Annotated in this window: 33 protein-coding genes and 3 pseudogenes (2 of these 36 cut by a window edge); 22 read left to right on the top strand and 14 right to left on the bottom strand. The window is 66.1% G+C overall.

Going from position 1 to position 57,671, the window contains the following annotated elements; genetic code table 11:
* The 9 genes and pseudogenes from OWR29_RS26610 to OWR29_RS26575 form a co-directional block, all read left to right on the top strand.
* Nucleotides 1-535 carry the end of a sulfite oxidase gene (locus OWR29_RS26610; protein WP_267565977.1) on the top strand. 938 nt of this gene lie to the left of the window's left edge, so 535 of the gene's 1,473 nt are visible here — the last part of the coding sequence; the start codon falls outside the window, past its left edge; the stop codon is at nucleotides 533-535.
* A gap of 42 nt (nucleotides 536-577) precedes the next feature.
* Complete coding sequence (locus tag OWR29_RS26605) at nucleotides 578-2,074, top strand: serine/threonine-protein kinase (RefSeq protein WP_267565976.1); 1,497 nt, start codon at nucleotides 578-580, stop codon at nucleotides 2,072-2,074.
* Between the two features lie 671 nt (nucleotides 2,075-2,745).
* Nucleotides 2,746-2,898: a GVDTG sorting domain-containing protein gene (locus tag OWR29_RS48400; RefSeq protein ID WP_498371636.1), complete on the top strand. Its 153-nt coding sequence runs from the start codon at nucleotides 2,746-2,748 to the stop codon at nucleotides 2,896-2,898.
* On the top strand, nucleotides 2,895-3,524 hold the full coding sequence (locus tag OWR29_RS26595) for a class F sortase (protein WP_267565974.1): 630 nt from the start codon (nucleotides 2,895-2,897) through the stop codon (nucleotides 3,522-3,524). Before OWR29_RS48400 ends, OWR29_RS26595 begins: the two co-directional genes overlap by 4 nt.
* 382 nt (nucleotides 3,525-3,906) lie before the next feature.
* Entirely contained in the window at nucleotides 3,907-5,010 is a 1,104-nt protein-coding gene (locus OWR29_RS26590) for a tyrosine-type recombinase/integrase (RefSeq protein ID WP_267565973.1), read from the top strand.
* A 245-nt stretch (nucleotides 5,011-5,255) separates the two neighbouring features.
* On the top strand, nucleotides 5,256-5,459 hold the full coding sequence (locus OWR29_RS26585; protein WP_267565972.1) for a helix-turn-helix transcriptional regulator: 204 nt from the start codon (nucleotides 5,256-5,258) through the stop codon (nucleotides 5,457-5,459).
* 252 nt (nucleotides 5,460-5,711) lie between these two features.
* Nucleotides 5,712-6,239 carry an AAA family ATPase gene (locus OWR29_RS26580; RefSeq protein WP_267565971.1) on the top strand — a complete coding sequence of 176 codons (528 nt, stop codon included), beginning with the start codon at nucleotides 5,712-5,714 and terminating at the stop codon, nucleotides 6,237-6,239.
* 797 nt (nucleotides 6,240-7,036) lie between these two features.
* Nucleotides 7,037-7,231, top strand: a pseudogene (locus tag OWR29_RS48170) (helix-turn-helix domain-containing protein); the annotation flags it as partial.
* 90 nt (nucleotides 7,232-7,321) lie between these two features.
* The gene (locus OWR29_RS26575) at nucleotides 7,322-8,266 is read left to right on the top strand and encodes a hypothetical protein (RefSeq protein ID WP_267565970.1); all 945 of its coding nucleotides are present in this window, start codon (nucleotides 7,322-7,324) and stop codon (nucleotides 8,264-8,266) included.
* A 626-nt stretch (nucleotides 8,267-8,892) separates the two neighbouring features.
* On the opposite strand, the pseudogene OWR29_RS26570 reads toward OWR29_RS26575, so the two are convergent.
* Both OWR29_RS26570 and OWR29_RS26565 read right to left on the bottom strand, forming a co-directional pair.
* A pseudogene (locus OWR29_RS26570) lies at nucleotides 8,893-9,629 on the bottom strand (IS3 family transposase); the annotation flags it as partial.
* Between the two features lie 595 nt (nucleotides 9,630-10,224).
* A complete protein-coding gene (locus OWR29_RS26565; protein ID WP_267565969.1) occupies nucleotides 10,225-12,903 on the bottom strand; it encodes a tetratricopeptide repeat protein in 2,679 nt (892 codons plus the stop codon).
* A 150-nt stretch (nucleotides 12,904-13,053) separates the two neighbouring features.
* Here OWR29_RS26565 and OWR29_RS26560 point away from each other — a divergent pair, with 150 nt between their 5' ends.
* Complete coding sequence (locus OWR29_RS26560; protein WP_267565968.1) at nucleotides 13,054-13,185, top strand: hypothetical protein; 132 nt, start codon at nucleotides 13,054-13,056, stop codon at nucleotides 13,183-13,185.
* A 283-nt stretch (nucleotides 13,186-13,468) separates the two neighbouring features.
* On the top strand, nucleotides 13,469-16,612 hold the full coding sequence (locus OWR29_RS26555) for a DEAD/DEAH box helicase (protein ID WP_267565967.1): 3,144 nt from the start codon (nucleotides 13,469-13,471) through the stop codon (nucleotides 16,610-16,612).
* A 320-nt stretch (nucleotides 16,613-16,932) separates the two neighbouring features.
* On the opposite strand, the gene OWR29_RS26550 is transcribed toward OWR29_RS26555, so the two are convergent.
* The 3 genes and pseudogenes from OWR29_RS26550 to OWR29_RS26545 all read right to left on the bottom strand — a co-directional run bounded on the left by OWR29_RS26550 (nucleotide 16,933) and on the right by OWR29_RS26545 (nucleotide 18,267).
* Nucleotides 16,933-17,850: a KAP family P-loop NTPase fold protein gene (locus OWR29_RS26550; RefSeq protein ID WP_267565966.1), complete on the bottom strand. Its 918-nt coding sequence runs from the start codon at nucleotides 17,848-17,850 to the stop codon at nucleotides 16,933-16,935.
* Between the two features lie 88 nt (nucleotides 17,851-17,938).
* A pseudogene (locus OWR29_RS48165) lies at nucleotides 17,939-18,133 on the bottom strand (P-loop NTPase fold protein); the annotation flags it as partial.
* A complete protein-coding gene (locus OWR29_RS26545) occupies nucleotides 18,130-18,267 on the bottom strand; it encodes a hypothetical protein (protein WP_267565965.1) in 138 nt (45 codons plus the stop codon). The pseudogene OWR29_RS48165 and the gene OWR29_RS26545, both read right to left, overlap by 4 nt.
* A gap of 355 nt (nucleotides 18,268-18,622) precedes the next feature.
* On the opposite strand from OWR29_RS26545, the gene OWR29_RS26540 reads away from it, so the two are divergent.
* From OWR29_RS26540 to OWR29_RS26525, 4 genes are all read left to right on the top strand, one after another.
* Nucleotides 18,623-20,752, top strand: coding sequence for an NACHT domain-containing protein (locus tag OWR29_RS26540; protein ID WP_267565964.1), 2,130 nt, complete (start codon nucleotides 18,623-18,625; stop codon nucleotides 20,750-20,752).
* 333 nt (nucleotides 20,753-21,085) lie between these two features.
* Entirely contained in the window at nucleotides 21,086-21,460 is a 375-nt protein-coding gene (locus tag OWR29_RS26535; protein WP_267565963.1) for a hypothetical protein, read from the top strand.
* 554 nt (nucleotides 21,461-22,014) lie between these two features.
* Nucleotides 22,015-22,935: a DNA-processing protein DprA gene (locus tag OWR29_RS26530; RefSeq protein ID WP_267565962.1), complete on the top strand. Its 921-nt coding sequence runs from the start codon at nucleotides 22,015-22,017 to the stop codon at nucleotides 22,933-22,935.
* Entirely contained in the window at nucleotides 22,895-23,689 is a 795-nt protein-coding gene (locus OWR29_RS26525; protein WP_267565961.1) for a hypothetical protein, read from the top strand. The genes OWR29_RS26530 and OWR29_RS26525 overlap by 41 nt, the downstream gene beginning before the upstream one ends.
* Nucleotides 23,690-23,731: 42 nt before the next feature.
* Here OWR29_RS26525 and OWR29_RS26520 read toward each other — a convergent pair whose 3' ends face one another.
* Nucleotides 23,732-24,328, bottom strand: a complete 597-nt coding sequence (locus OWR29_RS26520) for a TIR domain-containing protein (protein WP_267565960.1) — start codon at nucleotides 24,326-24,328, stop codon at nucleotides 23,732-23,734.
* 200 nt (nucleotides 24,329-24,528) lie between these two features.
* On the opposite strand from OWR29_RS26520, the gene OWR29_RS26515 reads away from it, so the two are divergent.
* The 4 genes from OWR29_RS26515 to OWR29_RS26500 all read left to right on the top strand — a co-directional run bounded on the left by OWR29_RS26515 (nucleotide 24,529) and on the right by OWR29_RS26500 (nucleotide 28,473).
* Nucleotides 24,529-25,263: a phosphoribosyltransferase gene (locus OWR29_RS26515; protein WP_267565959.1), complete on the top strand. Its 735-nt coding sequence runs from the start codon at nucleotides 24,529-24,531 to the stop codon at nucleotides 25,261-25,263.
* A gap of 969 nt (nucleotides 25,264-26,232) precedes the next feature.
* Nucleotides 26,233-27,024, top strand: coding sequence for a hypothetical protein (locus OWR29_RS26510; RefSeq protein WP_267565958.1), 792 nt, complete (start codon nucleotides 26,233-26,235; stop codon nucleotides 27,022-27,024).
* Between the two features lie 509 nt (nucleotides 27,025-27,533).
* Complete coding sequence (locus tag OWR29_RS26505) at nucleotides 27,534-27,713, top strand: hypothetical protein (RefSeq protein ID WP_267565957.1); 180 nt, start codon at nucleotides 27,534-27,536, stop codon at nucleotides 27,711-27,713.
* Nucleotides 27,714-27,717: 4 nt separating this feature from the next.
* Nucleotides 27,718-28,473, top strand: coding sequence for a hypothetical protein (locus OWR29_RS26500; RefSeq protein WP_267565956.1), 756 nt, complete (start codon nucleotides 27,718-27,720; stop codon nucleotides 28,471-28,473).
* 642 nt (nucleotides 28,474-29,115) lie between these two features.
* Here the strand turns inward: OWR29_RS26500 and OWR29_RS26495 are convergent.
* Nucleotides 29,116-32,103 carry an AfsR/SARP family transcriptional regulator gene (locus OWR29_RS26495; protein ID WP_267565955.1) on the bottom strand — a complete coding sequence of 996 codons (2,988 nt, stop codon included), beginning with the start codon at nucleotides 32,101-32,103 and terminating at the stop codon, nucleotides 29,116-29,118.
* Between the two features lie 877 nt (nucleotides 32,104-32,980).
* Between OWR29_RS26495 and OWR29_RS26490 the strand changes: the two genes are divergently transcribed.
* A complete protein-coding gene (locus OWR29_RS26490) occupies nucleotides 32,981-33,706 on the top strand; it encodes a hypothetical protein (protein ID WP_267565954.1) in 726 nt (241 codons plus the stop codon).
* 690 nt (nucleotides 33,707-34,396) lie between these two features.
* On the opposite strand, the gene OWR29_RS26485 is transcribed toward OWR29_RS26490, so the two are convergent.
* The 6 genes from OWR29_RS26485 to OWR29_RS26460 form a co-directional block, all read right to left on the bottom strand.
* On the bottom strand, nucleotides 34,397-36,262 hold the full coding sequence (locus OWR29_RS26485; protein WP_267565953.1) for a caspase, EACC1-associated type: 1,866 nt from the start codon (nucleotides 36,260-36,262) through the stop codon (nucleotides 34,397-34,399).
* Nucleotides 36,259-36,609, bottom strand: coding sequence for an effector-associated constant component EACC1 (locus tag OWR29_RS26480; RefSeq protein WP_267566074.1), 351 nt, complete (start codon nucleotides 36,607-36,609; stop codon nucleotides 36,259-36,261). Before OWR29_RS26480 ends, OWR29_RS26485 begins: the two co-directional genes overlap by 4 nt.
* Nucleotides 36,610-38,047: 1,438 nt before the next feature.
* The gene (locus OWR29_RS48320; RefSeq protein WP_267565952.1) at nucleotides 38,048-38,362 is read right to left on the bottom strand and encodes a tetratricopeptide repeat protein; all 315 of its coding nucleotides are present in this window, start codon (nucleotides 38,360-38,362) and stop codon (nucleotides 38,048-38,050) included.
* 401 nt (nucleotides 38,363-38,763) lie between these two features.
* A complete protein-coding gene (locus OWR29_RS26470; RefSeq protein WP_267565951.1) occupies nucleotides 38,764-39,174 on the bottom strand; it encodes a hypothetical protein in 411 nt (136 codons plus the stop codon).
* Nucleotides 39,164-45,862, bottom strand: a complete 6,699-nt coding sequence (locus OWR29_RS26465; RefSeq protein WP_267565950.1) for a polymorphic toxin-type HINT domain-containing protein — start codon at nucleotides 45,860-45,862, stop codon at nucleotides 39,164-39,166. Before OWR29_RS26465 ends, OWR29_RS26470 begins: the two co-directional genes overlap by 11 nt.
* Before the next feature lie 86 nt (nucleotides 45,863-45,948).
* Nucleotides 45,949-51,408 carry an NIDO-like domain-containing protein gene (locus tag OWR29_RS26460; protein WP_267565949.1) on the bottom strand — a complete coding sequence of 1,820 codons (5,460 nt, stop codon included), beginning with the start codon at nucleotides 51,406-51,408 and terminating at the stop codon, nucleotides 45,949-45,951.
* Nucleotides 51,409-52,756: 1,348 nt separating this feature from the next.
* On the opposite strand from OWR29_RS26460, the gene OWR29_RS26455 reads away from it, so the two are divergent.
* On the top strand, nucleotides 52,757-53,341 hold the full coding sequence (locus OWR29_RS26455) for a hypothetical protein (RefSeq protein ID WP_267565948.1): 585 nt from the start codon (nucleotides 52,757-52,759) through the stop codon (nucleotides 53,339-53,341).
* Nucleotides 53,342-53,639: 298 nt separating this feature from the next.
* On the opposite strand, the gene OWR29_RS26450 is transcribed toward OWR29_RS26455, so the two are convergent.
* A complete protein-coding gene (locus OWR29_RS26450) occupies nucleotides 53,640-55,472 on the bottom strand; it encodes an Hsp70 family protein (RefSeq protein WP_267565947.1) in 1,833 nt (610 codons plus the stop codon).
* Between the two features lie 276 nt (nucleotides 55,473-55,748).
* Here OWR29_RS26450 and OWR29_RS26445 point away from each other — a divergent pair, with 276 nt between their 5' ends.
* On the top strand, nucleotides 55,749-57,671 hold the 5' portion of the coding sequence (locus tag OWR29_RS26445; protein WP_267565946.1) for an AfsR/SARP family transcriptional regulator. The gene runs 1,179 nt beyond the window's last position; 1,923 of the gene's 3,102 nt are visible here — the first part of the coding sequence; it begins with the start codon at nucleotides 55,749-55,751; the stop codon falls past the right edge of the window.

The following is a 57,671-nucleotide window of genomic DNA, read 5'->3' as shown; positions in this document are numbered from 1 at the left end:
CGACGGCCGCGACACCATGCTCGCGGTCGCCATGAACGGCGAGCCGCTACGACCCGAGCACGGCTTTCCCGTACGCATGCTGACCCCCGGCCTGTACGGCTACGCCGGCGCCTGCAAATGGGTCACCGAACTCGAGCTGACCACGTTCGCCAAGTTCGACGCGTACTGGGTCGAACGCGGCTGGGCCCGACCCGGCACGGTCAAGACCGCCTCCCGCATCGACAAACCACGTCCGTTCGCCCGCCCCGCCGCCGGCCCGGTGACCGTGGCCGGCGTGGCCTGGGCCCAGCGCCGCGGCATCACCAAGGTCGAGATCAGCGTCGACGGCGGCACGTGGCAGGCGGCCGAACTGCTGCCCGTCCCGTCGACCGACACCTGGGTGCAGTGGCGCTGGACCTGGAACGCCACCGCCGGACCACACTCCCTGTCGGTCCGCGCCACCGACAGCACCGGCCAGGTGCAGACCGAGGCTCGAGCCACCCCCTTCCCCAGCGGAGCGACCGGCCGGCACACCATCACCGTCACCGTCGAGTGAATCCCGGCCCATCCGCACCATGATCGGCTCCGAATCCCGGTCATGACAACACAACAGGTGGTAGGCGGCCGCTACCGCCTGCTCGAGCTGATCGGCTCGGGTGGCATGGGCCGGGTCTGGCGAGCACAAGACGAACTGCTCCAACGGGTAGTAGCGGTCAAAGAGATCACCGTTGCCTCCACCGCCCTGCTGGCCACCCAGACCATGCGCGAAGCCCGCGCGGCCGCCCGCCTGGACCACCCCGGCGTCATCACCGTCCATGACGTCGTCTGGCAGCAGGACCACTCCTGGCTGGTCATGGAGTACATCAACGGTCGCTCGCTGCAGGAAGTGATCCGAGCCGACGGGCCGCTCGCCCTCCGAGAGGTCGCCCGACTCGGCCTTCGTGTGCTCTCCGCCCTGCGCAGCGCACATGCCGGCGGAGTACTGCACCGCGACGTCAAACCGGGCAACGTCCTGCTCGGCGCCGACGGCCGGGTCGTGCTCACGGATTTCGGCCTGGCCATCATTGGCGACCGGGAATCCGGCGCGCCCGATCCGCTGCTGGGCTCGCCACACTATGTCGCCCCGGAACGGCTGCGCTCGGCCGAGACCGGCGCCCCGGCCGACCTGTGGTCGCTGGGAGCCACCCTCTACACCGCGGTCGAGGGACGACCCCCGTTCGCCCGCGACAACGTCGAGGCGTCCATCCAGGCCTTGCTGAACGACAACCCTGACCCGCCACGCCGGGCCGGCGCTCTGACGCCCCTGCTGTTGGCCCTACTCGACAAGAACCCGCAGCGCCGCCCGGATGCCGAGCAGACAACCGCCTGGCTGGAGACGATTGCCGGCCACCGCAACGGCCGGCCCTTCGCTCCGGTCGCCCGGGGCATCGCCACCGTTACCGCACGACGACGCCGCCCGCGGGTCGCTCTGGTCACCGGCCTCTCGCTGGCGCTGTTGATCACCGGTGGCGGCGCCTACGCCGCCCGATCACATCAGGCGACGCCCGCCGCCCTGGAATCGGCCGCCCCCGCTCCGACGCACATCTACCGGCCCGGCGACCTGTGCGGCCTCGGCGCCGACCGCCGGCCCATCACCGCCGCGAGCACCAACGTGCCGACCGACCTGCCCGCCCGGTGGATCTGGACCCGCGACCCGGCCGGGTTCACCTTGGCCGTACCCGCCGGCTGGCAGCGCTCCACCAGCGGCAACGACGTCTGCTTCGGGGACCCGGCCGGACGGCGGGCGTTCAAGGTGACCCAGTCGCCGGTGCGGACCCAGCAGCCCCTCGCCTACTGGCAGGCCCGCGAGAAGGACGGCGGTCTGCCCGGATACGCGCGGATCAGCATGGGCGTCCTGCTGCTCCAGCGCGGCGGCGCCGACTGGGAGTACACCTGGCGCCCCGACTCGGACACCACGCTGCACGAACGGCGGATCCTGATCGCCACGTCGAACGACCGCTCCTACCTGCTGCGCTGGACGACCGCCGACGCGGATTGGAAGCAGGCACTACCCGTACAGAAGCAGCTCGTGAACTTGTTTGCCTCCGCTCGCTGACCGCCCCCCGAAAGGCAACCCATGAAGTTTCGCCGAACGCTGTTCGCCGTTTCCGCCGTGGCCGCCATGGTGCTGGCCACCCCGACCGCGGCCCTGGCCGACGAGAGCGTGCACGTCAAGCTGCTCGAGCTCAACAACACCGGGGCGAGCGGTAACGCCACGCTGACCGCCCTCAACAACGGCGACCTGAAGATCAGCATCCGCTCGGCCGGCCTGGTGCCGAACTCGCCGCACGCCCAGCACCTGCACGGCTCGGCCACCGGGATGGACTTCCACTGCCCCGACATGTCGGCCGACACCAACGGCAACGGCTACGTCAGCACTGAGGAAGGCATGCCCTCCTACGGCGACATCTTCGTCGCGCTGACCACCAAGGGCGACACGGCCAAGGCCAGCGGCCTCGCCGTCGACCGCATGCCCACCGCCGACGCAAAAGGCAACCTGGCGTACGACCGGACCATCGCGTCCGCCGACCTGCCGAAGGGCACCATCGAACACCTCAAGGACCTGCACATCGTCCAGCACGGCGTCGACGCCAACGGCAACAACAAGTACGACCTCGACGGCCTCGGCGAATCCACGCTGGCCCAGTCGGCCGGACTCAGCGGCATCCCCGAGGAGGCCACCGACCCCGCCACCTGCGGCATGGTCTCCGGCGCCCCGCAGGCTCGGTGCCGGTCGGCGGCGTCGCCACCGGCGACGGCACCACCCGGAACCAAGCCGCCGTCTGGTACGGCACCGGCGGACTCGCGCTACTCGCGGCGCTCGGCCTTCTCGTATTCGCCCGTCGTCGCACGTACGTGCTGAGCCGCGCCCAGCGATGAAGCGAGCCCGCTCCGTCGCTGCGGTTCTGGCGATCGCCGGTGCGGTAGCGATTGCCGTCGGCCGGCACGACCAGCCCGCGGCCGAATCACCTCGAAGTGCACCGCCGCCTGTCGCCCACCCCGCCGCGCCCACCCGGTCCGGCAGCGACGTTCTCACCCGGGGGACGCTTCTGCCCACCTCCTTCCCGACCCGGGTGCGGATTCCGGCGCTCAGCGTCGACGAGGCGGTGATCGGTCTCGGCCAGAACCCCGACGGCTCTATGCAGGTGCCGACCGACGCCCGCACCGTCGGCTGGTACACCAGAGCGCCCACCCCCGGCTCGCTCGGTCCGGCCGTGCTCGCCGGCCACGTCGACTACCAGGGCGCCGACGGCACGTTCGCCCGCCTGTCCACGTTGCGCGCCGGCGATCAGATCGACGTCACCCGGCAGGACGGCGTCACCGCCGTCTTTGCCGTCACCCGGGTCGACCGCTACGCCAAGAACAAGTTCCCGGCCGACGCGGTCTACGGCACCATCGACCACGCCGGCCTGCGCCTGATCACCTGCGGCGGCGACTTCGACAACCGCACCGGCCACTACATCGACAACATCGTCGCCTACGCCGAACTCCGCACCGCGGACTAGCCCCGCCGCCCTGTCCGGAGTCATGTGGATCTGTGCATTCGAAGGGACTCGACCCCTAACGTTCTGATCCGTAACTTTCCGGCGGCCAGGGCCGTGTCCCCAGCTGTGCGTCCAGGTGGCGAGAAAGTTGGTCGAGGTCGAGGGGTTTGGGTAGGTGGGCGTCGAAGCCGGCGGCACGGCTGCGGGTGAGGTCGGTTTCCGCGGCGAATCCGGGGACGGCGATCAGGCGGGCGTGGCGGTGGATGCGGCTGCGGTGTAGCCGGCGGGCGATGGTGTAGCCGTCGTTGTCGGCGTCCAGAGCGAGGTCGCACAGGGTGAGGCAGAGGGGTACGGCGGGCAGCGGCCCCGGTGGTGGCGATGGTGACAGTGACGCCGCGGTCAGTTGCCCCGCTTCCCCGTCGGTGAACTGATCCTCATCCCCCGCCTCGGCACCTACCGGCTCACCGAACTCGACGGCCCGCTGCTGCGGGCGGTATTCGCCAAGATCGCCCAGACCACCAACGCCAAAGGCCTGCCCCAGTCTGCGTCAGCGCTCAACCACCTACGCACCACCCTGCGGGCAGCGTTGAACCTCGCCGTGCGGGAAGAACTGATCGAGTCCAACCCGGCCCGGCACATCGAGATCGCGGGCTACCGCAAACCGCACGCCCAGGTCTGGACCGACGGGCGGGTCGAGCAGTGGAAGCTGACCGGCGAGCACCCGCCGGTCGCGGTGTGGACCGCCCAGCAGCTCTCCACCTTCCTGGGCGGGGTGGTCGAGGACTCGCTGTTCGCGTTCTGGTGGCTCGCCGCCCTGCGCGGGCTCCGCCGCGGCGAGCTCTGCGGCCTGCGCTGGGCGGCCGTCGACCTCGACCGCGGGCTGCTGTTCGTCGAGCGGCAGCGCACCACCGCCGGCCACGAGGTCGTCGAGGGCGACCCGAAGACCGCCGCCGGCCGGCGGGCCGTCGCCCTGGACAAACACACCGTGGCGATCCTGCGCGAGCACCGCCGCCGGCAACTCCAGCGCCGCGACCGCCGGCACGCCACTAAAGCCCAGTGGAACGACTCCGGATATGTATTCACTCGCAAGGACGGCCAGCCGATCAACCCGAACTACGCCACCACCCGGTTCCGCAAACTCACCGACCGGGCCGGGCTGCCCCCGGTGCGGCTACACGACCTGCGGCACGGCGCCGCGTCGCTCGCCCACGAGGCCGGCGCCGACCTCAAGACCCTGCAGGACCTGCTCGGGCACTCCAGCATCGTGGTCACCGCCGACACCTACACCAGCGTCCTGCCCGACGCGCAACGCCGCTGCGCCGACGCCACCGCCGCCCTGGTGCTGGCCGCCGACCGCCACACACGCCAACGGATCAAACAGAAAGCGGCGAAGAACCGGCCGACGGGGCGCGCCGAAAAACAAACCACCCCAGCGGATAAGCCCGGTCAGAAGAGCCGACGTCGCAGGTCACGAGCCCGTAAACACCCGTATCGTCGCGGAAAGTGACGACACCCATGTGCCACCCACACGCCACCCAACCTCCACAAAGGGCTGGAAACGCGAGAGGCCCGAACCGCGTTTCCGCAGTTGAGGCCTCTCGAATTGCTGTGCGCCCGAAGGGACTCGAACCCCTAACCTTCTGATCCGTAGGCTCGGTCCCGCACGCTCTCATCGAGACGGTGCACTGACCACGCCCGCTAACTGCCCGCGCGTCGCGGGACACAGCTTGTCGTAGGTCTATAGTCACTCGCATGGCGAAGCTGAACCTCATGGGCGCCCACGAGATCCGGGTACGCCTCGGCGGGATCTCCCGCCAGCGCACCTACCAGCTCACCCAACGCGCCGACTTCCCGACACCGGTGGCCGAGCTACAGGCCGGCAAGGTTTGGCGCGCCGAGGACGTCGAGACATGGATCAAATCACGCCGCCCGCACCAGGACGACCTCGACAGCTGACGCCGGCGAACACCGGTCGGCAGCCGCACGCGGCGTGATGGCGGGCCTCGCCGACGACGGGCGGCGCCCCCGTGGAACCCTGAAACTGGAACTCATAGTGCACCACGCATTACGTCAATAGGGTCCCAGCCAAGACAAACGCGCATTATCGGCGGCAGATCCGGATGTCGATGGGCCGAGGAGGGACAGGCGAGATAATCCTGCAGCGCCCGGGAATTGGCGGTCGTGCCGGTAGTCAGGCAGATTTGGACGATGCCTCTACTGGTAGTCCTCACAGGCCCGATCGCCGCCGGCAAGAACACCGTCGCCGACGCGCTGGCCAAACGCTTGACCGATCGCGGCAAGACCGTCGTCGTTGCAGATGTCGATGATGTCGCGGCGATGGTATCGACGCCCGGCGCTGCCCAGGCCGGACTGTGGTTCGCCGCCCACGAGGCTCATGGCGCACTCGTCGGCCAATGGATGCGCTCGGGGGTCGACTACGTCGTGGTCGTCGGACCGATTTACACCGAAGAAGAACAGGCGGCCCTCACCTGCGCCCTTCCGGACGATGCAGTAGCGCTATGGGCTGTCATCGACGCAACGGTAGCGGTCACGTTCGCGCGTGCGCAGGCTGACCCAAGTCGCGGGCTGTCACGCGAGCCAGATTTTCATCACGCCGCGCACCGCCGTTTCCGCGACCTGCTACCAGCGATCCCGGCCGACCACGCGTTCAACTCTGAGGAAATGGCCGCAGAACAGATCGCGACTGCAATCGAAGCCACGATCGGTGCTCTTTGACCGATCTCTCTTCGACCGCAAGCGCAGAATACCCCCCCCCGGTCAAATGCCGGCGACGGTGCAACGCACACCGAGCGGCGATGTAGTACTCGTTCGGACACGCCCACAGCGCACCGTCACTGCCCAGCGAGCGGGGCATGCGTTTCTCCGTGGCAGATGAGATGAGTGCGACGCACACCGCGCAAAGAGATCCGTCAGCCTATCGGTGGTTTGCCATCCAATATCCGAGTGCGCCGCATCTCGTAATCTTGGGCGGAGAGGACGCCCAGACCGCAGTCAAAGCCCTGGTCGTCGCAACTGAATCCGACGTCGAAACTTGCGACCGCTTCCTCGAGCCCGACCCAGGTAACTAGGACGTGCTGTGGCACCGGCTCGGAGATAACGCCGGGGTGTCCCTGCCACAGGCGATCGCACAGAGGTTCGGTATCTCCGGCGTGGACCATCGTGACGTCGGGGCCACTCTACGTGGGGCCGAGGTACACCACGAAACCTCAGCGGAGAGTTGGGATATGTACAGGACGCCAGGCTCGGCCACCGCAAGAGGCTACTTGACGTGGGTTTACGGGCAGACGCCCACCGCGCACGGACGGCGGCAGATCAATGCAGCATGCACAGAGTTCCAATCAGTGACTGCTCAAGCTCTTGCTGGCAACTTCCAAGGCCATGACGTCGCTGAGCATGTCCTTTTGGCTGGCATGCGCTATAGACGACGACAGGCGGGGGCACTCTACGCACGCGGATGATTACGCTGAGCTCTCCACTGGAGTCGCCTACTCCTGACCAGAGAGGAACCGCGCATGCGCATAAAGGCCCCGGACCTGCGTGTTGGAGACGTAATGCGAATGCGCCGGAAAGTGCGCGGATGGTCTATACGGCAGGCTGCCGATCGGGCCGGGGTTTCCCACACCACCTGGTCACGGATTGAGCGCGGGGAACGATCGGCTGACAATCGATTCATCATAGCGGAGATCGCACGTGCGCTCGAGATTCCTATCGCGGAACTGACAGGGCAGCCTGCTCAGCCTAGTGACCCACTCACCGCGCGCGCACAAGGATATTCGCAGGCCATCGTTCAAGCGCTTGTGGAAACCGACCTAGACGACGATCCGGTCACTAGCATTTCGCCGATTGACCATCTTCGCGCTGAGACTGAGCTGTTAATCAATCTCTTCCATGACAAGTGCGACTATATCGGTCTTGGCCAACGCCTCCCAGGCGTGCTTCGAGCATTGCATGCTATGGCAAATTCCAACGACCGCGAGGAGGCGTTAAGGCTAACAGTGCGCGCTACGCACATGGCTCTGCTAACTCTCCGCTCAATCGGGAGGCCGGCTGAGACGTGGCTTGCCGCGGAGCGATGTAGGCGTGCGGCAGAACAGTTGGAGGATCCTGTTCTTCTGACGATAGCCGGGCACGACCGCGCCTATGCCGCTTTCGCTTGCGGAACTTATGCAAGAGGCGCAACCCTGGCGGCTAATCACTTGGCCGAGGCGGGAAACCATCTCGATAGTCTTGGAGGCTATGAAGCATACGGACAACTCCTCCTCACGACGGCGTACGGCTACATTGCCGTAGGCCGGAGCGAAGATTCCGAGGAGCTAATTCGGGAGGCCGAGCGCGTGGCGAAGTTAACAGGAGAGACCGGACTGCGCAGCAGGACCGGCGAGCTCGTCGTACCGCTGCACTTCGGCCCCACCAATGTTAAATTTTGGCGTATATCGGCGTACGCCGACGGGGAGCAAGAACATAGAGCGGTCCGGCTTGCCCTCGAGACCACACCAGACGCGATCCAGTCCATGAATTGGAAGGGCGGCTTCTACCAGGATCTCGGCAAGGCTATGGCCCGGGTCGGCCGTAGTTCCGATTCCCTTATGATGCTCTTGTCCGCTGAGCGTATCGCGCCACTCAGAACGCGCTCATCTCCGATAGTCCGCGAGACCGCTCGAAGCTTAGCCGAGCACGGGAAATTCAGTGATCGCCGCCGAATTCTTGCCTTATGTGAACGGCTCGGGTTGAGTGTCGAGTAGGTACTGGTGCCAGCTGGCACCAGCGTCGTGCCGCTGTCCGGTTATCGTCGGACTAGACGTGGAGCAGTGTAGTAGAGCCCACGCGATACACGCTCACGGAGTAAGGGACGACGGGCATGAATCATATGAACCAAGCGAGAGAATCCTCAACTTCTTCGGGCGCAAGGCGAATGCCAAGTCGACGTCTCGGTCGACTGACCAACCATGCGAATAGTGATCCAGAAATGGACCCTGCGCTTGGAGTGGTACGCGCTACCCTCATATTTTGTGTCAGCACCGTCGCGTTGCTCGTCGGAGCTGCGGCATGGGGAGCGGCGGCCTTGTCAGACCCAGCAGATCCTAAACTTTTGGCCTTGGTCCTACCGGTAGCGTTGACTACAATCGGTACGCTATTTGCCGCAGCAATGACGGTAATAGGCTTGACTGTTAGGAGGGCTAGAAAGGAAAGAACTAAATGAATGCAGGTCCTCCTCTTCTGTTGCAATCCGGGCGATCTGCCGCAGGGCTGAACGCACTGTTCTCGGCAGATCTGCGCACTCGTGCCCGAGTGGTCTCATGAGCGCTTGCACGTAGCGTGAGCGGGCTCCAGCGACCGTAATATTACCTGGTGGTCCAGGTGCGTGGGTGGCATCGATGACGAACGCGACGTAGGCGGGGCCGGTCCAGGTCGGCACGTAGGTGAAGTCCGCGACCCGCAATCGGTTCGGATGGTCGGCGGTGAACCGTCGCCCGACCAGGTCCGCCGGGCGGCCAGCGCGTTCGTCGGCGATCGTGGTCCGGCGCGTCTTGCCGCGCATCACCCCGCACAGGCCGGCGTGGCGCATGAGCCGTTCGATGGTGCACCGGGCTACCTCGATGCCGTCACGGTTCAAGGCCAGCCGGACTTTGCGGGCGCCCTAGACGCTGTAGTTGTCGGCGTGGACCCGGCGGATCTGTTCGGTCAGGCAGGCGTCGCGGCGGGCCCAGGCCGAGGGCAGCCGACGCACGGCGGCCCGATACGTGCTGGCCGCGATCGGCCACCCGGACGCTGTCAGCGTCCGGCAGATCGGCTCGACGCCGAAATCCTGCCTGTGCTTGTCGATGAAGGTCACGGCCGTCGCGGTGGCCGGTCGAGCTCGGCCGCGAAGAAAGCCGACGCCGACTCCAAGACCTCGTTCGCCCGGCGCAGTTCGGCGTTCTCCTGACGCAGCCCTTTCAGCTCGGCCGCCTCGTCGGTCGCGGTCCCGGCCCGGCCGCCGGTGTTGATCTAGTCCTAACGAACCCATTTACGCAGCGTCTCCGCGGTACAGATTCCCAGTTTCCGGGCGGCTGCGGCGATCGCGGCGTGCTCCGAGGCGTAACTCGGCCGAACCTCGGCGACCATTCACACCGCCCGCTCACGGAGTTCCGCGGGGTATGGCGAAGGGCGTGACATGACTCGATCCTCCAAGAGATCAGGCCGATGTCAAAACCCGGGGCGTTCAGGTTTATCCTTTTTGCAGGGCCATATGCCGATAGGAGTGTCAAGATTCGCTTGAGCTAACGGCGAATCCAGACGGCCTACATCCAACTACCACTCATGATCAGCGACCAATCGCTGGTGCAGCACGATCGCCTCCCGCACGACCGGCCCGCTGGTACGAGTCGGCCAGATTCGCCCGTGCCGTAAACATTTTCGGATACCCCCCACCAATCGCTCGCTATCGGCCAGCAGCCTCTCCCGGCGCCAGACCGGCAGCAGCCTCCCGCATTTCCCCGGCGGTCAGGGCGTGGATCCTCACCGTCCGGACCGCCGGTCGCGTCCGCGCACCAAAGGCCTGGGTCGGTTCGGTCTGGCTGGTCTACGCCTGGTGATGGTGGCCCGGATCGGCCGGACAGCTTGGTTCGGCAGTCTCAGCACGACTTGGCCACCGCGGACCAAAGTTCACCGAGCGAGGATATTCCGCATTGTTGTGGCTGGGTCCCTTGCGGGGCGTGCATCAGTGCATCGCAACGTCTCCGGTTCGGTAATGGAGAGTCGACGCGATGTCGCCTTCGGGTGTGAGCCCGTAGCGTTCCAATTGCCGAGCCAACTTCTTGTGGCCAGTCTGCTGCAGTAGTTCGTGCCATCCGATCAGTGCGGCCAGGTCGCCGCGGTTGGCGGCTTGGCGGTATGTTGCCTCGGCGCCGGCCGGACCTGCGGAGTCCGCACGCAGCGAGGCCAGGTCAAGCAATGCGTCATTGTCGCCGTGATCAGCGGCGAGCTGATACAGCGCTTCGGCGCCGGCGATGTCTCTCGACTTTTCGTGCAAGGACGCCAGCCAGAGCAGCGGTCGAGTCACGCCGTGCTCGGCAGCCTCGCGGCAGACGGCCTCAGCGCCGGCTTGGTCATTCGCTCGATCGCGCCGGTACGCCAGTTCGCTCCAGGCTCGAGCGTTGCCGAGTTCAGCTGCCTGGCGGTACAGGACTTCGGCGGCCTCGGGGTCACCCCCATTCTCGGTGAGCTTGGCCAGGGCCATCACCGCGTTGGTGATCCTTCGGTCGGCAGCAGCTTCGAGCTGAGCGATCGCACCTGCAAGATCACCTTGCTGCTGTCGGAGCTCGGCCAGCAACAGCCACGCTTCGGGCATCTCGAGATCGATGGCGGCGTGACAAAGCTGTTCGGCTCCGGCAATGTCGTGCGCGTTGATACGCCGCTGGAAGAGCCACTGCAGTGCCATCGGGTCGCCGTTGTCAACGGCCTGTCGAAGGAGCCTGTCGGCCCCGAGGCTGTCACCGAGACGCTCGCGGATGCCGGCGAGAGCGACCATCGCGTCGGTGCTGCCACGGTCGACAGCTCGCCGGCAGAGAATCTGGGCGCCGAGGAGGTCCCCCGCGGTGCGGCGCAGGTCGGCGGCGGACAGCAGCGCATCGTTGCTGCCACCCTCAGCGGCCCTGAGCAGTATTGTCTCAGCACCGGCAGGATCCTTGGCTTGTTCTCGTCGGCTGGCGAGAACTTGCAGCGCCGCATCGTCGCCACCGTCGGCGGCCTGCAGCAGGAGTCTCTCGGCACCCGCCTTGTCGCCGGCATGGTGGAGGACGGTGGCAAGGTCGGTCACCGCCCGGGGCTCGCCCAGACCGGCGGCGAGGTTGTAGAACTGGATCGCCTGCTGGAAGCGGAGCCTTCGCCAGGCCTGTTCGCCGAGGTGACGCAGTAGGGCAGGATCCGTGACGTTGGCGGCCAATGCCGCCCATAGGGTTTCGGGCGGGTATATGGCGGCGCGTTCGAGGCGGGCGGTGTGTTCGAGCGAGTCTGCCAACCGGTAGCGCCGTTCGAGGTCGATGGTCGTCAATTCCTGTGGCCGGGGACGGATGGCGGTCAGCGGCCCGCGGGTTCCATTGCACGGTATGGCGGTATAGGCCAAGGCATGATCGAGCCAGTCGTCGGCCAGCGCGTCCCAGTCGTGATCGTCGAGATATCCGGGTGCCGCGCCCTTGAGTAGTGCTCGGCTCAGCCCGACAGGATAACCCAGTCTGCGGGCGTCCATGGCGGCCTCGAGGACCGCACGGGCGGCTGGTGGAGCGGCGCGGTAGTGGGCGTCGAGGGCGGGAGCGCCAGCCAAATACTGGACGATGCGGCCGTTCTCAGCGCGCCGGGCCGCCTCCCGTAGCCGTGGATCGATATCACTGCCGGCAAGTTCAGCAAGCTGGCGTGCGCTGAAGGTGGCAGGCATGAAGATCGCCGTCCCGGTGAGCAGGTCGCGAACCTGCGCGTGCGGGTCCGGTTGTCCGGGACGCGCAGCCGTAGTGAACTGTGACCAGTAGTGCGGCCACGCGGTGGCCAGGACTAGGATCGGCCGTCGCCCGGGGTCGTGCAGCAGCGTGCGCAGGCGGGCAGCGATCTGTTCCCCGAGCGGGCTGGCGCCGGTGTCGAGGTAGTGGTGGGCATCGTTTAGCCAGACGATGGTGTGGGGCCCGACCTGGTCGAGTGCAGTGATCGCTGCTTGCGGCCGTGTCGGGTCGTAGGGATGCCAGATGCGCCATCGGCCCGGTTGCTCAGCGTCGATCTTTCGTACCAGTTCCCAGCAGGCGCGGCTCTTGCCGGTCGCGGGGCCGCCGACCAGGGTCACCAACCGGGACTCACCTGCCAGAACCGATGTGGAGGCCTCCCTGATGGTGGTGTCCACGGGACGCTGCCTGTAGGAGGGCAGGCGCTCGAGGCGTCGGCCGGACGACACGGAGTCGATGGGGTGGTGCACGCCGAGCAGGAAAGGGTCGCATTGGCTGACTGGCGAGCCCAGCCGCGATGGCTCGGGCGTTATCGGCTGACCCGTGGTCACTGATGTCCACAGCTGGGTGAAACGTGTGGCGACTAGGTGGACGTCCTGCCCGGCGAGACGGGCCAGTGTCATCGCGACGGCGAGAGAGTCGTCTTTCGTCGAGCACTCACCCGTACGGATCATCCGGTTGATCTTGTCTTTCGCGGGGCAGCCGTCGAGCCGGTCGTCTGCGGTGATTCGCGCAGCGATGTCCTGCATGGTCGGGCATCCGGCCGCTTCGTAGAGCGTGTACAGGCTGTCGCGAAGATCCCGGCCAGGCCCGGCCGGTAGCGCCGGCCGGGCAACCTTGCGCGGGCGGCGCACCGGCACTCCGCGTTCTGCGGCCGGGCGCCTGTTCGAACGGAACTCGTCGGCATTCATCGCAGAACCAGGATGCCCGGCGTTGTCACCTCCCGCACCCTGCCCGACTCGTCGCGACTGAGCAGAGCAGCCGGCAGGGCAGCGAATCTGAGTGCCCGGTCAGGCACCGGCGCGGCCGGGCCTCATCTCTACCATCGCGGAGGGACTCCCATGACCAAGCGGGATCGAAAAGTACGCACGCTGCGTGAGAAGATCATCTGCGCGGCCGTCGCCGGCTCATTTTCAGGAGTTCTGCGCGCCATGGCGTCTGCCATCCTGCGCTATCTGACGAACCCTGACTAGGGTCGCCTTCCCGGCAGATGCCCGTCGGGCCCCGGCTCGCGGTTCAAATTGTTCTGTAGAGAAGCCTGGTGCCATCGATCCTCGGATACTGGGCATTGTCCTCGCGCATGTATGCGGCGCCGGGCGTGTTGACGCTCAGGCGGGTGCGACAGCTCCCGCCGGCATCCACAGAAGACGGTTGCGGGCAGGAAATGTCAGACCTGTTGCCTACAGTGATGTCCGATCGGTCTCGATCGGGCTGGAGGGTCACGGGGTGGGTAGCTCGGCATCTGGGCAGCAGGACGTGTTAGGCGAGAATCAGCGGAGAAGTGCGATCGCCCGGTTCTGGCGATCGGTGGAGATGTTCCGTGCGAATGTGCTGGAGCCGGTAGACCCGGCGAAATGGCGCTTTGCCGTCCGATCGGCGGCGCAGGTGCCATGGCACGAAACGCACCGTCTGCGCCGGCGGCCGTTCGATGACAACAAGGTGTGGCGGCACACCGTATACGGCGGCATCTTCACGTTGGATCAGATGTATCACACCCTGGAGGACGTGTTCGGGTCGTCTGACGCTGACATGGACGAGCGGATACCTCGGGGCGACAGCGCCGTATTCGCGGTCCGGGTCACCGAGGACGGTCGCCTGCTGCTCGACTCTCTGGTGATCACCACGGCAGCGTGGGCAACTGGTCGTGCGGTCAACCCGGGTCCCGTCAACGGCGGTTGGCTCGAGGGTTTCGACCTGGCCGCCAGCCAGATCGCCGGCGAGGTGCGATCGATGCTGGCCGCCGCCGCCGACGACAAGGTCGCCGCCGACTACCTGAGCCGCGACAAGGTTGTGGTCAGCCGCCCCATCGAGCACGCCGACCTCACGGCGGTCTTCGACGTCGTGATCGAGCAGCTGGGCGTTGACGCTGCCCTGCGACCAGCCGGACTTCGCATACACAGTGAACGGGTCAGTCGCAGGAGCGCCAACGACACCCAGCCGGACCTGCTCAACAGCTTCTTCCTGCAGGATTTGCAACGTGTCACAGACGCGGCCGCCGACGGCGATGTCGGGCCCGCCCTGGCGGCATACCTGGCCGGCGAGGAGACCGCCGGGGCGCTGCCACATCACGACGTGCGCGACAGCGGCACCCAGGACATGCTCATCGACCGTCTCCGCCCCGCGCTGGTCCCAGTGGGACGCTGGCCGGCCAAGACCGGGCATCCTTTGGCGACCAGCCAGCAACTTGCCGTCAACGTCATCACTGAACAGCTTCAAGGCGCAGCAGGGACCTTCGGGGTGAACGGGCCACCCGGCACCGGCAAGACCACGCTGCTGCGCGATCTCGTCGCCAGTCAGGTCGTGCAGCGAGCCCAGCTGCTGGCCGCACTGCGGACACCGAACGCAGCGTTCGACCAGCAGGACGTCGGCTGGAACAGCGACCGAGGCCGCATGGCGATTCGACCTCTGCGCACGGAGTTCACCGGATTCGAGATGGTAGTCGCGTCCATGAACAACGGCGCCATCGACAACGTGGCCAAAGAAATCCCCCAGGCCAAGGCTATCGACCAGACATGGGCAGGGCACAGCGACTATTTCGCCGACCACGCCGGACGGGTCCTCGACGCTCCCGCCTGGGCGCTGATCACTGCACCGCTGGGTAAAAAGTCCAACCGGGAACGGTTCGCCGACCGGCTCTGGTGGGGCCGGACCGCCGACCGCAACGCCGCGTCGGAGCCCGGGCTGCTCGACTGGCTGCGCACACGCGACATGGCCGCCGCTGGCCGCCGCTGGCCGCAAGCCGTCGACGCGTTCCGCACCGCTCTGCAGATCGAAAAGACCTTGCGCGAGGCCCGCCAGAACGCCCACGAAGCGCTGATCAGCCTCCCCCGGCTAGAACACGATCTTGCTGTAGCCGACAGAGAACTGACCGACGCGAGCAATAGTCACGACCAAGCGCGCGCCGCTGCGGCGGTCGCGGCCAGTACCGCTGCCAACGCACAGCAACACGATCAGAACGCCCGGCAACGCTGGCAGGAACACCTGAGCGCCAAGCCTGGCGCGTGGGAGACGTTGTTTACCTTCGGCGCAGCATTACGTCGCTGGCGCGCCGCCCAGGCGCCCTTCGCCGCGACCAGCGCCGCCGCCTACACCGCCGCGGGCATTGCGGTGCAACAGGCGTGGCTGGCCGAGCAGCACAGTCACGCCACGGCGCTGCAACTACAGTCGGCGGCCGACCGCCGCGACCAAGCCCAGCAGCAGGTACGCGCCGTCGACCACAATCTTGATCAAATCCGGCTCCAATGCTCCGACCAGGTACCCGACGCGGCATGGCGCCGCGACGAATACCGCCGGGAGATCGCCGCCCCGTGGCTGGACGGGCAGTGGAACGCCGCCCGCACGCGAGTGTTCCTCGCCGCCCTGGACCTGCACGCCGCCTTCCTGGCGGCAACAGCATCGATCATCCGAAACAACCTGCACGCAATGATCGACATTCTCATCGGTCGTGCCCCAGGCGGTCTCCCGGAGCGATCAATCCGCGCCGCCTGGCAGACCCTCTTCCTGCTCACGCCGGTCGTGTCCAGCACTTTCGCATCGATCGAGCGCATGTTCGCCGGTCTGGGCCGGGAAGCCATCGGCTGGCTCCTGATCGACGAAGCCGGCCAGGCCACTCCGCAAGCCGCGCTCGGCGCGGTCTGGCGCGCCCGCCGCGTCGTCGCCGTCGGCGACCCCCTGCAACTCGAACCCATCATCGGTGTCCTGCACACCATCCAGCAGAAACTGCGCCGTCACCACAACGTCAGCGAGACCTGGCTGCCCCGGTGGACCTCCGTGCAAATTCTCGCCGACAGGGTCACCACCGTCGGCACCCGACTGCCCGGGCCCCACGACGCCGAGGTGTGGGTCGGCGCCCCGCTACGCGTACACCGCCGCTGCGACGACCCCATGTTCACCGTCATCAACGACGCCATCTACAACCAGCTCATGATCCACGCCGTCACGCAACGGCCGCATCCCCTCACCGTCCCGGCCAGCAGCTGGATCGACGTCACCAGCACCGACGCCGACGGCAATTGGATCCCCGAAGAAACCCGTACAGCCGTCAAGGTCTTGGAACACCTCGTCAGCAACGGCGTCCCACCCACCGCCATCATGGCGGTCACACCGTTCCGAGACACTGCCTACCACCTGCGCAAACTCGGCCGAACCTACCCCGGCATCGTCAGTGGAACCGTCCACGTCGCCCAGGGAAAGGAGGCCGACGTCGTCCTGTTCGTCCTCGGCGGCAACCCCGCCAGAACCGGCACTGCTCGGTGGGCCGCCTCCGGACCCAACTTGTTCAACGTTGCGGTCTCACGCGCCAAGCAACGCCTTTATGTCATCGGCAACCATCAGCTCTGGTCACCGCTGCCGTACTTCTCCAGCCTTGCCCAGCACCTACCCCGCCAGAACCTCAGATAGCAAGACGCCGGGCACGACCCAGGAGCATACGAAGCGGTGGGGCTGGCGGTGCCCCGGCGGCGCAGCAACGGCTACCACGAGTACGACCCGATCGCCGTACGCTAGGTCGCGCCGACTGCCTGAGGACTGACGTGACCGATCCCCATCCCGACCTCAACTTCGCCACCTCGGCGCTCATCACCATCGACGCTCAAAAGGGCTTCCTGACCGAGGCGCCGTACGGGGTACCTGGCACCACCGAAGCCCTGCCCGCCATGGCCGATGTCATCGAGGCCTTCCGTACCGCTCACAGACCGATCGTGCTCGTCGTCCGCTTCTATCTACCCGGCGGCAGCGACGCCGACCGAGTCCGCCGGAGCCTGCTGGCCACCGGCGGGGTGGGCGCCGTCGCCGTGAGCCCAGCGCTCCCACTCGATGATCAGCGCGCGGCGTTCAGCGTTAGCCTTCTGTGTCAGCACCTTGAATTCCTGCGGATACCTGATCTCCAGCAGGTACAGCTTGAGCAGCACCGCCAGATCCAGCTCGGCGCCGCCGGCACGGGCGAGGTGCTCACGGACGGCGAGAGCGTTGAGGAACCGCTTGATCGCCCGCGGGCTGCGCCAGACGTGGGCGCCCAGTCCACCGGCGATGCGAGCAGCCAGGATCAGGTGCTCACTCGAAGGACCCGTCGCGGCGTCCTCGCCGGAGACCACATATGGCGCGCGGCCCTGCAGGCGGCGCTGGCGAGCTACCTTGATGACGTTCTCGAATGCTTGTGTGGTGAGTTCGCCGGCGTTCTTGTACATCAGCAGCGCGATGTACGCCTCCGCCTGCTCCAGAGACAGTACCGGCAGGGAGACCGGAAGCTGGATGATTTTCTCGGTGTACAGCTTGGCGAAACCGCCCTTGGCCGTGCTTCCGAGGTGGACCCCGATGGCCTCGCGGATCAGGTCCTCGTCGGCGGCCAGGACGAACGCCATCCCCTTCACCGACAGGAACAGCTTGATGGCCTCCAGCGTCGCCATGATCGTCGGCGGCAGACAGCGGTCGAGATCATCAACCAGGACGACGACCTTGCGGATGCCGTCAACCTCCTCCAGCAGCGTTTCGAACGCCACCCGGAAACCCGCCATGCCCTGAGCGCCGGCCGTGCCCTGCTCGTCGGACGTGTCGGTCTCTGCCTGCTTTGGTCGGGGCGTCAGTGCCTCGATGAGGCCCTCGAAGTCCGGCGACATCTTTACCGCGCTCGACACCAGCACCTGAGCTACTCGTCCCCCAGGCGATGCGCCGCCGCAGGTCACCGAGTCGGGTGACCAGCTTCTCACGCTTCGAGGGCTCGATGTCCGCGATCGTCTCCACGCGGCTCTGCAGTTCGTCGAGGACCTGAGCGATCAACGTGCCGCGCAGGTCCTCAACGTTCTCGAACTCCCACGGGTCGATACGGACCACGACCACGTGGCCTTCTCTTTCCAGCCGTGTTGCGATGAGGTTCAGCGCGGTGGACTTCCCGCCGCCCCAGGCGCTGTGGATCCCGACGGTCACTGGATCGAGCCGCCCGCGGTGACGGCCTTCGCGACCACCTCAGCCACCGCGTCGAAACCGAGCAGATCAAGAATCGCCGGGTTGTCATCGAACAGCGGCGCGGCAAAGTCCGCGTGGGATCCGGGCTCGGTCACCGACAACTCCATCATGATCACTCAGCGCATCGACAAGGAGCCAGCATAGTAGTCAGGAGGCGCATTACCTCGTTCGGCCAGCGTGGCGGAATGCCGGATCGCGGCTATGGGAGAGTGCGCAATTAAGCAAGGGCGCCGGTATCGATCAACAAGGTCTGGCGCGGCAGTGGGCGGGAAGCGTTGATCCAGGAGCGCTCGCTGGCCAGCAGCGTGGTGGCGTGTCGTGTAGCCGCCTCCCCCAACAACTGGTGTCGTTGCGGGATAGCTAGCTGCAAACACCCGTCGCGGCGTGCGATAGCACGCGGTCGATACCGTTGACCTCGTCGAAGATCGCCCTTGATGGGGAGTGCCTCACGTGCGTTGGCGCCAGAGCCTGGTGATTGTGGCAGGAGTTCTCGCCATTCTCGCGTGGGATGTCTCGACCAACCTCCTGGCGAACATCATCCCCATGAGGCGAGCGTTCTGGCCCGTGCTGCTGGTGGTAATCGGCTTGCTGATCGCCTATCTGGCGGGTGCCCAGCGCGACAGTGAGCGCCGGAACTCAAGCGTTGATCTTGACCGTGTTGCGGATGACCTGGCGGAGACCATCGCCGCGACGCTGCGCAACGACGAGGAACAACGCCGTGTCACGCAGCCTGCACCGCTTCCGGTCCGTTGGCATGAGGCAGGCGACGGACTTGCTGACCATCCTGGCAATGTGACCCGCACGGCGATCGGGTCGCAAGGGCCGGCGCTGGACGTCGACGACCGCCTTGAACGGATCGCCACGGTCTATGGCCGTATTCCGTCGCGGCGGCTGGTGGTGCTGGGCGAGGCCGGTTCCGGTAAGACCGTGCTGGCGGGGCGGCTGGCCCGGGGGCTGCTCACCGAGCGTTCACCGGGACAGCCGGTTCCGGTCGTCGTCAACGTTGCCTCCTGGAACCCGAGTGTTCCGCTCCGGGAATGGCTGGCCGGCAAGATCGAACGAGACCACCCGCGGACGGCGCAGAGGTACGCGGGCCGGCAGAGCATTGCCGCAGCGCTGGTGGAAACCGGCCGTGTGCTGCCCCTCCTCGATGGCTTCGACGAAATCAGCCAGCAGCTCCAGGCTGATGCCCTTCGCCAGCTCAGCGAGGCCAGCGACTCACCGCTCGTGGTCACCTGTAGGCCCGAGGAATACACGCAGGCGACACTCACCTCGACAGTGCTTTCCCACGCAGCAGTGGTCGAATTGGAGGACCTCGACCTGCCGGACGTCCTCGACTACCTGAGTCGCACCGTACGCCCGGAATCCGAGGGCCGCGCCGGCATGTGGACAGCGGTCGTGGCCCTTGTGCGAGACGACCCGAACGGCGAATCCGCCACCATGTTGCGTGAGGCGCTGAAGAACCCGCTGATGGTTTTCCTGGCGCGAAGCATCTACTCCGATGCGGGCGAGGCCGACGCGGCGGAACTGGTTGACAGCCACCGGTTTCCTCGCGCCAGCGACATTCAACGGCACCTCGTTGCCGCGTACGTGCCGGCACGTTATCGGGCTACCGGATCGCGGCCATCCTGGCGCCTGGATCACGTGCAGCACTGGTTGGCGCACCTGGCGGACGATCTCGATCGCCGCGGCACCCGCGAGCTGGCGTGGTGGCAGATGGCGGACTCGATACCAGCCCGCAGCCGCGCCCTGATCGCGTGCGTTCCCCTGGTACTCGTGAGCCTCGCCTTCTGGACCTTGGTGCTGAGCAATTTCGTCATGGGCCTCAATTTCTGCGTGTTGGCCTCTCTGCTATACGGGGCGTACTTCGTGGCGCCTGGCCCTCCTCCCGCCCGGGTCAGCTGGACGTGGCGTCGCCCGGCGCGGATCGTCGTAAGGTATGCCCGCAACGGACTACTGATCGGGTTGGCCGGCGGTCTGCTGCTGCTCGGCCCCGCGATCTTCTTCAGCCGCCCCCTCCCGGCGACGGTGTCACCGCTATGGCAAGCCGCCGCCTACGCAGCGTTCTACGCGCTCGGGCCGCTATGCGGCGTAGGTTTCGGGGCCATCGTGGGTGTCTTCGCCGCGATCGCCTCCGGCCTCGAGGACCACGTCGATCTGACCCGATCGACCGATCCCGCCCAGTCCCTCACCGCCGACCGAGCCCGCAGCCTGGCCCGGATCGCCGTCATCGGCCTGTTGCTGACGCTGCTAGCGATCCCCACCGCTGGCTGGTGGGCGGGGATCGCATGGGCGGTGCCGGTATCAGCGCTACTCGTCCTCAGAGACAGCGCCTGGATGCGCTGGCTGTTGTTCGTACGGTGCTGGCTACCCCTGCAGGGCCGACTCCCGTGGCGAGTAGCTGCTTTCCTCAATGACACTCATCAGCGCGGCGTGCTGCGCCGCTCCGGTGCGGTCTACGTTTTTCGGCACGCACTACTCCACGAGCACCTCGCCGCCACAGCGCGGAACACCCGCCAAAGGCACACCCGACGATGGTCTCCGCGTAACCGCGAGCGGCATGTCGCGGCCAAGCTGTAAGCAGTGGGCCATGCGGACGGACGGCAGGAATGAAATTGGTATCCCGAGTTTCCCCGAAATCGTCGACGGGCGGCCTCCCCCAGAGGGTTTCAGGCGCCGGGCGCCAGCCATCGCTTGGGGAGGACCTCACGAGTTTGGACCGCCGCCCGGCTCTCTAGAGGGTAGGACCTTGGGACGCGCCGACGGCTTCTGCACAGCCTTAATAGTTCCAACTTCAACTTGTCGCCACACCGGTTCATGGGCTGCCCGACGCCGCAGACACCGTACATCTGGCGGCGGTGACCTTCGAGTCTGCGCGAGCTGCGCGGGGACCACCGGAGTCAATGAGGGCTGGTGGACCCGCCGCTAAAGACCCACCTGTACTGCGGTGCGATCGGTGCTGGCTCGTTCTTCCGGCGAGTCGCATCGGCGTCGGGTGTGGTCTCTATGCTGCCTGCCATGAGTCAGGGTGTGCGCCGGTTCAAGGTCGAGGCTGAGCTGATCGTTGAGGTGACCGATCCGATAGCCCTCACCCGTGAGGCCCTCGAAGCGGTCGATGCCGTCCCGTTCCCCGCGCAAGGCGACCGAAGCGCGGAGGAGGTCCACGCCGCGGCTCACGCAGAGGTCCGCGATGACGTCGCTGCCGCCTTGGAGTCGCTGACCGACCCGGACGCGATGGTCATCACGGATGCTGGGCTACAGGTCGTCTTGGTGACGGCCAAGCGGTAGGCGACCCGGGGCCACCAGGCCGCTGCCGCGCCGCTCGCCGCCGCCCCTGCGAGGAGCAGGCCGATGGGCAGCTCGGCGGGTAATCCGGCCACTATCGTCACCGCCGCCTACAGGGGGTGATCTGGCCGGGAATCACAGCATGCCTGTCGGCACTGGCCGGATCCGCCGCTAGTCGACGGGCATGGCAGCAGCGTTGTGGCTCGTGCCGAGTAGGCCGGGGACCGAAAGACGGTCGGCCATAGATGAGCTGGTGCCGGGGCCGGGCTCGGACCCTCTACGGCGGCCTGGCGCTTCTACCAGGAGCATGACGCCATCCTGCACGGATTTTGAATCTCAGTGATTCCCCTGCTGCTGCGAGCGGCTTAACTGCTTCGCTTCCGCCGTATCCCAGGCTGAAGAGGCGGAAGTCTGGTTTGCCGTCGCCATCGCTCGCCTGGCACTGTCGAAGACTTGTCGTACCCCCATACGACAATCATCATCAGAGACCACGCCGGGAGGTGAGAACGGTGAGTCAACGGCAGTTCAGCAGCAACGACGCTTCTAGGATCGGGTCTATGGATGCCGCTCGTCAGTCACAGACAGCAGCACTTGTCGCCTTGCTTCGCCAGCCTCGTGCCCGGTGGCAGGACATCGCAGCAGAGGTCCTTGCCGAGGGTGAGGCCGTGGGCGTACTAGAACGGACGCTGGGTAGCAGCGATACGTTGTTCCCCGACCACGATGCGATGAGGACCGCTCACAGCGACGCTCTGGATGAGCTCCGGGCGTGGGAGCAGAGCGGTATAGCTGTGCATAGCCTGCTGGACGCGTCGTACCCGGCACGGCTGCGTGACATCCGGGAGATGCCTCCGGTGGTCTTCACCCGAGGGTTACAGGCTGATGACCGGCGTGCGGTGGCTGTGGTCGGTACCCGAAAGCCCTCAGACCGGGGGCTGAGCGATGCGCAAGCCATCGCGACCGCGCTCGCCGAGTCCGGTGTGACCGTTGTTTCCGGCCTAGCGTCGGGTATCGACACCGCGGCGCATACGGCGGCGCTGAGGGCAGGTGGCCGCACCGTCGCGGTTGTCGGTACTGGCGTGAATCGCTTCTACCCGGCGCAGAACCGTGAGCTGCAGCAGCGCATCGTCCAAGAAGGGCTGGTTCTGAGTCAGTTCTGGCCGGATGCGTCGCCGACACGTCAGAGTTTCCCGATGCGTAACGCCGTGATGAGTGGGTATTCCGCCGCGACCGTGGTGGTCGAGGCCGCCTATCAGAGTGGCGCCCGGATCCAGGCGCGGCTGGCACTGCAGCATGGCCGGCCTGTGGTTCTGGCCGAGTCGCTGCTGCAGCACGACTGGGCGCAGAGCTACGCCAGTAGGCCCGGCGTCGTGGTGGTCAGCAGCAAGGATCAGCTGATCGCTGCGGTTAATCAGATCGTTGAGCAGATCCCGAACGCTGATGACGCGCTGGAAGGTCTGCCACGCCTTGCCGACGCTTAGGCAATGGGCCGATGCCCAGACCGGTGAGCAGCATGCCGTCCTAAGACAGCGTAACTACCTGCGCAATCCTCTGCCGGCCGGTGAGGGTATCTGCGTGGTGTGCCATAGCAGCGCTGGAGAAGGCTTCGCCCGCTGCTACCAGTGCGAACAACACCGTATGGCTGGCGGTGATGGCCTGGCTGACGTTGTTGCACCGATCGCCTACGCGGTGAAGGGCGACCAGCATGCCCACGCCTTGGCCGTCTATAAGGCGAATCGGCCGTCTGCCCTGGCCAAACGGAATCTGTCCTCGCTGGCGATCCTGTTTATCGCTTACCACTGGGAGTGTCTCGCTCGCGCGGTCGGCGGCGACTTCACCCATATCGCGAGCGTGCCCTCCACGCGGGGTCGGCCGGGCTCCCATCCCGTTGACGACGTTGTGACCAGACGCATCAGTATCCCCGCTGTCTCGGTGAAGGCAAATGCGGTTTATCAGTCAGACGACCGCCGGTTTCATCCCGACCGCTTCGTCGTAGATGCCGGCATCGACGGAGCCCGCGTACTGTTGGTCGACGACACTTGGACCACGGGAAGCAGGATCCAGTCGTTGGCCCTCGCCCTCAAACGCGCCGGCGCCGCCGCCGTAGCGATCGTGGTCCTTGGCCGGCACGTCAATCCCGGCTATGGGCCGTCTAAGGCTCTGGTGGCCCGGCTGCGCCAAGAACCCGATTTTGACCTGCGGAAATGTGTGCTGGAAAGCGAGCCAGTCAGCTAGCGACGCGGCCTCCACTGCGCCGATGTGACGCCCGATACCGGGTCACGGAAGCCGGATTTTGGTTGGCCGATACCAGGCGTCTGAGCCGGATCGCGTTAGCCGGTCGGTGAAGTCGTTCCACGCCGCATCGACATCGGCCACCCGGGAAGTCAGCTCGGCCATCTGCATCGCGAACCACAGATCGTCCAGTGCCTGGACTCCGGCGGGCAGGTACAGATAGATCCGTTTCCCGAGCGCCCGGGCATAGCCGATCTCGGCCAACGACCCGTACGCAGTCGGTTCGTCGATCCACGCGAAGATGTGCGTGCAGTCCTCGATCGCGGCTAGGCACCGCTTGACGACCTCCTCGCGCGGGAGGCCGGGGTAGGCCCCGCCGCAGGCCGCACTTCCGGCGGCGACGCCGTGGGCGTTCGTGCCGTGGAAGCAGCCGTGATCATCGCTGAGGAAGTGCGGCCCGACGTAGACCCCGCCCGGCAGGGACCGGATAGGTACGGCGTCCGGCCATATCCGCAGCGAAGGATCCTCGTACTGCGCCCAGTCAGTGACGGGGAACAGCGACGTTCGCCAGCCGTTCTGGACGATCTTTCCTGCCGCGTAGATCCTCACGCCCGAAAACCGCTCCACTTGCTGTCCCTCCATCACGCGTTCCGGTCGCCGGTGCGAGCCAGCTCCCAGACGCGAGCCTGCCAAGCGGTACAGGAAAGGCCCGGGCCCTCCGGCAACAACTTTGCCCACCCTATGTGTTGATACCATCACTGACGTCTATGGCTGACTGCTCTCGAGGCACTGGAGGACCCGTGGCATACCGCAGTATTCCTCGCCCCGCAGCCTATGGGCGAATGACGACCACCGATCAATGGTCTACGTGGGCCATCGAGCAGCACGTGGTCCGTCCGGTCGCCACCAGCCAGTCCTGCGATCTCTGCTTCGGCGCGGTCGGATACCGCTCCGACGGGATTCCCTTCCAACGCTGCAACCATTGCGACAGCTACCCCAGGGCGTTGGACACCTACGTGCCGATCTGCTCATCGCTGGACGACGGGCTCGAATCCCTTCTCCACCGATATAAGGATTTCGGCGTCCAGTACCGGTGGATGGCGGCGCCACTCACCTCGCTGTTGAAGGATTTTCTCGAGCGTCACCTGCCATGCCTGGAGGCTCGCTCCGGAAGGCTCCACGTCGCCACCATTGTTCCCAGCGGCAACGACGGACGTGCTTTCGACCACCTGCGAGACGCCATACGACTTATCGACGACTGGCCTATTCGATGGACGTTCGACCTGATCGGCAAGGCGAAGTCAGGCCGGCCCGAACGAGGTGTGATCGACCCGACCTTCTACCGGGCGGGCCAAGCTGCACCGTCCGGGATCGGCGTTCTTCTGGTCGACGACACCTGGACCTCCGGTTCCACACTGATAAGCGCTGCCATGTGTCTGCGCGGCCGCGGCCTTCCTCGCATTGCCGGACTCACGATCGGCCGACAACTACACGCCGGCTTCGGCAACTCCGAACAGCTCATCGACCAGGTCACGCGGACACAGTTCGATATGAACACCTGCGCGCTCGAGCGGTGACCGGAGCGGAAGGCCGTAGGGAGGGGGCGCCTACTGGGGCTTTGTTGCGCTGACCGCGTCGGCTGGTTCCCGTACGAGGTCGGATCGGCGCGGCCACATTCGAGACCGCGCTGGTCGCCTGAACCCCAAGACCTCGGGAGCACCTTATATCTGTCCGCCTGCTCTACCACAGCACCTCGGTCAGCACGGTCATGGAGACACCGTGGCCGCATCGGCCTCGGCCCCGAGTGGTGGGAGACGTCCAGACGGAAGACGATGCGTGGAAAGCAGCGCGGGAGAAACCCATGACCGATGACTCGCAAGCTGCTGCCCATGACAGCGGCGACCATCGCCGCCGATGGCCCATTAACCGCTGGACTGGCCGCCTGGCCGGCGTGCTCCGCTCAGTAGCGGCCCTCATCACCGGCTTTACGAGGCTGCCAACCCGCTGAAGCCCCGTGGAGGCTGGCCATGTGCGGCGCCGCGGCCGGAACGGCGAGGGTCCGGGTCGATAATGGCTCTTTGTGTCAGGCTCTGAGGTGCTGCCTGCGGAGTGCATCAAGGAGAGCGATAGTTAACTGTCTACGATCCGTGGGTTCCAGCATAACGAGTGGACCGCTGAACGTTGATCGTCTGCAAGGAGTGCGCCCCGCGCGGGAACCTGATCGATAGTCCTAGCGGAACGTGACCATTAACCGTACACCTGATCGACCGCGATCACTCGACGACAAGCCGTACTGAAATCCACCTTCGAGTAGGCCAAATCAACCGTCTGGGGTACGCCGTGCAGCAACATAAAGCCTACCGTGAGTAGTCATGATGCTATAGAGAAGGTCACGACTCTTCGGAGGTTTCGTGTTCGTGTTCCGTCGGACCACCGCCACCTGGATCACATTGATCATCCTGACCCTCACCGGATGTGGCACGACCGAGCTAAATAGCGGTCCAACCCCGTCGACCGCCCCAACAAGCACGTCGACGAGCCCTGCGATGACGACTTCCTCCGGTCGGCGGCCGGTTGCACCCGTGACCGCGTGTCCAACGGCCGCCCAGCACTCCGCTAAACAGACCGGGAACGACCTGCTGGCTACTACCTTGAACTATCTCGCAGGCAGCCTGCAGGACAACATCATTTTGTCCGCACAGTCGCTTACGAAGCTGCCAGAGGCGCTCAGTACTAGCCAGTCCGTCGATATGGATTACGGCTATGCCCAAGGGGCGTTCGCCTCCGACGGTGGAGTTGCCCGGGTTGCGCTCGAGAACAGGACGGGCCGGAAGATCAGTATCTACGACGTCCGTCCAGCCAACATCGTGTCCGAGTGCCTGCCCTTGGCTGCGCTGATCGAGTACTACAGCGAAGGCGGTGACCCCGCGCAAATGGTATTCGACATGGACGCCGCAGCCCCCATTGCGAAAGCGATGGACGATTCCGGAAAAATTTTAGGGAAATACTTCCTCGAGTACCCCAGCATCGATCTCGACCCGCACGAGAAGAAAACATTCCTCTGGAGTTTCTTAACAGATAAAGGTGCTTACACCTTCGACATGCTTATCTCCTACGAGGTGGGCGGCCGGAAGGCGCAGACAATCCTCCGGAACGGCATCGTCCCATTCCGGGTGGCCACTAGCCTCTGTCCGCCTCCAGACGCACGGCTCGGTATGACGCCGGACGAAGTGCAGCACATGAGCTCGCTGCGATACGAGAATGTGCGGCAACGCGATGGGCTGAAGATCATCGAGAAAACGCCCGCCGACTTCGCGGCTGAGTGTGCCACATGGTGAGGGTCGATAAGATCGGTTTGGCCGCCGTAATCCTTCTGGGCGGCTGCAGCACTGAACGGCTACCAATACCACCGACACAGTCGGCTACCGCGAGCAGCGCGGGAAGCCCCGCACTGCCGACCTCAACCTCGTCTGCGGCGCTGCCCTCGACGCTTTCCATCCCCCAACCGATCGAACTCCGTCAGCTACGCATCTGCTCAAACGATTGCGCAGTCACTGGCTCCGTTCGGATCAACCATCCTTCGTGGGGCTCAATCTGGATCCTAACCATCAAAACTGGCGGCACAGAGCAGAGCGAACCATGGTTGTCCTACGAGACGCTGGTTGTCGCCATGGATAGCACGCGGACGGTTCGATGGAAGCGTAAAGGTGGGGACTGGTCGGTGTTCCAACCGGCGAAGCCGAGCAGCGACAGGACGGGGCACGTGTTTCTTCGGTACAACGCTGGCAGGGATGATGGCTTAGTAGTTCTTTCACCGATCCCCACCGGACTCGATGATCTGCGAACCATGTCCGAGGACAAGGATAAGGCCGGCTCTCGCTTCGACTCCTCAACGCTTGTCGATCGTGACCGAGACGGCGTGCAGGAGATCAGCCAGTCCTTCAACCAATGCGAACCCACCTGCGCCGAGGGCGAATATGTGACCACGTTCTACCGGTGGAACGGAAAAGATTATGTCGCCGACTAGGATTATGACCTTTCTCCGGGACATGGCGGCAGTGTCCTTGGCTGCGGTGCTCGTCCGACCGAGAAGGCGCCAGTCCCACTCGGACGCTACCGATTCGACCGCGCCAAATTTGATGACCGAACAGGCGATGCTGAGCGCCACCAAAACCACCGCTCGGGCGACATGGGCCGGCGCGGCGGTCGCACTCGTCGCTGTGGTTCTATCTGCAGTCGCATGGTCCGGTCAACGCAAGCTGAACCATGACCAGCAGGAACTTAACCGTGGCCAGAAGCAACTCAATCAGGATCAAGGCGAGATCAACAAATTCCTGCTCCTGCGGGCTCAACGGGTTTACGCCTCACGTGTGGCGATCTGGGCAATGAACGGCCGTGAAAAGACCAGCGACTTCCCAGCTGGCTTAGACGTCTTTATCCAGAATCGGGCGCCCGTGCCCCTTCGGACCGTGAAAATCCAAGCGCCGCTCGATACCCGCAGTCCGTCGAACGGATCAATCTCGATCGGTGACATTCCGCCGTGCACGTTGCGCACGTTCCGGCTCTCAGCCCCGCCGCCGCATAAATTCCGGAACGAAGCGAGCGGCTGGCTTAGTTATTCTGGCTTAACTCTTGAATTCTCGGAGACTGATCGGCAATGGATCCTGCAACCCGATCACCTAGAACTGATCATAAAATCGCCTGCAGGCGATGCACAATTGCTGTCATTACTGGTGCCCCGCCCGCCGGAGACGAAGGACCTCACTGACTGCTCAGAATCCGGCTGACCACCACCTTGCGCGCGTCAATATTGGGCGCGCTTTCTGGAGCCAGACTGCTCCGATGCCGACGTGGTCACCCATCACAGCTTGATTGGTGCATCCGTGTGGGCGGTGCTTCAGTTGAAGATGATGTGGCTCAGGGCAGCAGGTCGACCGGCAGCACGCTGGTGATTATCCGATGGCGCAGACGTGGATGCTGGCCCAGACGACACAGGTGTCGTCTACCGACGGCTATAGAGGCGCTCGACGACTCGTCGGACCACAGCCTCCTGCACCATAAGGGTCATGTTGCGCGATGGCGTTCTCCGACTCGGGCCGGAGAACGCCGATCGGGCTGCAACCTTAGGGCTGGCTTGGATTGTCCCGGCTGCACAAGAACATGACGGTTTTGCCTAGGTGGGCTTCCACGTCGAGCACCTGTGTGGTGATGTAGCTGCGGTGCCGAGGAAGCCGGCCTTCCAGAAGTCGAGTTTCAACGTTCCGAACTGTGCGTCCACTGCGGTCAGGTCCACCGATACAGTCCTGGTGTCGTTTGCGGTCTCAAGTCGGCGGATGGCGAACTAGAAGCCGAAGAAGCTCACCACGGCGCGGTTGAGGTCACGACGGCCGAATTGGGCGCACGCCCGAGCCACACTCAGAGAAACTGCATTAGTTGTGTATACGGTCGTCGGGCGGCAGCCCCGCCGAGAGTTCCCGGACGCGGTCGCGGGCGGCCGCCTCCGCCTCCGGCTGGTTCTGCGTCAACGCGTACGCGTCGGCCAGCGCCGCCTGGGCCGCGATCTCGAGGTGGACAGCACCGCACGACTGGAACAGCTCCACCGCGCGCAGCAGGGCCACCTCTTGCTCGATGCGCGCACCCCGGGCCCCCTCCAGCAGCGCCGTCGTGAGGTGGATCCGGCCCTCCAGCACGATGTCGGCGCTGTCCCGGGCGCACTCCTCGGCCCGCGCCAACCGGGCTGCGGCCACGTCGAGATCGCCGCTGACCAGAGCCAGATCGCCCAGGCCGTGCAGCGCGTAGGCGTGGCCGACCCCGTCGTCCAGGAACATCGCGAACACCTCCCCGAAGGCCGCCTCGGCCGCCGCCTGATTGCCCCGGGCCAGGTAGGCGTGGCCCATCCAGTACAGCGTCGGCGCCAGCACCTGCGGCTGGCCCAGCTCCCGCCCCACCCGCTCGGCCTCGCGCAAGGTGGCCACGGCCGCCTCGGCGTGACCCATGTCGAGGTGGGCCTGGCCGATGAAGCGCAACGTCTGCTGCACGCCCACCACGTCCCCGCTCTCGCGATAGTGCACGAGAGCCTCGGTGAACTGTTGCAGCGGCCGGGCCAGCTCACCCCGCCGGCGCAGGGCGTTGGCCAGCGTCCGCAGCGCGACTGCCCGCCCGCGCCGCTCCCCCACCTCGGCCAGCAGCTCCTGCGCCCGTTCCAGCTCGGCCACGCCGGACACGCCGGGGCTGCCGCTGGCCACCAGCGGCGGCTGACCCAGCCCGATCAGCACGACCCCCTCGCCCCGCCGATCCCCTGCGCGCCGGCACTCGGCCAGCGCGATCTCATGGGTGACCCGCCAGTCGTCGAAGTACTGCCCGATGGCGTAGAACTCGTGGGCCGACACGGCCAGGTCCCAGCACACCTCGGTCAGCCCGAGCGCCGCCGCCTGACCCACCGCGGCCCGAATGTTCAGCCGCTCGATCTCGAACCAGGCGCGCGGCGCCGAAGCCAGGGCTTCCACCTCGGCGTCCGGTACAAGCACGTCGGGCTCGTCGCTGTGGACGATCTTGGACTGCCCGCCATATAGGGCGTCGTGGGCGCGGCGGGTGAGTGTCAGCAGGGCTCGGCAGACCCGGGCCGGCGCCTCGGTGTGCTCGTCCGGCGGCTTCAGTTCGGCCCGGGCCCGGTCCCGGGCATAGTCGCGGGTCAGGTCGTGGAAGCCGTAGCGGGCGCCAGGGTGCACCGGGTCGACCATGCCGACCAGCGCCAGCCGGGCCAGCGCGGCGCCGGCGGCCGGGCCCGGCTCCTGGAGCAGCGCGGCCGCCGTCCACTCGCCGAAGGTGGGCTGGGCCAGCAGGCCGAGGCCGAGGAAGAGCCGGCGGGCGAGGTCGTCGAGCGGGGCCAGCCCGGCGCCGATCGTGCGGGCCAGGCTCTCGTCGCCGTGCCGGAAGGCGGCCGGGCCCTGCTCGCGCAGCCGGCGCAACAGTTCGGCGATGGGGCGGTGGAAGTCCTCGACCCGCATCTGGGCCGCGATCCGCAGAGCCAGGGGCAGACCGCCGCAGAGCCGGACCACCGCCTCGACCGCCTCCTGCTCGCGGCCGACATCGACCTGGGCCGCCGTGACCACGTTGCGGAATAGCTCCGCGGCCGTCTCGTGGTCGAGGGCCTCCAAAGTGGCGACGTGGTGGGCGGGCGCGTCGATGCCGGGCAGTCGGCGGCGCGCGGTGACCAGGACGACCGAGGTGACGCCACCCGGAATGAGGTCGCGGATCTGGGCCACCGAGCCGGCGTCGTCCAGCACGATCAGCAGCTTGCGCCCGGCGGCCAACGTGCGGAACAACGCGATGCGCTCGCGGCGGCTCTCGGGCACCGTCGTCTCGCCCAGCGCCCGCAGGAACTCGGCCAGCACCTCGCCCGGGTCGACCGGCTGGTCGGAGCTGCCGCGCAGGTCGGCCCAGAGCTGCCCGTCGGGGAACAGGTCGGCCGCGTCATTAGCCGCGCGCAGGGCGAGGGCGGTCTTGCCCATGCCGCCTGGTCCTGAGATCACCACCACCTTGAGGCGCCGGTCGCGCAGCACCGCCCCGACCTCGGCCAACACAGCATCCCGGCCGACGAACGAGGCCGGAGGGGGCGGGAGTTGACGAGGGAGCGCGACTGGGCGTGGGACTCGCACGGCGGTGTCGTCGGCCCGGGCCACCGCCTCGTCGTTGTGCATGGCCATCTGGTAGCCCAGCTTGCGTAGCTCTTTGGCCGCGCCGCCGTCGACCGCCTCCTCGTGGCGCTCGAGCGCGGCCATAGCCTCGGTGGTGTGGCCGCTGAGGTAGAGCGAGAGCATCAGTAGGCGGCATAGCTGCCCGTCGGCCGGGTCCTCGGCGAAAAACTGGGTCAGGTCGTCGAGAATGGCGGCGTGCTCGCCGCGCGCGTGCTCCAACGTGAACAGGCGTACGGCCGACCGTTTGCGCCGGCTGAGCAGGGCCGCGATGTCGGTCGCGAACGGGGCGTCGGGCACGTTGGCCAGCGGGGTCCTGCCCCGCCAGAGGCGGATCGCGGCCCGCAGGTGCTCGATCTCTTGCGGGATGTGCTGCTCGCGGCGCTCGGCGTCGGCCCGGTCGACGTGCCAGCGGAATTGCAGCAGATCGAGGTCGGCGGTCGCGGCTTTCAACTCGTACCCGAAGCGATTGTGGGTCTTGATCGAGCCGGGCCGGCCGGCCAGCGCGACCAGCCGGCGCAACGCCGAGACGGCCTTGTGCAGCTGAGCCGGGCTGACCTCGGGGTCGCCCCAGCTCGCCTGTAACAGTTCCGTCGTGGACAGCTGCTGGTTCGCCTTGATCAGCAGGGCCGCGAGCACTGACAGGTGGTGACCGCCGGGCAGCTCGAGGGCACCGCCGCCGGGCGGTCGCACCTCGAGATTCCCAAGGACTCGGAAGATCACTGAAGGTTTCGTCCGAAATGGAGAGATTCGCGCGAAGAAGGGCGAACTGACACAAGGACGAGGATCGTCGGATTTCGCGTGTTCGTCACCGACTCCTGCCGCCACGATCCCTTACAACGGTCTTGCAGTCTTTGTGCACCACTCGTCTCAATCGTTGTGGACGACTTGTTCGAGTACTCGATGTCGAGCACGCCTCGCGTCCTGCTCAGCAGCATGCAACCCACCTTCCCCGCCGGGGCGCTTTGCGGACGAGGCCTCGATCCTGCCAACGTCGACATCGTCAAACCTACCGCCAACCTACCGTTCGTGGATCTGGATGGCATTTCTCGCGGCTTTCCTTCGAGTTGTTGCTGCGCTAGCCTCCGCTTACCTTCTACCGCGATCCTACCGTAGGCCTACCGGGCGAGGATCGTGGTCTCCCATCGGGCTAGCTCTGCATTTGCACAACGGGTGAGGACGGTTGCTTGACGAGTGTCCGCTGCGACCGGCGGATACGCGAACGGCACCCGTTGGCGCGGGTGCCGTCCTCGATCCGCTCGACCAGATCCGTACGCATGAGGGACCAGGAGGACGAGGATCAGCAATGAGGCTACGCGAACCCCCACACACAGCCCAGTCACATCCACCGGCATCACCCCCGTCGCCGCCGGCCCAAGGTTGGTCGCGGCTTGGCGGGTTAGGCACGGTTGCAGGATTCTGTCTCGGCACTTTAAGCGCAGGCATCGGCGTCAACATCCTGAGCGATACTTTTCCGCGCGTAGCTTTGGTGGTCACTGCCGGCTTGGGCGTGGTGGCGGCTGTCGCAGCATGGTTGCGTCGGTACCCCGGCTCGGTGCTCCAGCGTGTTGTCTGCATCGTGCTGTGGACGCTGGCGGCCATGGGCATCGTGCTCTCGCTGGTCCTACCGCGCTGGACGGCGTGGTTCACGGCCGTGGCCGCTGTCTTTTTAGCCGTTACTGTTCTGCTTGCCACCAGCGTGCACACAGCTGCTCGTCTACTTGGCGGCGCAGCGTGCATCGGCGGCGGAGTCTCGCTTGCCGCGGTAGGGCTTCCGTTGCTGCAAGACGGTCAAGCCTTTGGTCTGATCGTCGCCGTCAGCGGGGCAGCGGTCGGCATCGTTGGCGTCAGCATCGTCCGTGGCAGCCACGTATTTCTCGGAGCGGCCGGCGCGCTGTGCGGTCTCGGCATTGCCGCTACGGGGATAGCCTGGTCGCCCACCGTCGGCAAGTTGCCCAGTGCCGCCACGGTCGCTTTAGGTCTAGCAATCTTCGTCACTGGGCTGGCAAAGCTCCACGGCATTCGAGATCTGTATGGTGCTGCAGCTATTGGACTGGCTACCTCACTGAGCCTCGGTGGCACGGCAGCACTGCGTAACGGTTTCGTTCTCGGCGGTGTTGCGCTGCTCGTCGCTGGAATCGCCGCCATCGTGCTGGCCGGTTCAAAGCTGCAGCAAAGCGCCGCCGCAAAGCTCTGGCACTGGTGGCGCGCGATTACTCAGGACCGGCGACATCCCAGTTCACCATCGCCGACTCCGCTGCCACCCGCCAGGTCCGAGGCTGCGTTAGACACAAAGCCACCCACCGGCCGCTGGCCGGAAGGATGACGTCGATGGCGATCAAGCCTTGCTCGAGCGGGATCTTCGCATCGGTCTGAGACACCATGACCCCCGCCTGACGCAGCCCGCCCGGTGTGCAGGTCGGCGAAGTGGTCACCCCTCTCTTGCCCCGATATTGCCCACCTAGACGCGGTGCACTCGGCAACGCTAGGCAGCTACCGCCTGGGCCTGGCAGCGAAGGCTGTCCCAGACCCGTAATCACCGCTGGCGTACTTCGCGACCACGCTCGGCGTCGCCGAGCACTACCAGCTGGACAAATCTGTCGTGCTCTGAAGGCTCGCGCCCCTTTCCTGGCGTCGCCCTCACGACGCCCACCGCGGCCCGTTACCCCATATCAAGAAATGCGGGATGGCCTCACGAGGGGCGGTGAGAGGGCCGCGTCGATAACGGGCTTTCACGTCGGAGGAGCACCTCCAGCAGTTGCCGGCGCGCGCAGCGCACTGCAATAGTTGTACTCTCGCCTAACCTCGAGACCCCCAGCTGCGCCGTGCTAAGCGGCGCACGCTCATGCCGATGTAAGTAATCTGCAAAGCCCATCGGCGATGACCGGCGAACTTCGTTGACCGGCAATACGGACAAATCTGGCTGCGACCCTCGATTCCGGATCTAGGGTTTCGCCGTCCCAGCGATTTATAGAGTCACGTTGACACCGGCACGTCGGATTCGTTCGGCTTGCCATCACTTGGCTGCGCTCACGGTTACCGTACAGTTGGTCACTCCAGCACTGAGATAGACATCTTTCCCACCCGTGTTGAAATTGAACGTCAGCACCTCGCCCGGATTTCCAATCTTCTCTATTAGCGCTTTTCCGTCGCTGCTGTCGCGTACCGCCACATCGCATTGATCTTCAGCCGGCGTCGCCACGACGTGGAGCTGTCGAGTATCCGTTATGCCGAGCGAATCAGACGACGATCGGGATATCTTCGCAGGGAGTGATGCTCTGCCCGCACCAGCGACACGGCGGGCGTTACATTCAAAGTCCTTGGCGATCTGGTAGCGGAAGGTGCCGGAGGTTCGAACTTGCAGCCAGTGCGTCGCGGACTGCTCGCTGCGACTGTACACCGTTCCGATCTCGTCACCTTGGCTATTCAGCAGGTATACCGAGCAGGCTGATCCAGTGACCTGAAGGCGCCACGGTGATTCGGCGGTGAACGGTGCTGATGGCGCGTACAGATATGAGGTTTCTCCGCTGTCAAAATTGGTGGCAGAGGGTCTGCTGGTGGCTACGTTCGGCGCGCGTGAGTCGGATTGGGTTGTTGGCGAGAGACTGGTAATACTGTCCGTTCTGCCGGTGGCGCCGCGGTCGAACTGGCCGTTTCCGATGAGGACCGCAGAGGCGATTAGGAAAGCGGTACCGCAAAGCGCAGCAAGCCATCGCATGGTGGAAATATGGATCCGAGGGCGGGGCGGCCCGGGTTGCGTTTCGCCGATCGGGATAAGTTCGACCGGAGCCAACGGCTTATCCAGGCTCTTAGTTTGATCGGCAACTCCGGCGGGGTTGCTGGTTTGACTCAGCTCGTCAACTCGCTGCTCATCTCGGCGCACACGGTCCCGCGCCTCTCTCAGCTCACCCACGAGTGCGCCGACCTCTTGCTCGATGTTGGCGAGCCCGCTATGGGAGGCGACAGCCGGCTGATGCCGGGCGGTCTCCAAGAAAGAGCGGATCTCGGCAAGTTGCTCCGCAAGCTGTTTTTGTTCTATGCGTGAGCCTTCGAGTTCTTTCTCCCTGGCCGCCAGAAGAGTCTCGAGTTCCAGGCGGCCTGAACCGGTTGGACGTACTGCAGGGGAGGCGTTCCGCGCAAAGGGGAACTCGTCCGCAGTATCGCTAGCTCGACGAGTGGGAGCGGGTTTACCGTCGGCTACCAGTCGGGCGTGGACCTCGAGGTAGATGGGGTTCAGTCGCAGCAAGCTGGGTTCGTCGGCGATGCCGTCCCGCACAATCTGAGTGAAGTACTTCGTGAAGTAGGTCATGGGAGGATCGTCAGTCGTGCCCTCGGGCTCGAACCAGGCGGTGCCGTACGGACCGCTCGCCGCAACGGTGTAAACACCGTTGGAGCGTGCGCGGACGGCCAAATCCGTGGCAGATCCGGAAAGGCTGTTGGACTGTTCGGTTGCGATGCCTGAGTAGCAACAATCGAGAACGACGATCTTCACTCGAGCAGGGGATCGTTGGAGCGCGCGTCGCACCACGTCGTAAGGCAAGCTGGTTGTGCTACGACGCGGCGACTCAGTGACCGAATTCCTGGTGCACAAGCAGAGCTGGTCCTCTTCGTCGACCTGGCCGTGGCCGACAAAATAGAATAGTGCAACATCGGCTGCTTCGGCAAATGTGCGCATCAATTGATCAGGAAGGTCGGCGGGGCGTTCAGGATTACTGACGACGGTAAGGCTGTCCGCCGGCCAGCCACAAAGATCGCTTTCCAGAGTGGCACGCATGGCCTCCAGGCTGCAACGCGCCGCGGGGACGTCCGGTAAGTCGGTTGAGGTGAAGGACCATGACCCAATCAGGACCGCACGAGACCGGCCTAGGTCGAAATCACTCACTTCTTGAGCAGCTTGTCCACCATGGTCGAGACATCGTCCATGCTCGACGCGCTTACCTCAACCTCGGTCTCGTTGCGGCGCAGCTTGATCGTGATCGGTGAGCGCTTCGCGCGCAGAAATTCCGGCAGGGTTTGAATGAGCGCTGCGACACCTGAACTGCTAATGATCGCGATCACGATGTCCACGGTTCCCAACTCGCCTTGTCTTGGAGGCGCAGTTGATCGCTCCGTACGCGCGCCCGGCAGCCGTTCGATCCAGCGCACCAGCGACGACACTAGGCTTGCGTCAGGTACTTCGACGGTCAGTCGTACGGTTGACGCGTTCCTCTGGTCTGCATCGTGAACCATGTTCGCAAGTTCCTTCGCCGCGCTTCCCATCAAAATGAACACCTTAGCGGACGGACGCTGCCGCACCTTGCTTCTGCCGGTACACCACCGACAAATACCTGATTCTGGGCAGCAGGCTCGACGAGAACACTCGAATTCGTGTTTATGTCACCCTTAGCTCATTTCGGAAATACGGCCAAAACGTTCCGATCGGCTGCGGTAACTATCGGCTACGTCAGGGGATGATCTTTAGTGGGTTCGAGCAGCTTCCTAGATGAGAGTCGGGAGACGTGCAGTATCGCCTGGCCTCCCTGCTCGGTGTCGACCAGCTATTCCTCGGCCCGCTCACTCACGCCCTAATCCAAGCTGGCGCAAACCCGACGCGCCTGTGGTCGAATAGCACCCACCTGTTGACATAGGGCCAGCCACGAAAGTACTCGGAGCAGCCACCGTTGAGCTGATATGCGGCACCCCACAGGTCGATCCGAAACGAGGTGGCCAACAGGTCGTGCAGCGGCTGGTCCAACTGCGCGCCCTCAGCTGCCGGCAATCCGGTCAGCATCTGGCGACCTTATGGGCGTCAGTATGATTCGGCGCCTGCGTCGCTCTCGCCTGACGGGTTGCCACGACACCAGCCCGCCTAGGTGAACTTTCCGCCCTCGAATCCTCACGATGTTCAAATCTGAGTCGATGGCAAGGTACTCGGCGCCGGTGACCGTGGGCTAGCTGCAGCGTCCCGATGGAGTTACTGGATGGTAAGGCTGGTGTTCAATGCTTTTGCTCATAGCGCGTGGGCTGATCGGCCTAGCGGTTTCACGCTTACCATTCCCGGTAGGTTTGATCCGGGCGGCAACTACATGGACGACCTACTACTTGACAACCTCGCGCGGGAGCAAGAGCCAAGAAGGAAAGCAGCCCTTGCAGCGGAGTACAAACATCAAGAACGCTTAGAGCGGCGGACCGCAGAGCGGTAGCGCCGTCAGACGTTGCCAGTCTAGGGCATGGGCTAGGCATGTGCGAGATGGCGCACCCTACCCCCCGGTACAGACTGGACGGCGCACACTAGACAGCTACCCTCGGCCCTCCCCGAAGATGCATGCGCAGCCAATCTGCCTGCGGGAGACCGTGTCCTCCAGGGCTTTCAAATGATCCGAGAAGGCGTAGTCGCGTCCCAGCGTCATCCCGGCCTTCCAGCTCACGCACTCCTCGCGCCACACCTCGCCAACAAAGAGCTCTCGGTTACCCGGCCGGCGGGGCGAGGCGCTACCCATCTAAGCTCACTGCTGCAGTTTTCTGGTCGCGCGGATTCGCCTGCCGCGTAGGGTTTGGCAGATCACTCGTGACGAGTTCACCGCTCATTGGCCGAGCGCCATCCGCTATTCGGCTCACCAGCGCCGAGCCAGGTCGATAACGTTCAGATCTGTCACGCTGACGTTGAGACCCAACCACGTCTCAGGTATTACGGGGTGCGGCTGACGCAATCGGTCTTACGACTCTGCCCGTTCCCGGCGTAGTCGTTCGAGCAGGGCCGCGTCGGTGACAAGATCGGGATGGCCGACTTGACGGTCGAGGTCGACGACGCGTTCCAGTTCAGCGATCGCCTGATCCAACCTGCCCTCAGCCCGGTGGATCGCCGCGATGTTGTATAGGGTGGTTGCTCGCCGGCCCGGTCACCGACCTCCCGCATGATCGGCAACGCCTGCTCGAAGTAGGCCAAACCCTGCCGCCGATCCCCCCGCCCGTTGTGCACGAGGCCGATGTTGCTGAGCGTCACCAAGATTCGCCCGCCACGCTGATCAGCAGACTTTCGCTTGCTACTGCTGGGAGCCTGGTCGCTGTGCCTACCGGCAACCGGCCTTGACGGCCGCGACCTGGATCGGCACGGTGGCGGGCGGCCCTCGAGCTGCCGGTCGTCGAAGGCGTAGCTCGCAACTGCCGCGTCATGACGAGCCGGCGGATGCTTGAAGTCGGCCGTCGCCTGGTCGATAAAGTGATTCCGTCAACCCATCGGCTCGCCTGAAGATGTCGTCTTTGGTTCGTGCCGGCCTCCGTGCGCCCGGGTCGCCACATCCTGGGACTCGCTGCGGGCGAACCCGATGAGTCTGCGTCCGAGAAGTGCGATTGCTGCAAGCTCGATGAGTCCTGCGGCTTGGAGGTCGTGCAGGCAGCTCGAGATTAATAGCGAGCATGACAGGTTTCCATGAGCTCCTCCCCTTTCTGTCCGTCCAAGATGGGCAAGACAAGTTTGAGTTTGTCTGCTTGACTAGCAATCGAATCTGCGACCAGGCGGGAAGTGCGAGCCCCCGTCTTGATGTCTTGCGCAGGCCCGAGCCCGGCAGACGCATATAGACAGGAAAGCTCTGCCCGCCGAGTCGACTCACCGACCCGGCGAGTAACCACGGTAATCGCCGACTTGTCGAAATCGTCGTGCATGACATATATCGAGTAGTTCCCTGAGTGGTACCCGACAAGGTCGTCGGCCACGTCCGGTCCCTCAAAGCCGAAAGAAGTATTCAAGAATTCGTACCGTTCGACTGCTTCCACTTTGAAGCGCTGAGCTGGCTTCATTTTTCTGTCACGATCCATGACGCGTCACCACCCAGTAATCGTCAACTTTCTCGAAGTGACGGTACCCGAGACCATCAAGGTATTTTATTTCCTTTTTGAATACATTGCCACCTCTGTAAAGGGTCTCAGATGGGTCCGTGTACAGCCGGATCTCGTCTCCCCGAGCGTCTGCCTCATCGATGAAGCGCTTGTTTCGCGTCCAGTTCCACCGTCCGGAACCCTTGCCCGGAAGTTGAAGGATGTTGATTTTGTCGCGATCCAGTAGCTTCAGCGAGTTCTTTGTTCCGAGTGCCGTGACTCCTGGACCGTCGCTCGCACTGGACCCACAGCCAACGTTGTGGACGAGTACTGGCGTCTCGCCAGCCAGCACATAGTAGGTGTGCAAGCCGTCCACGGTCAGGTTGAAGGCCGCCGCACGGTTCTTCACGGATGAGAGGCCATCGACTTCGGCGATGTCGCCGCTCGCGCTTAGCAGATCGTCACCGAGGTCGAGTTCGTCCGCACGCTGCCACTGATGGTCCGTCTGATTCCAGAAGGGGTGATCTTCGGTCGTGGTAAGCGGCTGACCATCCACCATCAGGACGTAAAGATCGTCTTGGTGGACCCATGTTGCGGTCACCTTGCGTGGGCCTTGCTCACCTGTCTCCGGGTCGGTGGCTAGAACTACGTCGCCGACGTCGATATCTGCGATGAATTTGGTGGATCTGTCCGCGAGCAGGACCGGCGTTTCTCCGGAGAAGCTCCTTCGACCGGTTCCTCCTGCTCCGATTCTGCATGCCGTCGCAACTTCTGCGACGGTCATGAGGCCGGCGAAGACGGCTGAGGCAGCCTCGTTGGCGCCGGAGGTTCCGTGATCTGATTCGGCGGCGGCTACGGCGCTCTTATCGGCGATGTCAACCAGAATGGGGTAGGTCTGGCTGCTGCAGTTGGCAAGTTTCCATTGGCCTGCCATGCAGGCTTCGAGCATGGCAGCGGCGTACTGGAAGTCGCGGAGTGACCGTCCGCCGTTTGCCTTGGTGAGTCTGGCGACTGCTTCGTTGTAGGCGGTTATGTAGGACTCGATATTGGTGACCTGCCAGCTGTCCAGGCAGCCGTAGTCGGTGATGCAGATGGCTGCGGTGCCCTGGTCGGGGTTTTCGTAGACGGTTGCTTTGCCGTGGTAATCGTCCGACTGGCCCCTTTTCGCGGTGCGATTTTTGTACTTACCTGTTCCTTTTTTCTCGCGGCCGTACCGGTCGTCTAGGTCGGGGTCTTTGGGGATGAGACCGGTGGGGTCGCTCAGCGTGACCGGGCTGTTGTTGGCGTAGGCGTAGGCATTCCATTGCTGCGGGTCAGAGAGATCTTGGGCGGGGTCGACGGAGATGAACCGGCCGAGGTCGGGGGCGTACTCGCGGGCGCCGAGGTGGGTCAGTCCGGTGTTGTCGATGGTGCCGCCGACGAAGCCTTTGTCGTTGGGCCAGGCGGCGGTCGTGCCGCGCGGGGTGCCGAAGGGGGTCTGTCGTCGGGCGGAGGCCTGCTGGGTGCCGGCTGCGATGGCGATCTGCGCGGATCCTTGGTGGTCGGACGCGAGCCAGGTCACTCCGGAGCTTGTGCGCGAGGCGATGGTGCTTCCGGCGAAGCTGTAGTAACGGGTGCCGGTCCGGGCGGTGGTGTTCTTGGTGAAGCGGATTTCCTGGCCGGGCAGGTAGAGGGTCTTACCGGTCGGGTCGTCGCGGACGAGGCGGTTGCCGTCGGCGTCGTAGATGTAGGTAGTGCGTCCGCTGGTGTCGCTGGAGGATTCGAGATTTCCTTCGGGGTCCCAGGCCATGGTCTGGGTGCCGGCCGACGGTGTCGGCCGCGTGAGCATGTCGCCGGTCTCGTTGTAGGTGAAGCTGCCGGTGGTGCTGCCGGATATGGCGTTGACGGCGTGCGGGCGGATGGCGGTGGGGCCGGGTGTCGGATAGGTGTAGTCGGTGCTGCGGTCGCCGGCAGCGGAGTGGATGGTCTCTTTCTTGCGGTTGCCGATGGGGTCGTACTGCCAGGTGTTCCAGTAGGCGGCCGGGCCGCCGAGCTGCGTCACTGACGTCGGCGCGGCGTCGCAGTTGCCGTCGGCAGGTGTCCAGGCTTCGGTGAGCCGGCGCAGGTAGTCGTAGGTGAAGCACTGGTTGTCGTCTTGCGGGTCGGGTGCCGTGTCGACGATCTGGGTGACGTTGCCGGCCTTGTCGTACTGGTAGGCGGTGTCGGCGACGATGTACGGGGCTACCGAGTCGCGGTCGGTGCGAATATTGGTGAGTCGGCCGGTGGCCAGGTCGCGGTCGTAGCGGGTGTAGACGTGCCCGCCGCTGCCGAGATATAGGTCGACGTTGTTGAGCTCGCCGTAGGCGTTGTAGGAGGCGTCATTGACGTAGGACAGGTTCTGTGTGCCGTACAGCGTGGTCAGGGTGCGTGGCTGCCCGAAGGTGTCGTAGCTGGTGGTGAGTGTTTCTGCTGGTAGCCCGGTGTTGGTTTCCGGCAGGCTGGTCGAGTTGGCCGAGCCGTCGATGTTGTAGGTGGTTTCGTAGTTGTAGGTGCCGGACAGTCCGGTCTGGCTGTCGGGGATGATCAGAGAGGCTTTGGTCGGCTGGTAGCGGTCGTTGTACTCGTCGATCTTCGACTGGTACGGCGCGGTGCCGACGTAGCGGGTCGATTGGGAGAGCTGCCCCTTGGCGACGGTGTCGTAGATCCATTGGGCCCGGCGGGGGCCACCGATCTGATTGTCGTAGGCGTCGCGTCGGCGGTTGAGCGTGTCATAGGCGTAGGCGATCGTCTTGCCGCGCGCGTCTTTTGATGTGGTGACGTTGCCGTTGTTGTCGTAGGTGAGGCTCGTCTTGCCCTTGCCCGGGTCGTCGATCAGCGTTGCCCGGCCGCGCGCGTCGTAGGTGTAGGTCCAGTCGTTGCCGAGGGTGTCGACGACGGCGCTGAGGTTGCCGCGCCGGTCGAAGCTGTACCTGGTGTTGTCCCAGCTGCCGGCCGTGCCCGGTGTCGGGTTGGGGCCGTGGTATTGGCGCAGTTCGACGGTGCGGTCGCGGGCATCGGTGATGGTCGAGCTGGCGGTTCCGCCTTCGGGTGGGGTGATGTCGGTGCGGTCGCCGCCGTAGGTAGTGGTGGTGCGCCAGCGTTCGACCCCGTTGGGCTGGAAGACCTCGGCGACGACGCGGCCGGCACCGTCGTAGACGGTTCGGGTCTGCCGTTCCACGAATGCTCGGTCCTTGGAGGCCATCAATGTGCCGCCGGCCGCGCCGTCAGCGTGATAGGAGCCGAAGGCGAGCACTTGCCGTCCGGCGCTGTCGTAGAAGCTCTCGGTGAGCAGGCGTCCGCCGGCGGGTGAGGGCATCTGCGTCTGGCGCGGCCGTAGGAGACCGTCATAGAGGGTGTAGGACGTGACGTAGGAGCCGGTCGCGTTCAGGCTCGAGGTGGACACCACGCTGGGGGCGTCAGCGTTGAGTTCATAGCTGTATTTTTCGGCCGCGCTGTCGGTGCCCTTGACCCGTCCAGGGGTCCAGACGGCGGTGGTGCGGCCGAGCGGATCGTAGGTGATGTCAGTGCGTTTGCCGTTCGGGTCGACGGTGGCCGTCGTCGAGCCCCAGGCGGGTTCCAGGGCGACCGTGGTGTCGTGCAGCAGTGGGTTCTTGGTCACCGTGGCGGTGACCGGCCCGTCCTGCTTGGGCGTGTAGTCGATCGTGCTGGTGGCCTGTCTGGCGTCGGAGACCGAGACGGGACGGCCGTGGACGTCGTAGCCGGCTTTGTTGGCTTCGATGAACGTCGGGGTGCCGTTGTTCCAGTCGGACAGCTCCTGGGTTCGTGTGGGCAAGCCCCAGGTCGGCGCGACGCCGTAGTCCTTGGTGTCGTAGCTGGTCCGGGTTTCACCGATCACGTCGGCTGTGGTGAGTGTGCCGCTGGTGTCGGCGCATTTGACGGCGAAGGTGCGGACGCGTTGCGGCTTGTCCACGATCCATGCGGTGGTGTTGCGGATGTAGTCCGTACGGGTGCACTGCTCGTCGCCGCTGACGCCGTCTTGGCCGAGGTTGTCGACCACGCTGGGCATGCCGTAGGAGTCGTATGTGGTGACGGCCTTGGTCACCCGTTCGCCTCGTCCGCCGTCCAGGGTGATGTGTGACGTCTGTGTTCCGATGCCGGTGTGCCGGGCGGTCACGGTGTCACCGTTGATGGTCCGGGTCGCCGTGGGCGCGGACGCCCATGGTGTGGACAGCTCGCGGGAGACGACGGCGCCCTTGGGCCCGTTGAGGACTGTGCTTTCGCGTACCGTGCCGGCGTGCCAGTCCTCGTCGGCGATGCCGTCGAGGGACGCGGGACGTTTCGCGGTCGGGTCGTCGGGGTCGGCCCGGTCGTCGTTCATGCCGCGGAAGTAGCGGGTTTCGGTATAGGTGGGCTGCTGGTCCGCGTCGCCGACGGTCACACCGACCCGGCCGTAGCCGCGGTAGTCCGACCAGGTCTTGTACTTCTTCTTCACCAGGCCGTCGTCGTCGGTGTAGTGCCAGGCCGCGCCGTCGAGGTAGTCGTAGGAGTAGATGACGCGGGGACTGCCCTTCGGCGGCGCTCCACCGGTGTTGTCGTTCTCGAAGATGGTCTTGACGACGTACTTGTTGAACCAGTCCCGCACCGGCGCGGACTTGCCTTCGGGTACCCAGTAGACCGGGTAGCAGCGGCTGGTGTTGTTTTCCGGCGCTGGTCGCGCTTGCCCTGGCTTGCATTCGGCTTCTGAGTACTCGACGCCGATGGTGCCGCCCGTCTCGGTGCGGATCTTTTCGATGCGCATCCATTTCATCGCTTCGGCGAAGTCGATGGTGTCGACCCGGTTCGCTTTCTGGACGGGTGTGAATTCGACGTCGGGCACGGTGGCGGTGTCGCCGACCAGTCCGGCGTGGGACAGCTTCGACAGCCACAGCCCGGCTTGGGTGCCGTCGCCCGGGTCGGGGAAGCTGTGTTTGAGGGTCCACCGCTCGACGTCTTTGTAGGTGGTCGGGCTGGTGCGCACCCGTGTGGTCACGGTGGCCAGGCGTTTGGTGCTCCAGAACGTGGGGGTGAGCACTTCTTCGCAGGTGTCGCCCGTGCATTCAGAGTCCCAGGGCACGTCGGGCCAGTGGCCGGCGTCGTGGGTGCCGCAGTCGGCCAGGCACCGGTTGCCGGGGGTGAACTCGACGCGCATCGGCGCAAGGGAGTTCAGAGCGGAGTCGACGCCGTTGATGCGGCGGGTGCCGTAGTCGATGTGGTCCAGCCAGGCTGATCGGTCGTAGCTGGCGGCGTCGTCGGGATCGAAGTTGCGGGCGTATTTGTTGGATTCTTTGGTGTACCAGTACGACATCGAGTTGCCGCCGGGGTCGACGACGTAGTCGAGGTTCCAGCGCCAAGCCTGCAGGCAGTCGGAGTCGGCGAACGCGGTGGCGTGGCATTCCTCGTTGGGGTCGTTACCGAAGACGGGCACGGTCAGCGTCGAGTAGGTGACCGGTTTGTTGGTGGTCCAGCCGGGCAGGCGGTGCCGCCCGAACCAGTATTGGGTTCCGTCGGTGGTGGTGAGCACCCAGTATTCGTTGTTGTTGTCGCCGTTGGTGGTGTCGTTTCTGCGTTCGATCCGGGAGCCGTCGTCGCTGCGTAGGTGCCACCGCTTCTCGGAGGCGTTGTAGATCAGTTCGCCGGAGTGTCCGGCGAGCGACAGGGTGGCGTTGTCGGTTTCCCAGCACAGATCGCCGGTCTTTTTGGTGTTGTTGGCCTGACCGTCCATGTCTTCGGCGCAGGGCAGGTATTTGCGCTCGATGAACCCGCCGGCAGTCATGTCGAAGCCTTGGCCGATCCAGGACGGCTGGTTGTTCGACGCGGCGTGCATGCCGTCGACCGACTGCGAGTTGTACGACAGCGTGACCGTCGGCGCCGGCCGGCCGAGTGACGGTGGGGTCCGCATCGGATAGGACCAGGTGAAAGCGCCCGAGTTGCCGCCGGCGGACCATGTGGAGGAGGCGCTCAGCGGGCTGGCCGCGTAGTCTCCGGCTGGTCCGCCGGGCGCGGCGGTGAGCGCGATCAGCGTCTGCACACCGCTGACGGCGATGTCGGCGGACACGGTCTGCGCTGTGCTGTCGTTCGCCGATACCAGCGGCCTCATGGTGCATGCAGCGTCCGCGGGACGGGTGAGGGCACACACGGGGACGGTGGTCAGGCGCAGCCGGCTCGACCAGTCTGCGCCGTAGGCGCTCGCGTAGGCGCCGTAGTTCACCGTCAAGGTGGCCGGCACGCTGGCGGCGGCATCTTCGCGGCTGACACGCATGAGCACGCCGCGCACACCGGCGCGTTCGGTTGCTGCCCTGTCCAGCGTTTGCACCCGGATCCGGCCGGCGGTGGGCTCGGATGCCCGGCCGGCGGATGACAGCTGCCGGGCGGTGACGCTGACGGAGGTGCCGCTGGCCGCCGGGGCTGAGATGTCGATCTCCTGGGTGCCCGATGCCGGCCAGACGGGGGTGGGCCGCGCGGCCGCCGGCGGTGGCTGCTTGGCGGCGACCGGTGGTGGGATCTTCGCGATCTCGGTGGGCACCACCGGTACGGCTTTGGTGGCCGGTGGGGTGTACGGCTCGGGTGTCGCTGCCTGGGCGGGGGCCTGGAGGATGCCGACGGTCAGCACGGCGGTCAGCACGGCGGCCAGTGGTCGCCGCCGGGACAGGGTGGAGGGGGTTGTGCTCACCGGACACTCCCAGGTGGTGTGGGGGAAACCGTGCAGGGGCGGGGGTGCTGGAGGGGCTCAGGCGGCCGGCCGCCTGAGCCGGTCGGTCAGGAGGTGGCAGGGGTGATGCGCAGGCCGTAGCCGGGGCGCAGGACGGCTTGCCGGTCGGCGTAGAGCAGCGTGTTGCTGCCGTCGCCGGCTTGCAGGCCTACGAGCGCCATGCCGCCGCTTTGCAGATAGGTGCCGTCGTTGCCCGGGTAGACGTAGCCGATGCCGCCGGTCTCGTCGAGGATCACCTGGAAGCTGAACCGGGTGCTGGTGTCGTCGTGGTGGCGCAGGTTGCGCCATTCGATGACGTACTGCCGGTTCGGTGCGGTGCCGCGCACGGCTGTCAAGACGTCGGATTGCCCGTCGGCTTCCCAGTCGCCGCGGAACGGGTACAGGTAGCCGCCGGCCAGGTCGAGGGTGCCTTCGGAACCGATGCGCAGGGTTTGGCTGCTGGCGCCGTAGAGCTGTACGGGGAACGGTAGATCGACGGAGGCCCAGCTCTGGTAGCCGGTGAGCAGATCGTTGCCGGTCAGCGCCGTGTACGCGATGGGTGTTTCGGTGATGGTGTAGGCGGTGGCGACCGTGGCGGCGAAGTTCACCGTGGCGTTGTTACGGCCGACCAGGGCCGGCTTGGTCAGGGAGCCGGTGCAGTCACCGCCGGGGATGCCGGCGAGCACAGTCCAGGTCTTGGCGGGGACATCGGCGAGGTAGTAGGTGCCGTCGTAGCCGGTGGTGGCGGTGACGCCGCCAGCGGTGACGGTGGCGCCCTCGACCGGGTTGTCGGCGCAGGTAATGGTGCCGGTGATCGCGTTGGTGGCGGGCGCGTCGGGCGTGAAGCGTACGCCGGCGCCATCGGTGAGCAGGTCGGTGGCGTACAGGTGCTGGAAGGCGACGGTGCCGTCGGTGTTCTCGATGCCGACGGTGCCTTGGTTGCCGCGTTCGACCGGGTTGTCGGGGTCGATGCCGTCGTAGGCGAAGGTAATGGCGCCGTTCTCAGCGAAGATTACTTCGAACGACACCCGGTCGGTGGTGTTGCCGTAGGCGGCGGCGTTGCGCCATTCGACGATCCATTGCCGGTTCGGTGCGGTGCCGGTCACCTGGGTGGCGATGGCGGATTGGCTGTCGATGTCCCAGTCACCCCAGAAGGGGTAGACGGCGCTGTTGGGGGTGCCGTCCACGGCGCCGGACGGGATCGGTGTGGTTGCCGGGTCGGTTCCGCCTTCGGGGGCGAAGCTGACGAATCCATTGCTGGAGACCCACACGTCGGTGGTGGTCTCGCCATAGAGGTGCAGCGGGAACGGGGCGGTGGTGTGCCACATCTGGTCGTCGCCGGTCCAGGGTTGGACGGTCCCGGCCGCGGTGAACGGCTGCGCGGTGGTCGTGCAGTGGTAGTAGTTGTCGGCGTCGTCGTTGAGTGAGAGGTCTTCGGTGGCGTCGCCGGCCGTCTTGTAGACGGTGGCGGTGGCGTACTGGCCGAGGCAGCGGTCGTCGCCGCGGGAGGCGCTCAGCTGGTAGGCCCCGGGTGGCAGGCCGGTGAACTGGTAGTTGCCGTCGGTGTCGGTGGTGGTGGTGCGGTTTCCGGGGTTGAGGGTCACGCGGACGCCGCTGATCGGGGTGGTGCTTACGGCCTCGGTCAGCGCGCCCCGGACGGCTCCGGCCGCGGCGGGGGTCCAGGTGAGGGAGCTGTTCGGGGTCAGGGCGGGCTGCCCGCTGGAGTAGTAGTCGGCGACGCGGCTGGACAGTGCTTCCACACCGACGGTGGCGTTGCTGCCCTTGTGCAGATCGGTGGGCATGGCGCCGTACTGGTAGCTGATGGCGCCGTTCTCGTGCAGGACCGCCTCGAAGGTGGTGCGTTCACTGGTGTCGAGGAACAGCGCGTTGCGCCATTCGATGACGAAGCTGCGATTGGGCGTCGTCCCGAGGGTGTGGGTGCGGACACTGGCGGCGGCGTCGATGACCAGGTCGCTCCAGAACGCTTCAAGGTAGCCGCCGCCGACGGCGGCCCAGCCGTTGGTGGACACGGTGGCGGTGCTCGAGGTACGGCCGTAGAACGGCATGGGGAACGGCAGGTTCACCTCGGTTTCCGCGTCGTCGCCAGACAGAGATAGGACGGTTCCGGCGGCGGTGTAGCTGGCCGTGCCTAGCGTGCAGGCGTAGCCCATCGCGCCGTGGTCGGGTCCCAGGCGCAGGTCGAGGGTGGTGTCGGCGGCCAGGTCGACCTGCCGTTCGGCCACGTCTGCGCAGCGGCCCGTCTTGCGGGTGCTGACGGTGTAGCTGTCTGCGACGACTCCGAAGAAGGTGTACGTGCCGTCGATGGCGGTCGTGGTGCTCAGGCCGCTGGGATCGAGCTGAACGGTGGCGCCGGGAACGCGCTGGCCGGCCGCGTTGGTCAGAGTTCCGCTCAGGTTGTGGGTCTCGAAGCCGCCGGTGACATCCGGCGGGGTGAACACGATGGCCTTGCCGTTGGCCAGCGATGCCTCGTCGGCCGAGTAGGCGAAGCCGTCCTGCCCGTCGGCTGACTCGATACCGACCAGGGCGCTGCTGCCCTGCTCGGCGGTGTTGTCCAGGCCGTCGTAATTGGTGGTGACTGTGCCGTCGGCGGCTAGGGTCACGGCGAAGCTGACCCGCTGACTGGGGTTGGCCTTACGGGAGGCGTTGCGCCATTCGACGACGATCTGCTGGTTGCTGCCGGTCCCGGTGGCCGCGGTGCGGACACTGGCCGAGCTGTCGATGATCAGGTCGTCCCAGAACGGGGCGATGACCGCGTTGGGCTCGGCCGCCGCTACCAGCGGGGCGCCGGCGGTGTGCGGGTGCGCGCCGAGTGGGTCGGCGAACGACAGCAGACCGTTGGTGTCGACCCAGGCGCTGCGGTAGGCGCCGCCGTAGAACGGGAACGCGAACGGCAGGTCCATGGTGGTGACCGCGTTGTCGCCGGTCAGGGGCAGCACGGTGATTCCGGTCGGGAATGTGGCGGTCCGTTCGGCGCAGGTGTGCCCCAGCGCTGAGGAGGCGCGGACCAGTTGCAGGTCGAGGGTCAGTCCTTGCCCGTCGATCTCGTACTCCTGGCGGGCGGCGATGCCGCACCGCCCGCCAGAGCTGGCCGTGACGGTGTAGATGCCGGGGTTCAGGTTGGCGAAGGCGTAGGCGCCGTCGGCGTCGGTGGTGGTCGTGAGGCCGCCGGGCTGCAGCCGGACGGTCGCGCCGGCGGCGGGCAGCCACGTGGTGAAGTCGAGCACGGAGCCGTTCAGGCTGGCGGCCGGTTTGACCACCACGCCGATCTGGGTGGGTAGCCCGACCCGGTTGCCGTCGTCGACCGCCGCCGCGAACAGCTGCCACTGTCCTGGATTGGTGCCGACGGGCACGGCCACGGTGACGCTGCCGCCCGCCGTGGCCAGGGTGGCGGTCGAGCCGAGCGCGTCGCTGGCGAAGCTGTAGCGGATCTTGGTGATGTTGGTGTCGCCGCCGCCGTTGAATGTCACCGGCACGGTGCTGCCGGCGGCCGCTTCCGGCCCGTTGGGCAAGGTGATGACCGGTTGTAGCGGCACCGCAAGCTCGGCCAGGCGGGCGGCGGTTTCGATGAAGGTATAGACCCGGACGTCGTCGACGGCGCCGTTGAGGAACCCGTCGTCGGCCCCGTTCCATTTGCGTTTGCCGATCGTCACCGCGCCGGTGGCGTTGAATCCGCCGGTCAACGTCGCGGTCGCTGTCTGGGCAACACCGTTGACGTACAGGGTGAGCTTCTTTGTGGAGCCGTTGTAGACGGCGGCCAGGTGCGTCCACTTCCCGGCCGTCGGGGCGGCGTTGGACAGCACCTGGACGCCGGCTGGGTTGTCGATGTCGGACCCGGCCATCGCGAACCGCCACCGGTTGTCCGGGCCTGAGTAGCCCAGCGTGTAGGCCGACGTGCGGCTGCCGGAGGCGGCGATCGCGGTGCGCTGCCCGGTCACGCTCGCGGTCGAGGTCAGTCTCACCCGGGCGGTGACGGTGAAGCTGCCGTCGGTGCGAACGGCCGTGGGCGCGCCGGTGGTGGGGTGCGGGTAAGTCGGCGTTGCGGCGGTGGCGGCGAAGCTGGTGGCGCCGTTGAGGGACAGGGCCTTGCCGGTGCCGGCACGTCCAGCCGCGCGGGTCGCGCTGCCGCCGAGCGTGGCGGTGTTGCCGTGCTCGCTGATGTCGGCGGCGGCACCGTCGTCCTCATCGAACGTCCATTCCGCCGCAGGTCCCGTCCCGGCTTTGACGGTGAACCGGTAGATCGACGGTTCGGACGAGAACCGGCCGGCGTGGTCCTGCGACCAGACCTCCAGCTGGTTGATGCCCTCGTGCAGCGGCAGGGTCTTCACCGTGCCGGTGTGGTCGGCGTTTTTCGGCACGATCTTGCGGGTGCCGGCATTCAATGACCAGCGGTAGGCCGCGACCTCCTGCGGCCGTGTCGCGGGCGCCGCTATCTTGAAGGTTCCTTGGATGCCGACGCCGCCGCTCGGCGCCGTGCTCGAGTAGTCCGTCGAGGTGATTGCACCCGGTTTCGGTGGTGGCGTCGCGTCGACCGTGAACTCGCACAGCCCTGACCATTTCTCCAGGTGGCCGTCCGACGTCTTGGCCTGCCAGACATAGGTGCCGCCGTCGGTCAGCCGTCCCGCCGGGATCTTGCCCGATACCGGCGAGCCGCTGATGTTGCGCTGCGACACCTTGTTCGACTCGCTTCGTGACCCGTTCTTCGGCCACCAGTAGAAGTCAGTGGTGAGAATCCCGCCGTCGGGGTCGGAGTGCCGGCCAGAGAGGGTCGGGTCGGTCCACAGCACGTAGCGTGGGTTCTTGGCCTGGAAACAGCTATTTCCGTCCACGGCACGCTCGGTCAGCACTGCGGGCCGCCGGTTGAAGTCGATCGCGATCCGCGCGGTGGACGGATCGAAGCGTTTCCAATGCGTCAGCGTGCCTTCGTTGACGGCGCGCAGCCCCAGGTTGACGCTGGTCCAGCCTTTCGAGACGCCCAGTTTGACGGCTGATTCGACGTTGAATTCGACGTCGGCCGGCCCCTCGCAGCCGTGCACTGAACCGACCTTGTGGTTACCCGGGCTCTGCGCCGTGTAGCCGCTGTACCAGGTGGGCTGGTTGTTCCACGTCGTCGCCGCCGAGAAGCCGCCGGCGAGCTGCACCTTCGCGTTACTGACCGGGTTGCACGTCCAGGCATGCGTCTGCTTGATCATGAACGTGGCCGCCGTGACCTCGGTGTCCTTGACCTTGCTGGTGTCCAGCCGGAACAACGACCGGATGATGTGATCAGGGCAGCCCTTACAGTCCTCCGTGCGCCCGGCGCCGGCCGCTCCGAACGTCTTCGCATCGGTCAGAGCAGTGGAGTTCTTCCAGAACGAACTTGTCGGGTGCTTGCTCCACACCGACGTCCACTCGTTGTTCACCAGCCGCCCGGTCACCGACGGATCGATGTACACCGGGAACGTCGTCCGCGGGTCAGCCAGCATCGCCTTGTCCGGTGTGATGGTCAGGGCGCTCGCGTCCACCTTCACCGGCATCACCACCTGCCGAGCTCGGTCGCCATCGCCCGGTTTCGTGCGCGGCTTGCCGCCACCGGAGGGAGGTCCGGCCGCTCCCGGCCTGGTGGCTCGCTTCTCCGCCACCGTCCCGGCTGGCTGGGCGGAGTCCGCCGATTTACCCGAGTCCCACATCAGTGGTGCCGGAGCCGCGAACACCCGAGCGCCTTTGCTGTCGCGGGCTTCGAAGCCTCCTCCGGCGGTCGGGTGCACCTGAACGCTGCTCGTCGACAGACCGAAGCGCAACGAAGCGAGCTTCGGGTTGGCGGCCGCCTTCGCGTTGCGTACCACCAGAACTTCCGAAAACCCCACCGCCTGTGCGCTGACTTGAAGGTCTACTCCGGGAAGCACATCGCGGTACACCGCCGATGAACCCTTCAACACGGGCTTGGGCAACACGGCAGGCCAGGTAATGGCCAGCTCGCGATCGCCATCGCGCAGCTTGCCGACCAGCGTCGTTTCACCGCCGGAAAACACCATCGGCAACACCGACGCCCGTGGTGCCACCCCCTCAGCGGTCTTCACCAGCGTGGTGTCCACTGGCACCCAGGAGCTGCCCCGGCGCACCCGCGTCGGTTCCACCGACTGCACGAGCGTCAAGGTGCCATTCGGATTGACGAACGTCTGCGCATCTTCGGTACGCTCGGACAGAATCTCCACCCGGCGCTGACACACCTCGGCCGTCCGGCGGGCGGCCGAAGTGTCCGCCTGCTCTGCGACACACGCGGCCGGCGCGGCCACCGCCGGTTCGGCGACGCCCACCGCGGCTAAACCTGATGCCAGCAGGGCTATGGCACCGACCAAAGCCACACGCGTACGCCTTGACCTCTCAACGGAGACCGACGTTGCCCAAGGCGCTACACCGCGCCGGGCACCGGCCCACTCCGGCTCAAGGACTGCCTGCACCCGGTTTTGGGCGCGTTCGGCCCACGTACGACCACGCGACATCGACGCCTGCCCCCGCTGAAGTGATGATCAGAACACGAAGAGTAGGCAACTTGAGTGATCGCTGTAAATAAAGCTGGACGTGAATATTGCTCGCCGTAGTTCAAGCGCCAGGCCACTCCGCGCCACCAGCGCAGACCCAGCCTGAAAGTGACGCGGATCACATATATTTAGGGTTTGAAATGGCTCTTGGCCGTTAGCCTTCACCTGCGCCTGCATCAAGTCCTCCGGCGTGAGTGGGGGATCCGCGACCAGGTGCTCAGGCCGATGATGCTCAGCTCGCAATAGTCGGTCCGAATCCTCAATGGACCCTGAGTGCGTCGACGCCCGCGAGGTGTGCAACCCTCTGCGCGGTATTGCCGTATGCCGGAGGTTGCCCATGAGAACGCACTACAGTCGAGCGGGCGCAGCGGCAGGCGCATTCTTGCTGCTCAGCGCCTGCGCAGGCGGAGAGACAGGCAGATCAGCACTGCCAGCGGCCGCCACCTCGGCACCGAGTTCCTGGGCCAAACTGGCCGTTGACTGCCCATTGCTGACGGCTCAGGGCTTCTCCTCGACGACGCCGTTGAAGAGCCCGTCGACGGGACTGGAAGAGCCAGGTCAGACGCGCGTGATGTGCAGCTACCGACACCGCCCTGCGGAAGTCTCTGTCGTCAGCACTCGCCTGATAATCAGTGACGACCCAGCGGACAGCGAGGCCGGGGCCGAGGTTATCGCATCTGACCAGACCCGGAAGAAGACGGAAGGGCAGAAGGTCATTGAGCTGCCCGGCTTCGAGGGCCTGGCCACAGCCTCTGCCGACGGGTCGGGGCCGGTGGAAGCGGCGACCTCATCCAAGAACGCCTGGTTCTTCGTCATCGTCACGTTCGACAAACCCGTCAAGACCGAAGCCCAGATCACAGCACACGCCGATACGCTCGGCACCATCCTGCACGATCTGACCGGCAACCTACGCCCCGCCTGATCTGCGACCGCAACGCGGATAGGGCGCGCCTCAACACCGTCGGAGAGTCACTGACAAGCGCCTGCGCCGCGTTCGCGACGTGCACGCCCTTCCTCCCTTGTGCCCCCGGCCAGCCGAGATACCTACGCGGGCACTCGCCTATAAAACCCCAGAATGAAAGGGTCGAATCGGCCCACAGCGTGGCGGGTCCGCGACCTCTTTAGTTCGCAGTGAGCAGCTGCTACTACACCTGGGACGACAACTATCGGCATCCGTCTTACGAGGTGGGGCTTCGATCAGCGGATGCCGTGCTCGTCATCTACGGGCTGGGGATGCGGCCGACAGTCCAGCCGCGGATGCCACACCAGGCGGCAACGCTGAGGGCGTAGACGACGGCCACGGTATCGGGTCCGGACCGGGACAGGATCAAGGTGCAGAACCCGACGAGGACGGCCAGCACGACGCGTCCGGCAGGGTGCCGGACAAGGGCGGCGGCGACGGCGACGCCGGTCAACAGGCCACCGGCGGTACCGAGGATGTCGGCCCAGCCATTAAGTGCCGCAGGCACAGGGCCGTGCCACCACAGAGCGATACCAGCTATGCCGGCAGTTGCGGTGACCACCGACAGGGCGGGGAAAGCGAGCATGCTGTCCCATCCGCTTGCCGGTGGCTGCGGCAGCCGGTGGCTCACCGCGGCCAGGGCGATGGCGGCGGTGAGCAGGGGTAGAAGGGGCAGCAGCGCCCACCGCATCAGATCGGCTATCGGCTGGGCGAAGAATTCGGCTGCGGTGATGGCGAGTAGACCAGCGAGGGCGGCGCCGATCCCGGCCGCAGCGAGCAGTCCACCGGCGATCCGCGAAGGCGGCTGACCGGCCGAGCCGGATGCTGGGTTCTGGTGGACGAGCAGGGCGGCCAGGATTGCGGCGGCTTGCAGTGCGGTGACGCAGATCAGGACGCAGGCGACGGTGAGTTCGCCCCAGTTGGCCAGCACGTAGTAGCCGGGGCGGGGCCGCTGCGGGGTGCCGTTGTTGAAGTCGGCCGTGAGCAAGAAGTGGGCGTAGAGCAGCAGCGCCGCTACGGCGGGCACAGCCATGCCGAGCAGTCGGCGTAGCGGGGGCAGCGCAACCGGCCCGGGCACGGACTGGGTGGTGGACTCTGCGGCGCAGATCGCGGCGGTCATGCCGGGGTAGGGGGCTAGCTGTACCGGCCGGCCGAGCTTCGCAGCGATCGTGGCGTCGGTGCCGGGTGTCGCGGCGGCGGCACCGATGACATGGACGGCGCCGATCTGCTCGACGGTGAGGTCGGCGTTGGCGACGGCGGTTGCCGCCAGGGCGGCGGCTTGTTCGAGGGCCGGCTGGGCTGCCTGCTGCAGGCCGGCGAGGGTGAGGACCGCGGCGGGCCGGGCGGCGGGTAGGGGTACGGTCACGGCGGCTTGCCCGGTCAAGGCTTGTTTGGCGGCGCGGACGGCGGCGAGCAGAGTCCACTGCTGCCCGGCCGTGAGGTGTCCGGTCTGGGCTTTGGTCACGGCGGTGGTCAGGGCGGCGTCGATCCGGTCGCCGCCGGCGTCCGGATCGGTCAGGGTGGACAGCACCTCCCACCCTTCAAGGCCGTAGGTGACGACGGTGGCCTCGCAGCCGGAGCCCACATCGATGACGAGCGCGGTCGCACCCGGCGTCGGCGGCGATTGCGGCGCTGGGACGGCGGCCCGGGCAACCGCGACCGGTGTGGTCACCAGATGGGTCACCGGTAGGCCGGCGGTGTGACAGATGTGCCGCAGCCAGGTGTGCCGGCGTGGGCCCCACCCGGCCGGGACGACCAGCCGGACGTCGTCGATGTGTCCTCCGGCAGCCTGGACGGCTTCAGTCCGGACGTGGCGCAGCGTCGCCGCGACAAGGTCGGCGACTTCCACTGCCGTGCCGCGTACGTGAATCTGTCCCGTGCCGGCGTGCAGCGGCGAGGCAACGAACCCGTCGGGATCGTGTTCGGCGTACTGCCACGCGCGTGAGCCGACCAGGATGTGGCCGTCGGCCAAGTGGACAGCGCTGGACAGTTCTACTTGCCCGTCAAAGGCGAGCGGTATCCAGCGGCCCGGCCAGACCAGTACCGCTCGGGTGGCGACCGCCCCGTAGTCGATCGTCAATTGTGGATTCACGCGGGCCAGTGAAACAGATTCCTGCCGATACGAGATACGACGCAAGTGCTCACCAGTTCACGATGAACCGCGCCGCGAGCCACTGCGTTTCACCAGTTGTGGCCGCCTGTACGAGGCCACCCTCCCGCGCGTCGGCGCAGGTTGCACGCCCGGAGCGCGCGTGTTTCAGCGCCCGTATCCGGGCTTGCCCGGCGCCGGGTGGAATTGATCTTTAGTAATGGACGGCGACTGAATCCGCGTACCTGCGCTTCACCGACAATGAGGGGAACACCCGCCATGTTCCGGCTGATCGCCGTTGTCCGTAGGGCGCTGGCCGCGGCGCTGTTCCTGATCGGCGTGCCCTGCGCGTTCGCCGTTGCCGGCGGGATTCCCCGGCGGATGCCGTCTGTGCAGCACATCCGCGCATGGGCGCAAGCTCCGCTGGATCCGGGACAGGTCGCGACCACGGTCTGGATCGCGGCCTGGCTGGTCTGGGCAGCTCTCGCTGCCCTCGTCATGGCAGCTGTCGCGCGCCGGGTCGCGCAGGTCCGCTGGGACCGGATGATCACGCGTCTGCCCGCACCGATGCAGGGCTTGGCCGCAACCGTCCTGGGCGCGACCGCGCTGACCGCTCCGTTGACCGCGGCTGCCGCGCAGGCCGCGCCGGCGCCGGTCTCCGCCGGTAGCACGCTCGACCTTGCCTCCGCCGCGCGTGACGGTAACCAGCCCGCGCCGCAGGCCGCCGACACACCGGTCTCCCGTGACCTGCGTGACGCCGGCCCGGATCGGGTCGTCGTGCGCAAGGGAGACACTCTGTCGAGCATCGCCGAGCAGTGTCTCGGTGACGCCGACCTGTGGCCGAAGATTTTCGCGCTCAACCGGGGAACGTACTTCGACGACGTCGGCGGCCGGCTTACCGATCCCGACCGCATCTATCCCGGCTGGATCCTGCAGCTACCTACGAGCACCGATATACCGGACCGGCAGCCGCCTCGTCCCGGCGTCGGCACCCCGCAACCAGGTCCACCGCCGGCTGACTCCGCACCAGAGACGGCGCCACCCACGTCCGCTTCCCCCGACGCTACGGCCACCCCGTCCAGCACGGCCCAGCCGGGCGCCGAAACGACCGGTCCTGTGGCCACCACCGGACCTGGCGGCGCAACCGCACCCGGCAGCCCTCCCGCGAACGACCCGCACCCGGCCGACACTCCGTCGCGGCACGACGGGGCGCAGGGAGTGCGCCTGGCCAGTGGTAGCTGGCTCGACGCCGGCCTGGCCGGTGCTATCGCCGTCGCGGCCGCTCTGATCTGGAAGCATCGCCGCCGCCGCTATCACCGCCGACCGCTTTCCCCTGACCTACGCCTCGACGACCCTGACATGGCGGCCATGCCGCCCGCTGTCACCGAGATCCGCCGCCGGCTACGTGTCAGCCTCGAGCCCACCAGCACAGCGCCAAGCGCCACCGCCACCACGCTGGTCCCCCTATCGCCCGCCGCCCCCGACCGTGACAGCGAGCATGAGGTCACTGGCGGGGAGGCTGAGCACCACACCAGCCAGGCGGCCGAGACCGGCCAGACGCGTCCGAACGTCCCGACGCTGACCCATCCGGCGGCTGTGACCTGGCCCGCCGCCGGGCTCGGCCTGATCGGCCCTGGCGCCGGGGCTGCGGCCCGCGGGTTCCTGGCCGCTGCTCTCGCTGACATCGGCTCCGCAGCCCCGCCCGGGCAGGTCTTGCTGCCCGCAACTACCGCGGCCGCGCTGCTCGGCGACGCCGCGCCCACGCTGCCGCCGGAGAGCCGGGTGAGCGTCACCGCGGATCTTGCCCAAGCACTGCACCTGCTCGAGCAGCAGACCCTGCAGCGCAGCCGGTTGCTCGCCGAGCATGACGCCGACACCATCGCCGCCGTGCGCAGCGCCGACCCGCACGAACAACCGGCGCCGCCGATCCTGCTGCTGGCCGACCCCACGGACGACGCCGACCGCACGCGCATCGCTGCCGTGCTCACCCAAGGCCAGCGCCTCGACATCCACGGCATCCTCCTTGGCGCCTGGCCCGACGGCGACACCGTCGTCGTCGACGCCGACGGCTTCACCACACCCGCACCAGCCAGCAGTGGCCCACCTATCGAGCTCGGCCGGATCAGCGTGCTCACCCAAGACGACACCCTCACCCTGCTGAACGTCCTGACCGAGGCACACACCGGCCGCCCCCAGCCGGAC

Origin of the sequence: Paractinoplanes pyxinae (assembly GCF_026626335.1) — a bacterium.
Taxonomy (GTDB): domain Bacteria; phylum Actinomycetota; class Actinomycetes; order Mycobacteriales; family Micromonosporaceae; genus Actinoplanes; species Actinoplanes pyxinae.
This window is presented reverse-complemented; position numbering and strand designations above follow the sequence as displayed.

Excerpts from the sequence above, each read along its gene's own strand:
- OWR29_RS26605 (WP_267565976.1), top strand. The coding sequence starts at position 578 with ATGACAACACAACAGGTGGTAGGCGGCCGCTACCGCCTGCTCGAGCTG.
- OWR29_RS26595 (WP_267565974.1), top strand. The coding sequence starts at position 2,895 with ATGAAGCGAGCCCGCTCCGTCGCTGCGGTTCTGGCGATCGCCGGTGCG.
- OWR29_RS26585 (WP_267565972.1), top strand. The coding sequence starts at position 5,256 with ATGGCGAAGCTGAACCTCATGGGCGCCCACGAGATCCGGGTACGCCTC.
- OWR29_RS26580 (WP_267565971.1), top strand. The coding sequence starts at position 5,712 with ATGCCTCTACTGGTAGTCCTCACAGGCCCGATCGCCGCCGGCAAGAAC.
- OWR29_RS26565 (WP_267565969.1), bottom strand. The coding sequence starts at position 12,903 with ATGAATGCCGACGAGTTCCGTTCGAACAGGCGCCCGGCCGCAGAACGC.
- OWR29_RS26560 (WP_267565968.1), top strand. The coding sequence starts at position 13,054 with ATGACCAAGCGGGATCGAAAAGTACGCACGCTGCGTGAGAAGATCATC.
- OWR29_RS26530 (WP_267565962.1), top strand. The coding sequence starts at position 22,015 with ATGGATGCCGCTCGTCAGTCACAGACAGCAGCACTTGTCGCCTTGCTT.
- OWR29_RS26525 (WP_267565961.1), top strand. The coding sequence starts at position 22,895 with ATGACGCGCTGGAAGGTCTGCCACGCCTTGCCGACGCTTAGGCAATGG.
- OWR29_RS26520 (WP_267565960.1), bottom strand. The coding sequence starts at position 24,328 with ATGGAGGGACAGCAAGTGGAGCGGTTTTCGGGCGTGAGGATCTACGCG.
- OWR29_RS26515 (WP_267565959.1), top strand. The coding sequence starts at position 24,529 with ATGACGACCACCGATCAATGGTCTACGTGGGCCATCGAGCAGCACGTG.
- OWR29_RS26510 (WP_267565958.1), top strand. The coding sequence starts at position 26,233 with ATGACGACTTCCTCCGGTCGGCGGCCGGTTGCACCCGTGACCGCGTGT.
- OWR29_RS26505 (WP_267565957.1), top strand. The coding sequence starts at position 27,534 with ATGTCCGAGGACAAGGATAAGGCCGGCTCTCGCTTCGACTCCTCAACG.
- OWR29_RS26500 (WP_267565956.1), top strand. The coding sequence starts at position 27,718 with ATGACCTTTCTCCGGGACATGGCGGCAGTGTCCTTGGCTGCGGTGCTC.
- OWR29_RS26490 (WP_267565954.1), top strand. The coding sequence starts at position 32,981 with ATGGGCATCGTGCTCTCGCTGGTCCTACCGCGCTGGACGGCGTGGTTC.
- OWR29_RS26480 (WP_267566074.1), bottom strand. The coding sequence starts at position 36,609 with ATGGTTCACGATGCAGACCAGAGGAACGCGTCAACCGTACGACTGACC.
- OWR29_RS26470 (WP_267565951.1), bottom strand. The coding sequence starts at position 39,174 with ATGGATCGTGACAGAAAAATGAAGCCAGCTCAGCGCTTCAAAGTGGAA.
- OWR29_RS26455 (WP_267565948.1), top strand. The coding sequence starts at position 52,757 with ATGAGAACGCACTACAGTCGAGCGGGCGCAGCGGCAGGCGCATTCTTG.